The following is a 57,671-nucleotide window of genomic DNA, read 5'->3' on the forward strand; positions in this document are numbered from 1 at the left end:
GCGTCGCCCGGGGCGCGGCGGCGCGGCAGCACCGGGGCGAGCAGGGCCTCGGCGCGGCGGGCCGCTCCCGCGGGGTCGGGCGACTCGAGGCCGACGGCGGCGAGGCGGGTGCCGTCGCGGCGCTCGGCCGGTCCGGTGTTGACGAGGACGCGGGCGTCGCCCCACTGCCACAGGTCGACGGGTTTGCCGCGGTGGCGTCCGGTGCGGGTGAAGCCCAGCGCGTCGAGCACGGCCGAGACGGGGGCGGCGTCGGGTGTGACCAGTTCGGCGAAGGCGACACCGGTGGGCACGACGGGCGCGGGCTGCGCCGCGAGGCCGGCCTGCTCCTGGAGCACCAGCAGGGAGCGCCGGCCGTCCACGGCGGTGGGGCCGGCCTCGGACTGCCGGAAGACGTCGTTGAAGACCTCCAGGGAGAGCGGGCCGTCGTAGCCGGTGCGCAGCACGTGCCGGAGCAGTCCGGCGAGGTCGAAGCCGCCCTGGCCGGGGAAGCAGCGGTAGTGCCGGCTCCACTGGAGGACGTCCATCGCGAGCAGCGGGGCGTCGGCGAGCTGGAGGAAGAAGATCTTCTCGCCGGGGATGTCCTCGATGCCCTTGGGGTCGCTGCCGCGCGAGAGGATGTGGAAGCTGTCGAGGCAGGTGCCGAGCGCGGGGTGCCCGGCGGTCTCGACGACGCGCCAGGCGTGGTCGTAGGTGCTGATGTGCCGGCCCCAGGCGAGCGCCTCGTAGGCGACGCGGACGCCGTGGTCGCGGGCCAGGTCCGCGAGGCGGCTGAGCTGCTCGGCGGCGAGGTCGTCGTCGTCCAGGGCGTGCGGGGAGACGCTGGAGCAGACCAGGACGGTGTCCGCGCCGAGCCTGCCCATCAGGGCGAACTTGTGCCGGGCGCGGCGCAGCGCACGGGCGAACTCCTCCTCGGGCAGCGCTTCGATGTCCCGCATCGGCTGGTAGAGGTCGACGGTGAGTCCGAGGTCGGCGCAGCGGGCGCGGATCTCCTCGGGGGTCAGAGGGCTGGCCAGCAGGTCGTTCTCGAAGATCTCCACGCCGTCGAAGCCGGCCCGGGAGGCGGCCGTGAGCTTCTCGGTGAGGGAACCGCTGAGGGAGACGGTGGCGATGGACGTCCGCACGTGACTGCCTCTTCTCTACTGCGGGGCCCCGAGGGCGCCCACCAGGTCGGTGATGTCGGCGAGCATCCGCACGGCGTCGGGTTCCCGCCCGGTGAACAGCCTGAACGCGTCGACGGCCTGGAAGACGGCCATGCCGCCGCCGTCGAGCGTGGCGCAGCCCAGCGCGCGGGCGGTGCGCAGCAGCTCGGTCTCCAGGGGCCGGTAGACGACCTCGGCGACCCACAGCCCGGGGTGCAGCAGGCCGGCGGGCAGCGGCAGCCCGGGATGGGCGGCCATGCCGGTGGGGGTGGCGTGCACGATGCCGTCGGCTCCGGTCAGCAGCTCGGGCAGGCGGTCCGGGCCGGCACCGGCGGCGCGGCCCTCGCCGAAGTGCCGGTTCAGCGAGGCGGCGAGCGCGGCGGCCCGCTCGGGCAACGCGTCGACGACGGTGACCCGTCCGGCGCCCAGGGTCAGCGTGGCGTGGGCGACGGCGGCGCCCGCGCCCCCGGCGCCGAGCTGCACGACCCGCTCCAGCGGCGCGTCGGGCAGCCCGCGCGCGAAGGAGGCGGCGAAGCCGGTGACGTCGGTGTTGTGGCCGGTCGCCCGGCCGTCCTCGTCGAAGACGACCGTGTTGACCGCGCCCAGCGCCTCGGCCTGCGGGGCGAGGGCGTCCAGGTGCCCGAGGACGAGCTGCTTGCACGGGTGGGTGATGTTCAGCCCGTCGAAGCCCAGGTCGCGGGCGGCGCGCAGCAGGTCGCCCACCGCCTCGGGCGGGACGCCGAGCACGTCGACGTCGATCAGCCGGTACAGGTAGCGCAGACCCTGCCGGTCGGCCTCCCGCTCGTGCAGTGCCGGGCTGAGCGACGGGCCGATCCCCGAACCGATCAGTCCGACGAGAAACGAGTCCTTGGCCACCTGGATCTCCCTCACGGATCACTAATGTACGAACCAGTACGTTAGTCATAGCAGCCGGGTGAGGGCCGGGGGAAGACCTGACCACTCCCGGCCCGGTGCGCGGACCGGGCTTCTACAATCACCGGACCGCCCCCGCCCCAGCCGAAGGAACCCGATGACCAGCGTCGACGAGCCGGCACGACCGAACGGGCGCATCCGCGACGCCGCGCGTACCCGGGCCGAGATCCTCGACGTGGCCACGCACGAGTTCGCCCGAGCCGGCTACGACGGGGCCCGCGTCGACGAGATCGCCGCCCGCACCCGCACCACGAAGCGGATGATCTACTACTACTTCGGCGGCAAGGAGCAGTTGTTCACGGCCGTGCTGGAGCGGGCGTACGGCGTGATCCGGGAGGCCGAGCAGGAGCTCGACGTGGAGCACCTGGACCCGGTGGCCGCGATCAGGCGCCTCGCGGAGGTGACCTTCGACCACCACGAGCAGCACCCGGACTTCATCCGCCTGGTCGGCATCGAGAACATCCACGGCGCCGAGCACATCGCCGCGTCCGAGGCGCTCGGCCGGCTGGGCTCGCCCGCACTGGACGTGATCCGCCGGATCCTGGCGGCAGGTCAGGAGTCGGGCCTGTTCACGGCGGACGTGGACGCGGTCGACCTGCACGCGATGATCAGCGCGTTCTGCTTCTTCCGCGTCTCCAACCGGGCCACCTTCGGCGCCCTGTTCGGCCGGGACCTGGTCGACCCGGACCGGCGCGAGCACTACCGCACCATGCTGGGCGACATGGTGATCGCCTACCTCACGGCGGAGCGCGCGGCGGACTGACCGCCGCGGCGGTGCCGGGGACGTGCCCCCTTGACACGCGGGAAACCTGCGCGCAACATCCGTAGCCAACCGCGACTAACTATCCAGTGGGTTAATTAGCCGTCCGGCATTCCTCCCCTCCGCTCACTCCGCCTACGGTGGAGTCCCCCGAAGGAGCAGCCGTGTCCGTCCCCGCCCCCGCGTCCCACGACGCCGCTCCGCCCGGCCAGCCGAAGAAGGCGGCGCTGGCCGCCTGGGTCGGCAGCGCCCTGGAGTACTACGACTTCTTCATCTACGGCAGTGCGGCGGCGCTGATCTTCCCCGAGGTCTTCTTCGACGAGTCCGATCCGGCCACCGCGACGCTGCTGTCGCTGGCCACGTTCGGCGTCGCCTACGCCGCCCGTCCGGTCGGCGCGTTCTTCCTCGGCCACATCGGCGACCGCCTCGGCCGCAAGAAGATCATGGTGTTCACGCTGGTCCTCATGGGCGTGTCCACGTTCCTCATCGGCTGCCTGCCCACCCGCGCCCAGGTCGGCACCCTCGCGCCGGTCCTGCTGGTGCTGTGCCGCGTCCTCCAGGGCGTCTCCGCGGCGGGCGAGCAGGCCAGCGCCAACTCCATGACGCTGGAACACGCGCCGGCGCACAAACGCGGCTTCTTCACCAGTTTCACCCTCAGCGGCACCCAGGGCGGGCAACTGCTCGCCACCCTGGTCTTCCTGCCCATCGCCGCGCTCCCCGAGGACCAGTTGCTGTCCTGGGGCTGGCGCGTGCCGTTCTGGCTGAGCGTCGTGGTCGCCGTCGTCGGCTACGTCATCCGCCGCACGCTCGACGAGACGCCGGCCTTCGCCCAGCAGGCGGCCACGGAGGGCGTCGCGAAGATGCCGCTGGCCGTGCTGGCGCGCGACCACTGGGCGGACGTGCTGCGGGTGGTAGCGGGCGCGCTGATCGCCTCGGTCAGCACGCTCTTCACGGTCTGGGCGCTGGCGTACGCCACCAGTGACGCGGTCGGCATGTCCCGTACCGCCATGCTCTGGGTGGGCGCCCTCGCCAACGTCGCCGCACTCGCCGCGATCCCCCTGTGGGCGACGCTGTCCGACCGCATCGGCCGGCGCCCGGTGTACCTGATCGGCGCGGTGGGCAGCGCGGTGACGATGTTCCTGTACCTGTGGGCGATCTCGACCGGCTCCTACCCGCTGACGTTCCTGACGGGCATCGTCGCCTTCGGTGTCGTCTACAGCGCAGCGAACGGTGTGTGGCCGGCCTTCTACGGCGAGATGTTCTCCACCCGGGTCCGGCTGTCCGGGGTGGCGATCGGCACCCAGATCGGCTTCGCGGTGGCCGGGTTCGCGGTGACGTTCGCGGCGCAGATCGCGGGCCCGGACGGCGACGACTGGTTCGCGGTGGCCCTGTTCACGGCGGCTCTGTGCGTCCCGCCGGTGATCGCCGCGCTCTCGGCGCGCGAGACCCACGGTGTCCCGACGGAGGACCTCGGCGAGCGGTCCCGCCGCAAGGCGTCACAGCCGGAGACGGAGACGGTGACCGCCTGACGGCACGCCGCCGCCCGCCGGTTCAGGCGCCGGTGGCGGCGGCGTCCAGGAGCGGGCCCAGCTCGCGGGAGACCGCGGTCAGGAGACGGTGTCGCTCGGCCACGGCGGCGAGGACATGGTGGCCGTGCTGCGCGCGATCGAGGCGCGTACCGCCGGCGACGCCCGGTCCTGACGTCTGGGACCGCGTCCGCTGGGTACCCCGCACCCACCTCGTCCGGCGAGCGAGGAGGGCGACGGCGATGGGACCACTGCGGCAGGAGACCGACCCGGGCGCGGCCGGGCTGGACCCCGGGGCCCTGGACCGGCTCGACCGGCACTTCGCCCGACTCGTCGACGAGGGGCGGCTGCCCGGTTTCCTGGTGGCCCTCGCCCGCGGCGGGCGGGTCGCCCACCTGACCGTGCACGGCCGACGGGACGTGGCGGCCGGACTGCCCGTCACGGCCGACACGCTGTGGCGGATCTACTCCATGACCAAGCCGGTCACCTCGGTGGCCGTGCTGATGCTGGTGGAGGAGGGCCGGCTGTCGCTGGACGACCCGGTGGACCGGTACCTCCCGGCCTTCGCCGAACCGCGGGTGTACGTGGAGGGGGACGCGGACGACGTCGTCACCCGGCCCGCCGCCGGGCCCGTCCTCGTCCGGCATCTGATGACCCACACCGCCGGGCTGACGTTCGGCTTCTACCGCGTGCACCCCGTCGACGCGCTGTACCGGGCCGCCAGTCTGGAGTCGTCCCTGCGGCCCGGCGCGGGCCTGGCCGAGACGGTCGACCTGTACGCGAGCCTGCCGCTCCAGTTCGAGCCGGGTACGCGGTGGAACTACTCGGTGGCCAGCAATGTGCTGGGACGGCTGGTCGAGGTGGTGTCCGGGCAGGCGCTGGACACCTTCTTCGCCGAGCGGATCCTCGGCCCGCTCGGCATGACGGACACCGGGTTCGAGGTCACCGACGAGCAGGCGGAGCGGCTGGCCGAGCTGTACGGGGAGACGGACGGCGGCGGCATCGAGCCGGTCCCCGGGCTGCCGCTGCGGGGCCGGCCCCGGTTCCTGTCGGGCAGCGGCGGGCTGGTGGCCTCCGCGTACGACGTGCACCGCTTCGCGGAACTGCTGCGGCGCGGCGGCGAACTCGACGGCGTCCGGCTGCTCGCCCCGGCGACGGTGGACCTGATGACCCGCAACCACCTGCCCGACGGCGCCGACCTGCGCTCCTACGGCAGCCACCCCGCGCACGACGACCCCGGCAACGACGGCGTCGGCTTCGGCCTGGGGGTCTCCGTGGTCACCGACCCGAGCCGTACGCAGGCGCCCTCCGGGCTCGGCACGTACGGCTGGAGCGGGGTGGCGACGACCACCTTCTGGGTCGACCCGGGCCGTGATCTGACGGTGCAGTTCATGACCCAGGTCCGGCCCCGGTCCTCACCGACGGTGTACCGGGACCTCAAACGGCTGGTGCACGAGGCCGTGACGGACTGAACCGGGCCCCTCCCGGATTCAGGACGACACGTGCGCCACCGCGTCCAGGTGGGGCAGGTGGTGGTCCAGCCGCTCCCTCTTGGTGCGCAGGTAGGTGATGTTGCTCTCGCACGGCGGTATCAGCAGCGGCACCTGCTCGGCGACCTGGATGCCGTGCCGCACCAACGCCTCGCGCTTGCGGGGGTTGTTGGACATCAGGCGCACCGACCGCACGCCCAGGTCGTCGAGGATGCGAGCGGCGACGCCGTAGTCCCGGGCGTCCACCGGCAGGCCGAGCGCGAGGTTGGCCTCGACGGTGTCCAGCCCCTCGGCCTGCAACGCCATGGCGCGCAGCTTGGCCAGCAGGCCGATGCCGCGTCCCTCGTGCCCGCGCAGATAGACGACGATGCCACTGCCCTCGGCGGCCACGGCGCGCAGCGCGGAGGCCAGTTGGTCACCGCACTCGCAGTGCCGGGAGCCGAACGCGTCTCCGGTGAGGCACTCCGAGTGCAGCCGGGTGAGGACGCGGTCGGCGCCCGGATCGCCGTACACCAGGGCCACCTGCTCGTCACCGCGCTCGTGGTCGAAGTAGCCGACCGCCTGAAATTCTCCGTACACGGTGGGCAGCGGCACATTGACCACGCGTTCCACATCGGTGCGTTGGGGTGAATTCTTGCCGAGTACGCCAATGTTTTCTGTCATGATTCTCGAGTTCCTCAGCCGGGGTTCTGAGCGGAGACGAAAGGCCGTGCGGGAAATGGACGTTTCACTGGTGCCGGCGGACACGACGGAGGATGTGCGCAGGCGGGGTGCCGGGCTCGCGCGGCAGGTCGCCGTGCTGCCCGTCGGGAGCTTCGAGCAGCACGGCCCGTACCTGCCGCTGGCCACCGACACCCTCGTCGCCTGCGCCATCGCCCGGGAGATCGCCGACGCGTACCCGGTGCACCTCCTTCCGCCGGTGACGATCGGCTGCTCGCACGAGCACGCGGACTGGCCGGGCACGGTCAGCATCTCCTCGGTGACCCTTCACGCGGTGGTACAGGACATCGCGGCCTCGCTGCGCCGCTCGGGCGTCGACGCCCTGGTGCTGGTCAACGGGCACGGCGGAAACTACGTACTGGGCAACGTCGTTCAGGAGGCCTCCGCGCGCGGCGAGCGGATGGCGCTGTTCCCGGCCGCGGAGGACTGGGAGGCGGCGCGGCAGCGGGCCGGGGTGGTCACGTCGCTGCTCACCGACATGCACGCGGGGGAAATCGAGACCTCCATTCTTCTGCACACGCATCCCGAATGCGTCCGGCCCGGTTACGAGGCCGCTGATTTCGTCGCGGACGACCGGCGTCATCTGCTCTCCCTCGGCATGTCCGCCTATACCGATTCCGGTGTCATCGGGCGTCCTTCACTGGCTTCGGCGGAAAAGGGAAGGGAACTGCTGGCCGGCCTCACGGAATCCTTCGGCGAGTATGTGGCGCTGCTGACCTCGGTGACGGTGACGGTTCCCCCGCAGGGCGGCGAGCGCGGGTAGTGCCCGCCGGGCGCGTGGTGCGGCTCGGGGCCCGGTACGACGGGCCCCGCCTGCGTTGCGGAGGGGGCGCGCCGGCGGACGACGAGGACGACGGCACCGGGCAGGCTCGCCGCGAGACCGAGCACCCCGTAGACGACGGCGACGCCCAGCCCGCTGCCCGCGCCCAGCCCGGCCGCGCCGAACGCCCAGACCGTGACGCCCTCCCGGGGACCCCAGCCGCCGACGTTCAGCGGCAGGCCCATCGCGAGCAGCGCCAGCACGGCGAGCGGTGTCAGCACGGCGACGGAGGCGGTGCTCCCGGCGACGCGGGCGGAGAGCACGAACAGCGTCAGGTGCCCGGCGAGGACCACGACGGACGACAGCACGACCCCCGGCCCGTTGCGCCGGGACAGCAGCGCCTGCCGCGCCTCGCCGAGCGTCGCCCGCAGGGCCCGGCCCCGGCGCGAGGGCGTCCCGTTCATCCGCAGGGCGAGGCCGACGGCGAGCGCGCCCAGCGCGGCCAGGCCGAGCAGCGGGGCGATGTGCCGGGTCCCGGCCCGCACCGGGGACGGCATCGTGAGCAGCACGGCCGCGCCGACGCCGAGCAACGCGAGCTGTCCGGCGGCGCGTTCCAGGACGACGGCCCGCACGCCCCGGCCGAGGTCACCGGCGCTCCGCCCGTGCCGCACCGCGCGGTGCACGTCGCCGAGGACGCCGCCGGGCAGGGCCGCGTTGAGGAACAGGGCACGGTAGTAGTCGCCGACGGCCGGTGCGAGCCGCAGCCGGATGCGCAGTCCCCGGGCCACCAGGACCCAGCGCCAGGCGCTGAACACCGTGGTGACCAGCCCGATGCCGAGCGCCGCCAGCAGTGTGGGCCCGTCGATCCTGCGCAGCCCGTCCAGGAACACGCCGGTGCCCAGCCGCCACAGCAGCACGGCGAGGATGCCGGCTCCGGCGAGGCTGCCCAGGTGGGCGCGCAGGGCGCGGGGGACGGCTCTGCGGCGCAGTGCCGCCGGTGCGGCTGCCGGCGCCCGCACCGCCGGTGCGCTCACGAGGTCCCGCCCGTCGGCCGGCACAGCACCAGCAGGTCGCTGTGGTGCACCACCACCCGCAGCCGTCCGGCCGCGCAGGCGGCGAGGCGCTCCGCGAGGTACCGCTCGGCGGACTCCCGCAGCCCGGGGCGCTGTTCGACGGCCGCGCCGACCCAGCCGCGCAGCCACTGGGCGGTGAGCGCGGCGTCGTCGGGGCCCAGCCGCCAGGGGCTGGGGCGCGTGCGTACGGTGGCACCGTGCCCGGCGAAGGCGTCCGCTGCGGCGGTGACCGCGTCCGGGCCGAGGAGGCCGGAGCGCCGCTGGTGGTCGTTGAAGGCGTCGGCGATCTCGGCGTCCAGGGGATGCGCGGGAGCGAGGTCGACGCGGCCGGCGACGGACAGGGTCAGCAGCGCCGCGCAGCCGGCCCCGGCGCAGGCGGCGGCGAGGGCGCCGACCTCCCGTGCGGTGAGGACGTCGAGCAGCGCCGACGCTGTCACCAGTTGGGCGCCGGCCAGGGCGTCCGGGGTGAGCCGGGCGATCTCGCCGCGCCGTGTCTCCACGGTGACCCGGCTGCCGTCGGCGGCGGAGCGCGGGGAGGCGACCGCGGCGAAGTGCAGCAGGTAGGGGTCGCGGTCGTGCAGGACCCAGTGCTGGGCGCCGTCGAGCAGCGGGGCGAGCCAGCGGCCCATCGAGCCGGTACCGCAGCCCAGATCGTGCACGACCAGCCCGCCGGCCCGGCTCGGCAGGTTGGCGAGGCGGACACGCAACGGGTCGAGCAGACCGTGCGCCCGGGCGGCGGCGTCGGCGCCCTCCCGCAGGCGGAGCCACTCGGGGGCGTAACGCGGGGGGTCTTCGGGGTCTTCGGAGGCCTGGTCCTCTGTCGTGCGAAGGTCGTCGTCCGGGTGAGCATCCGCGGACCCTCGCAGGGCCTCGGACGCGTGCGGGTCCTCGCTCTGGTGGGACCGGTGACCGTGCGGCACGTCGTCGGTCCCCTCGCCGCTCCCCCTCAGCCGCAGCGTGGGCCGGTCGGCGGGGCCGGCGCCGGGCATGGCGCCGGGGATGGCCCCCGCCGTGGCCTCGGGCGCGTCCTGCGGTCCGGGCTGGGCCGGGATCATGTCCCCGGTGGGTGCCGTCGACCTCCTCATGCCGTCCTCCGGGGTTCCGCCGGCAACCGGTGCAGGACGCCGGCCAGGCTCTGCGCCGTGGCCGCCCAGCCGTTCAGCGCCGCACGGCGCCCGCGTGCCGCCGCCTTCAGCCGGCGCCGTACGTCCGCCTCGCCGAACCAGCCCCGCAGTTCGGCGGCGAGCGCGACGGGGTCCTCCGGCGGGACGAGGATGCCGGGCACCCCGCCGTCGGGGGCGCGTCCCACGGCCTCCGGGAGGCCGCCGACGTCCGTGGCCAGTACGGGGATGCCGCGCGCGAGGGCCTCCGTCACCGCCATGCCGTACGTCTCGGCGTACGAGGTGAGCACCATCAGGTCGGCGGCCGCGTAACTGGCGTCCAGGTCCGCGCCGGAGCGGGGCCCCGCCAGCTCCAGCCGGTCCTGGAGGCCGTACCTCCCGATCAGGGTCCGCAGCCGGCCGACGTACGCGGGGTCCTGGCCGAGTCCGCCGACGCACACGCACGACCAGGGAAGGTCGGCCACCGCGGCCAGTGCCTCCACCAGCCGGTGCTGTCCCTTGCGAGGTGTGACGGCGGCGACGCACAGGAGCCGGGAGACTCCGTCGGTGCCGGGCGCGAGCGGCGCGATGTCGGCGCCGGGGGCGGCGACGTGGACGCGGGCGGGGTCGAGGCCGTGGTGGGAGACGAGGCGGCGCACCGCCCAGTCGCTGGTGGCGACGACGGCCGGGACGGCCCGGAGCACCGCGCGCTCGCGGGCGTCCAGCGCGGCGGCCACGGCGGGGTCGAGTCCGGTCTCGTCGCCGAGCGGCAGGTGGACGAGGACGGCCATGCGCAGCCGCCCGGCCTCCGGGACGACGACCTCCGGCACGCCACAGGCGACCAGCCCGTCCAGCAGGACCACGGCCCCGTCCGGCAACCGGCGCAGGACCCGGGCGAGTTCCGTCCGCGCCGCCTCGTCGGGCCGGGGCCAGTCGCCGTCCACGGGCAGTCCCCGCACCCGCCAGCCGAAGCCGGGCAGGTCCAGTGCCACCCGCCGGTCGTAGGCGTTGCCGCCGCTCGGCGCGGCCGGGTCGTCGACGCCGCCCGGCAGGACGAAGTGCACGGAGCGCAGGGACATGGGGACGATCCCGCCGTTCCTCGGGGCCGGCGCCTGCGCGGGCACATAGGCGAGCCGGGCGCGGCCGGCCGTCGTCTCGACGGACGTGTCGGTCACAGCGCACGCTCGTAACTCGCCCAGGCGACGTGCGACTCGTGGAGGGTGACGGTGAGACCGGCCAGACCCTTGGCCCCCTCGCCGAGGGCGCCCTTGTGGACGCGCTCGGCGAGCCGGTCGGCGACGACCTTGGCGAGGAACTCCGTGGAGGTGTTGACGCCGGCGAAGTCGGGTTCGTTGTCGAGGTTGCGGTAGTTCAACTCGGCCACGACGGCGCCCAGTTCCCGCGTGGCCAGTCCGATGTCGACGACGATGTTGTCCTCGTCCAGCTGCTCGCGCCGGAAGGTGGCGTCCACCAGGAACGTCGCTCCGTGCAGGCGCTGCGCGGGCCCGAAGACGTCGCCGCGGAAGCTGTGGGCGATCATGATGTGATCGCGGACGGTGATGCTGAACAACGGACGACCCTCCAGGTGTGGCACGTCTGGCCCCCCGCCGGTCACTGCGCGGGGTGCCGTCTATTACGGCTCGGTGCCTTCCCTTGTTCAGCGTCCCGTATCTCTTTTCTCAAGGTCAGGCGATCGCTCCCCCGCCCGGGAGACGGCAGGGGACGGTCAGTCGTCGTCGCCGTACCGGATGCGGTGGCACAGGGCGGGGATCTCCCCCGAGGCCAGCTTCGGCAGCACGTCCGGCAGTTCCACGAAGGCGGACTCGCCGGTGACGAGGGCGTCCAGCGCGGGGTCGGCGAGCAGGTCGAGGGCGAGGGCGAGCCGGTCGCCGTACGTGCGGGTGGCGGCGCGCGCCGGGGAGACGGTGCCGACCTGGCTGCCGCGCACGGTCAGGCGCCGGGAGTGGAAGGCCTCGCCGAGCGGCAGGGCGACGCGCCGGTCGCCGTACCAGCTCAGCTCGACGACCGTGCCCTCGGGACGCAGCAGCTCCAGGGACCGGGCGAGGCCCTCCTCGGTGGCACTGGCGTGCACGACGAGGTCCCGGTCGCCGAGGGCGTCGGCGGGGGACGCGAAGCCGACGCCGAGTGCCTCGGCGGCCTTCGCCCGCGCCGGGTCGGCGTCGACCAACTGGACGCGGACGCCGGGGAACCGGGCCAGCAGCGCGGCCACCGAACAGCCGACCATGCCGCCGCCGACCACGGCGACGCGGTCGCCGACCAGGGGCGTGGCGTCCCACAGGGCGTTGACGGCGGTCTCCACCGTGCCGGCGAGCACGGCCCGCCCGGCGGGGACGTCCGACGGCACGGGGGTGACGGCCGCGGCCGGGACGACGTAGCGGGTCTGGTGGGGGTGGAGGCAGAAGACGGTGCGCCCGGCGAGCGCGTCCGGGCCCTCCTCCACCACGCCGACATTGAGGTAGCCGTACTTCACCGGCCCGGGGAAGTCGCCCTCCTGGAAGGGCGCGCGCATCGCCGTGTACTGGTTCTCGGGCACCCGGCCGTGGAAGACGAGCGTCTCGGTGCCCCGGCTGACCCCGCTGAAGAGCGTGCGCACGAGCACCTCGTCCGCGCCGGGTTCGGGCACCTCCACGTCCCGGATCACGCCCCGGCCGGGCGAGTCGAGCCAGAACGCACGTGCGGTGCGTGTCATCGGATGTCCTCCTGAACGATCGGGAAGCCGCCCACGTACCGAGGGATGCACAAGCCGCGCACAAGGTAGCGGCGCTGATCGACTCTGTCACACGGCCGGAGGATGTTCGGTGGCCCTGAACAACACGTACGACGCCAGGTCGCGTCCGCAGCAGGAGACCGCGGTGGGAGCGGGCGCGCAGATCCTGCTGCTGGTGCTGCTCGGGACGGCGATCGGCATGGGCACGGCGGGCTGGCTGACCGGCCTCGCGTTCGCGTTCGCGACCTGGGCGGTGCTCACCCGGGCCCTGAACCGCTCCCGGCCGCCGTCGTTCGGCCCGGCCAACCGGGTCACCCTCGGCCGGGCCACCCTGGTCGGCGGGGTGACGGCCCTGGTCGCCGACTCCTTCCGCAGCGCGCCGCCCGTCTCCCTCCTCGTCGGCCTGACGGCCGTGGCCCTGATCCTGGACGGCGTGGACGGCAAGGTCGCCCGCCGCACGGGCACGTCGACGGCCCTGGGGGCGCGCTTCGACATGGAGGTCGACGCGTTCCTCATCCTGGTGCTCAGCGTGTACGTCGCGATGGACCTGGGCCCGTGGGTGCTGCTGATCGGCGGCATGCGGTACGTCTTCGTCGCCGCCGCCCGGGTATGGCCGTGGCTGACGGCCCCGCTGCCGCCGAGCACGGCCCGCAAGACGGTGGCGGCGCTGCAGGGGGTGCTGCTGCTGCTCGCGGGCGCGCGGCTGCTGCCGGACCCGGCCGACGCGGGGGTGGTGGGGCTGGCGCTGGGGCTGCTGGTGTGGTCGTTCGGGCGCGATGTGGTGTGGCTGTGGCGGAGGTCGGGGGCCGCGTCGGCGGCTCCTGGGGAGGAACCGGCGTCTGCACCGGCAGCCGCGGCTCATGTGCCCGCGCGGGGACTCCTGGCCCGGTGACCGCGGGGCAGCAGAGCCACCGCGGCGAGCGGTACGACGGTCAGTGCCAGCCACGGCACGGCGACCGGCAGCCCGCCGTCCAGGAGCAGGCCGGTCACGGAGCTGCCGGCCAGCACGATCAGCCCGGAGACCGAGGACAACGCCCCGGTGTACAGCCCGAGCCGGCCGTCCTCGGCGAGGTCGGGCACCCAGGCGCGGGCGACGGGGGCGACCAGCATCTGACCGAGCGTCAGCAGGACGACGAACCCGGCGGCCGGCACCAGCCCGCCCGCCCCCGTCCAGCCCGCAGGCCGGGCCACGGCGACGGCGGCGAACCCGCCCGCGATCAGCACCAGCCCGGCCGCCATCGACCGGCGCGGCGACCACCTCTCCCCCGCCCACCGGGTCACCGGCAACTGCGCGGTCACCACCAGCAGCGAGGACAGCGCGAACAGCCAGGCCAGCGGCGCCTGCGAACCGGCGGCCCGCTCCACCTCGGCGGGCAGGGCGAGGTAGAGCTGGTTGTAGGCGAGCAGATAGACGCCGTACGCACAGCACAGCGCCAGGAAAGGCCGGTTGCGCAGCAGCAGCCGTGCCCCGCCCCCGGCCCGGACACGGGCCCGCCCGGGAAGGTGCTGGGGCAGCAGCCACGCGTGCCCCGCGAGGACGAGCACGAAGACGCCGGCCCCGGCCAGGCACGCCGTGCGGAAGTCGACGGCCAGCAGCAGCGCGCCCAGCAGCGGCCCGACGAACGCCCCCGCCTGCCCGGCCACGGTGAACAGCGCGAGCACCCTGGTCCGGTCCCCGCCGCCCTGTTCCTCCCAGAGGACGGCCTGCCGGACGACCTCGGACTCGACGGCGGGCGAGAACAGCGCGGCGGCGAACCCGATGAGCAGCACCGCGCCGACGACCGCCCAGGTCCGCTCCGCGTACCCGAGCCACCCGAACCCGGCGATGCGCAGCACGCATCCGGCGAGGACGACGGGCCGGATGCCGTACCGGTCGGCCAGCGCCCCGCCGACCACGAACAGCCCCTGCTGGCTGAAGGTCCGCAGCCCGAGCACGAATCCGACCAGCCAGCCCGCCATGCCCACGGCCTGCCCGAGGTGTTCCGCGAGGAAGGGCAGGACGGCGAAGAATCCGATGTTGAAGGCCAGTTGGGTCAGGATCAGCAGCCGCAGCAGCGGGGAGAGCGGGGTGGTGTGGCGACGACCGGAAGCCTTCGCGGGCGGCCGGCCGGTGGAGGTGGGGGTCATCGGGCTGCGGCCAGTTCCTTCTCGGCGGCGGCAGTGGCGGGGGGCTGCGGGCCGGTGGCCGGGCGTGCCGGGCGGGACCGTCGTCGGGGCCGGCGCAGTCCGCCGGCGGTGACGGCGAGCGCGCCGAGCAGGGCGAGGACGGCGGCGGGGGCGAGGACGGCCCAGGGGGCGCGTTCGGCGTAGGGCTGGTTCTCGGCGAGGAGCAGGCCCCATTCGGGGGACGGCGGCTGGGCGCCGAGGCCGAGGAAGCCGAGCGAGGCGAGCGCGAGGGCGACGCCGGGCAGCCGCAGCAGGGCGTGGCGGGTGACGGGCGGCAGGACGGCGGGGAGCAGTTCGCGGCGCAGCAGGTACCAGCGCCCGGCGCCCAGTCCCCGGGTGGCCGTGATGTGCAGGGTGGCGCGTTCCTGGCGCAGCAGCGACGCGGTGTGCGTGGCCAGCGGCGCCCAGGCCACGGCGCCCACGGCGAGGGCGGGGGTCGCCGCTCCGCTGCCCGCGACGGCGGTGACGAGGAGGGCGGCGAGTACGGGCGGCACGGCGTTGACGGTGTCGACGAGCGGCGCGGACACCCGGGGAACGAGCCCCAGCAGTACGCCCGCGAGCAGGGCCACGGCGGTGATGGCGGAGGCGAGCAGCAGCGTGTCGAGAGCTCCGTGGCCGACGCGGGCGAGCAGGTCGCGGCCGAGGGCGTCGGTGCCGAAGGGGTGGGCGGTGGACGGCGGTTGCAGCCGCTGCCCGGTGTCGAGGGCGAGCGGGTCGCGGGCCAGGCCGCAGGCGACGACGGCGAGCAGGACACCGCCGTGGAGGAGGGGCAGGAGGGCGCGGGCGGGCGGTGCGGGCCGGTGCAGGGAGGACAGGGCGCCGTCGCGCAGGGCGGGCCCGGTGAGCAGGCGTCCGGTGACGCGGGTGGCGAGGGTCGCGAGCGCTGCGAGCAGGAGGAGGGCGAGGGTGCCCGCCTGGAGGACGGGCAGGTCCTGGGCGAGGGCGGCCTGCAGGGTGGTGCGGCCGAGGCCGGGGATATCGAAGACCTGCTCTACGGCGACGGCCCCGCCGGTCAGCCCGACGACGAACAGCCCCAGGTTGGGCAGCAGCGCCGGCACGCACCGGCGCACCGCCTGCCGGGCGATGCGCCGGCCCGGCAGTCCACGGGCGTCGGCGGCCAGCGCCCAGGGCTCGCCGAACGCGCCGGGCAGCAGGTCGTCGAGCAGCCGCCCGAGCACGGCCCCGGCGGGCAGGCCGAGGGCGAGGGCGGGCAGTACGGTCCACTGCGGCCCGTACCACCCCAGCGCGGGCAGCCAGCCCAGTTGTACTCCGACGACGGTGGCGAGTACGGAGGCGACGAGGAACTCGGGCAGCGCGGCGACCACGGCGGATACGGTGCCGCCACGGCGCCTCCCGTCGAGCCGCCGCCGTGCGCCGAGCCGGAGGGTGCGCGCGCAGACGGCCGTCGCGGTCAGGGCGGCGATCACGAGGGTGACCGTCATCAGCAGCAGGGAGGCGCCCAGGGCCTGGAGCACGTCCGGCAGGACGTCGTTCCCGGAGATCCACGACTGCCCGGCGTCCCCGTGCGCGAGCCCGCCGAGCCACCGGCCGAGCAGGGGCAGCGGCCCGCCGTCGAGCCCGAGCTGCTCGCGGATGCCGGCGAGAACCTCGGGCGTGGGATCGCGGTCGGCCGCCCTCGCCTTGAGGACGGTGTGCGCCGGGTCGGTACGGGTCAGCCACGGCAGCAGCCCGATGCCGCACACCAGCCCGGCCGCGAGCACGACCCGCCACACCGCGGTGGCCACGCGCTGCCGCATGCTCAGCGCCGGGTGCCGGTGCCGACGAGGGTGCGCTCGTACGGGTCGAGGACGACACCCTGCACGCTTGCGCCGACGCCGGTGATGATGCGCTGGTGCACCAGCGGCACGACGGCGTCGGTTCCGAGGATGCGGGCCTCGGCGGCCATGGCGGCGTCCTGCCGCCCGGCGGTGTCGGCGATCCCTTCGGCGCGCTTCACGGCGGCGTCGACGTCCTTGTCGCAGAGCTGGGCGATGTTGTAGCCGCCGTCGCAGGCGTAGTCACTGGCGAGGACGGCGACGGGGTCGCCGGTGTCGACCAGGGTGTTCCGGGCGAGCACGAAGGCGTCGAACTTCCCGTCCAGCGCGTCGCCTTCCAGGCGCGAGTACTCCCGCACGGTCAGCTTGACGGTGAACCCGGCCTTCTCCAGCTGCTGCTTTACCACCTGGGCGACCTCGGGCAGCTCGGGCCGGTTGTCGTAGGTGGCGAGGGAAATGGTGACCCCGTTCGCCTTCCCGGCGGTGGCGCGCCCGACGGGCTTGAGCCGCTTGCCCTCGGCCCAGGTCACGGCGGGCCCGTAGACACCGGCGCCGGCGTCGGCGTACCCCTCGTACACGTCGTCGGCGAACACGGAGGTGTCGAGCGCACCACGGGCGGCGGCACGCAGCCCGGCGTTCTTGAAGGGCCCGGAGGAGGAGTTGAGCAGCAGGCTGGTGGTCCGCGTGGTGGCGGTGTCCCGTCGGCTCTCCTTGCCGAGGCTCGCCGCCTGCGCGACGGGAACGGCCTCGGCGATGTCCAGCTCGCCGGTGCGCAGGGCGTTGGCGCGGGCGGTGCCGTCGGCGATGAAGCGGGCGTCGATGCCGGAGGCCTGGGCGCGGCCGCCCCAGTAGTCGTCGAAGCGGTCGAGGGAGGCGGAGGTGGCGCCGTTCACCTCGGTGATCTCGAAGGGCCCGGTGGCGGTGCCGACGGGATCGACGCGACCGCTCTTCTCGTATGCCTTCTTGGAGAAGACGGCGAGGCTGGGGCTGGACAGCCGCAGCGGGAGCACGGGGTCGGGCGCGGCGGTGGTGACCCTGAGGACCCGGTCGCCGTCGGCCTTCGCGGTGAGGGTGACGCCGACGAGGGCGGCCGGCGCGGGCTCGGCGGCGGTGGCACGGGTGAGGGAGTCGGCCACGGCGGCGGGGGTGACGTCGGTGCCGTCCTGGAAGGTGGCGTCGCGGAGGGTGAACTCCCAGGCCTTGTCCCCGTCCCGGCGCCAGGACTCGGCGAGGGCGGGTGCGGCGGAGCCGTTGGCGTCCAGCGCGGTGAGGCCTTCGGTGACGCCGAGCCGGCTGAGGAGGGTGGCGTCGGCGCCGTAGGGCGACAGGTTCTCGGCGGGCGGGAAGGCGAGACCGACCCGGAGCCGGGAACCGCCGTCGCCGTCACCGCCCTTGGCGTCCTCGCCGCCACCGGAGGCGAAGCAGCCGGCTATCAGCGGGAACAGGATGAGGGGGGCGAGCAGCCGGGGGCGGGGGTGGGAGCGCATGGTCCTCGGTTCGATCGGGGCGACATGGGGGCTTGAGGGGCGACGCGAGGAAACCCTACATGAAAATGATTTCCATGAGGGCGTCGAGTGCCACCCTTACGGCATGGGCACGTCGAAATGCACGACGCGCTGCCCGCCACCCACGTCCTCACGCTCGTCGTGCACGACCTTGGCGAGCGACCGCCAGAACGGCTCGGCACCGGTGACGGCGGGGTCGGTGTGCAGATACACGGCCCGATATCCCCCGTCGGCGACGGCGAAGGCCAGCAACTCGTCGACGATCCTCCGCGCCAGCCCACGCCGACGATGCTCGGGCCGGACGTACACACGACGCAGCTGCGCGGTGACACCGGAGGGGTAACGCTCGGCGACGTGGCGGGGGTTCGGGGGATGCGCGGGACCACGGGAATCGAGGGCACCGGTGGCGACGACCTCCCCGTCCCGGTCGTCCACGGCGACGAGGAGGGTGTGCCGGGCGGGGCTCAGGTACGCACCGTCCAGGTCGATGACGTCGCCGTGCCAGCGGGGCACGTACCCGGTACCGAAGTCGCGGTAGACGGTGTCGAGCATGACGGCACGGGCGGCGTCGAGGTCGGCGGGGGTGGCGGGGCGGATGGTGTAGTCAGGGGTGCGCACTTGCACATCATATGCAACTAGCTGTCTCTGCAGATTGGCACCCTTAGCAGAGCCAGGTCGGCCGCGAACGAAAGGGCGACCGGCACCCCGTAGCGATCGGCGGTTGAGCGCGGGACGCGACTCCGTGCGCGTGCGGCGCCTTGCCGCCGGGGCTCAGCCCGTACAGCCCACGACCACTCAGCCGACGAGGTCCCGCGGCAGCCGCAGAAAGCCGATCAGCATAGGGAGTAGCACCCAGCGAGTACGCGGGCCCGCGAGTGCAGGATGTAGAACCAGTGTCGGTGGCTAGCACCAGGACCGAGGCCCACGATACGCCCGCAGCCCTTGCCCGCGAGCTCCACGACGCGCCTGGCATCTACATCCCTATCGGGGGCGCGTTCACATTTGAATTCGCCCCTAGATACGGGTTTGAGGAATGCCGTTGACCGTTAGATCCGAATCGGGAATAGAGCGCCCAATTACCTCACACTTCAATGACTGAGGGGCATCAGAATCTCCCCCTGAGGCACCGTTCCGCAGAAACGGAATATCAGCATGCGCGAGAAGCCGATACAGCTCATTATCGAGTCCTTGCTGTAGAGGCGTACCATCCTTCCCGAAGGAGTCAATCTCTGCCTCCAGCAGTGATTTCTTGGTAGCCTCGTGCACCACCTTGACCCGCAAGATGCCACTGTGGTCATACCTGAAATAAATGACTAAAGCGTTCCGCTCCGGATCTTGTTCGGGCCTTGGAAGACAAACTTCGAGCACCCCTAGAGGGAAAGCTCGGTCACTGTCAGCCGCATACCCCGCTTCCCCTTCGACGATCTCCACCTTTAGGGAGGGAGCATTCGCTCTCGATGGAGTAAAACGCCGTTCTCCGCGAGCAGCCAGAGTACGATTCCGCTTGATGATCGGCACGAAGCCCTTACGGGCGCCCCCTGCGATTGCTGTGCCCAAGTCGTAATTGGTTACCAGACTGAAGCGATCCCGGTCCATGTGATTGTCAAGCGCGGCCGAGTAAACAGCTGCTCCGCGCGCCACCGCAGTCATGGGATGACACAAGCCCGGGTCTACGATGCGGTCATCCCCCAGGAGACTGCCGACCGCATCACGCGCTTCAGGGATCTGAGAGGTGCCACCGATCATGAGTACGGCATCGATATCAGCAGGACCATAACCCAAGTCATCGAGACACTGTTTCAAGGGATCCATTGCGCGCTCGATGAGCGGGGCCGCGGCGGCAGCGTATTCCTCTCGAGAAACCCTTAGACTCGTACCCAAAGCGGGAAAGTCGACGTCCATCTCGCCTACATCCCTCCGAGACAGAGCGATCTTGGTCAGCTCGACATCGCGCCTCCAGCGGTTGCGCTCCTGCAGCGTCAGATTCTCCGGTACCTGACCGGTCTTTCGCAGGAAAATACGTGCCAGCGCCTCGTCGAACTCCAGCCCGCCCAGTGCGGCGACACCCCGGGAAGTCAGCTCTTCAAAGTACTTACCGTCGTAGTCGAGCACGGTGACATCTATCGTGCCGCCGCCCCAGTCGAAAATGAGGAGCCGTCCGGGTATGTCTACATCCGTGGCGTAGGAAATAGCGGCGGCAGTGGGCTCGTTGAGTAGCGCTTTGACTTTTATCCCGGCGAGGCGCGCCGCGGCTCTCGTCCGGTAGCGGGCACCTCCCGTGGCGTTCGCGGGTACGGTGACGACCGCCTCGGACAGATCAAGCAGGTGTCGTGACGCGGCCGTCTTCATCTGCGCAAAAAGGGCAGCCGCAGCGGCCGTGCTGCGGAACGGCTCACCGCCGATCCACACGTGATGCTCCTCTAGGAGAGGAGTGTCCTCGTTGGCCAGTTCCATTCCTGCGGACCGGGTGCCGAGCATGCGCTTGACAGCGTCAATAGGCTCGCCTGTGGTCGTCTTGGCATCCCAGCCGAAGCACAGGGTGCGGTCGAAATCCCGAACGGACAGGACCGACGGGAACAAGTCTTCAAATTCTGGCTCACGCCACTGGGCCGGTACATTGCCACTGTCGACAGGAAGGACCTCGGTGGTCTCACCGTTGTACCGGGCGACCACTGAGTTGCTGGTTCCGAAGTCGATTCCGTAGGTCAACTGTTCCTCCGCTGCGACTCCCCCTCCTCGGCGGGGTCGCCGAGGAGCCGTCTGATGAAAAATGAAGCCGGAATCAAGGGCGCTCTGCGTCCCGTGCATTCGGGTTCAACCTCATTGCCGCCGTCCGGACAAGTCTCAGCGACGCCCCCCGCATGCACACCCTGGTCATCTTCACGAGGAATATTCGTTTCCCGGGAATCTGAATAGCCGCGCTCCTCTGCAGGAACCGTGTCAGCAGGCACCTCCCCAGACGCCTCCTCCGCCTCCCTCACAGACTGCTGCTCGAGCACGACGCGGGCTTCTGAGACGTTCCTGTAGTCGGCGGCTGGTGAGAAGACCTCTACTCCAGGGCCGGACTGGTGAAGCTCACTGCCGCTCTCATCTTCCTTGTCTTTGTGCTGCCGGGACGTCCGACCGTGTGTTTTCCCCTGCGGCAGCGCGGCAGCGGGCGAAGGAGCCTGACGAACCCATCCCCGCTCGATCACACGTCCCGAATCAGCATCGACATAGGCAGGCGTAACCAGCTCAAAGACATCCGCCCCGGCCCTCTCGGCCGTTCCCGTACTCACACCGTCCGCCGAGTTGAACAGCGCAAGGTCCTCAAGGTCGACCACTCTCCGAAGGCCGGCCTTCTCGATCTCCGCCCCGATACGCTCCTGAAGCCGGAGCAGCATCTTGGCTTGGGCGGCTGCCCGGTCGATGAGTACCAGTTGAGCCAGATGCCGTTCCCTTGTCCTCATGCCTTCGATCACGCCTGCTCGCAGTGCCTCGGCGATCTGACGTCCTACAGCACGCAAGTCCTGCCCGTGCGAGGCATGCTCACCCGCAGCTGCGTCTCCCGGCACCGGCAGACTTTGCTGGAGGGACCGGAAACCTTCCTCAAGTCTGGGCTCCACGACGGCAAGTACGCTTTTGAGCAGGGCAGCAGCATCGAAGGTGCCCGGGTCGCATTCTGGATGGCTGCTGCTCGAACAGACGACAAACGGGGGCTGCTTGGTACCTAGTGCAGCTGCACCGGCAGGTTTACCACCGTCTGACGGCGCGGGCCTCTTCACCTTCTTCTTGTCTGCAGCCTTACGGCCGTGGCTCTTCGAGGCGGCGTTCTTCTTGCCCTGAGGGCCGCGCCCCTTCGGCGAGGGTCGGGCTGCGCCGGATCCCTTAGTGCTGCTCACTCGCTGCTGCTCTCTCGGAGAAGGTCTTCGGAGGACTCGCCCACAGGAGGCAAACGCATAGTCCCGCATGCGGTTCCCACGATGGCCGCTGCTGCTTGCTGCTTCGCGAACTGACGCTCGGCGTCAGCGGGGGGCGCCGTCTGCCGTGGCATAGGCATAGCGCCACGGACAGCCTCGGACGCGCCGGCGTGCGGCTGAGCCCATTGTCCAGGCATAAGGGGCACCGCGTAGGGCGCGACGGTTGCTCGGCCCCGCTCGAAGGCTTCGACCGCGTCCTTCGCCTCGTTGGCCAGCGCTTCACCGTCCATGTCCAGACTGCGCCGCAGTATCCGCCATCGCTCCTTCCAGTTGTCAGCCCCATCCGGCACGCCAAGGACGAGGTAGGGATTCAGAATGTGGTTCCTCTCGCGTTGGCGCGCCAGTTGGTGCAGTACCTCACGGTTGCTTTCCAGGCGTCTGCGGGTCTCCCATGGCAGCCTGTCCTCCCGCATACCGCTGCCGGATGCGGAGCTCAGGATGTCGAGCGCCTCCTCATACCGGGGGCCGTCATCGCCGTGCAGGACAAGGAGGTAGGCCATGACGTTCCGCGCTTCCCAGCCGGCGAGCGTCCAGGAGCGCTGCAAAGCGTGCGCGTCGTTCCACGCGGCCCTGAGGAGAGTCAGGTGCTTCTGCTCCTCTCCTCGGAGCCGTGCCTGGTGAGCCAGACGGAGCACACGCTGGATGCGACGCACCAGCAGCCACGGTCCGAACGACTTGTCTCGGCGCAGGTCGACCGGAGCCTGCGGTGCAAGACGTTCCAGCACCGGCCACAGCCACTGCTTCTTGCTCAGTTCAGACGTGACGCGGCCGCTCTCCCTGACTGTTCTGAGCTCAGAGACGAGTTCTCGCTGACCGCTCCTCAGCCCAGAAGTGTGGTCCAGCACGGAAGCGTCCCCCTCCGCGAGGCGGGTGTAGAACTCACGCCGCTGCAGCTCGCTGTGCCACCCTAGTTCCTGCAGGCCGTCAGCACCGACCTCTGACGGAGTGAGCCGTGCTTGGAGGTAGAGACGGCGGGGCCCTTCCTGCGGCACAGCCCGCGCCGTGAGGCACGCGGCGTCGACCAGGTCATCAACCACAGGCAGGGGGAGGTATTCCGCGAGCTCCCTCTGTGCGCTGGCCTCAACGGGAGCCTTCTTCAAGCGCTCGTAGCAGGTATACAGACGCCAGGTACGGTCAGCCTCAGTTTCGGGCTCCGACCCTTCTGGCCCGCGATCGAGGGCCTCCAGACCTTTCAGGTCATTCAGAAGGAACCGCGCACGCAGGGCTTGGGCGTCGGAAAGCACCTGCAATCCGGCGTTGTGCGCCTCAGCGAGCAGCCTCACTGCCTCAACGGAAGCCAGGCATCGCACTGCTTGCACGGTTGCCCTGGCGAGCTCGTGTGCTGTGAGTGCGGACCGTCCGTCTCCCAGTTTTTCGCAGGGCTGGCCTGTCTCGCGCACCGCCTCCGCAATGAGCGCCACTGCGTGAAGAGCTTTCTGCCACACCTCTCGGGTACGGAAGCCGGCAGGCGGCGCATCGTCGGCCGGGTCCGCCTCCGCTACTGGTTCTGCTATGCCGTCGCCAAGGGCTGGATCCGTCGCTGGAGCGGACCCGCCCCGAGCCCGCTCCGCGAGCAGAGCCATGCGCCGCTGCCTTTCACGCTCCAGCAACTGCGCGCGGCTGAGCGCCTCCCGGCCCGGGGCTTGGCCGGTTTCCCGGCCAGCGGCAGAATCCGCGGACTCAGTGGTCACAAGCCCTCCGCGAAATCGATAATGTCCGAGGTGACCGCGGCAGGGATGCGGTCAAGGCAATATGCGTCGACGAAGGCGACCTGCTCCGCCAAGCCCTGCTCCTTCACGTAGGCGGTGATCTGCCGCAGCCTCAGTGCCTCGCAGTCGGGAAGCAGCGCTTCAAGCGGGTGCTTCACCGCCACTGCTACCGGTTCTTCACTCAGGTCCGCCTCTGCCAGGGCGAGCTTCCCGTAAGGGCTCTCGGTGATCCGGGCGTCCAGTCCGGACCTGTCCTCAGCCCACCGTTCCAGAAGCTTCCCGTAGTGCGCACTGTCGATGAAGAGGGGGGTCCCACGGAGTACGCCGAGGAGGTCCCGGGCGAGCCTCCAGTCCAGCAAGGGATGGATCCGCATGTTCGAGTAGTCACGCAGGCAGCGGTAGCACGATCCCCCGCAGGTGGCGGCGTGCTCGCCCCGGAGAGCGCCAACGTAGTCGTCCGCAGCGTCGAGGAACTCTTCGATTCGTTCCGGAGAACCGAGGTGTGTGCTGAATCCCGCGCCGTTCTCCAGGCTGTCGGCGAGGTACGCCATCACGGGCGAGGCCGCTGACGCGGAGCCGTGAATACCGGAGAGGAGCTCTTCTGGCTGCACGTCCAGGAGAGGCGCCGCGGCGCGGCGGAGCAGGGCCGAAAGCGAGTACCAGGCGGCACGGCGACCGTGATAGGCGTCGGGGAATCCGCTGGCCTGCTCGGAGTGCGACATATCGAAGCGCAGGCCGCGTCCGGCGTCCAGGGCGTCACGGGCCCCGATGAACAGCATGTCCGTGTGCTCCGTGGCTCCGAGCGCTGTTTCGAAGTCGGATGTGGCCCGCGGGTTGTCGACGACGTGGTACCCCTTCCAGGGGAAGCTCGCCTTCCTGAAACGGAAGAGGCGTCCGTTGTTGTTGTTGACGGTGTAGCGGTCGCCCGTGCCGCAGTGGACGACGAGCCAGTCGTCAGCATCGCGTTCGACTCGGGGTGCGTCCGTCTCGAGGTTAGCGGCCGTCCGCGGACTGGCGCTGCTGCTGCCCCACTCGCGTACGCCGTCGTAATCGCGGGGCTGTCCAGCACGGAAGCCCGCTGGCTCACGCATCGGAAACGCGGTGTAGTTCCGCCCTGTCGCACCACAGGCAGGGCATTCCTTGGGTTCCACGTCGTTGTTCGCGGGCTCGATGTGGGCACATAGGCGGCACATGGCCAGCTTCTTTTGGGGGCCGAACGGCTCCTCGACAGCCTTGGGTGCACGGAAGCCGGGAGTGAAGGAGACCACGCCCATGGACTGATAGAGACGTCCGTCCCGGGGGGTTTCCGAACCGGGCGCGAACTTGGTGAGTGCGACGGCAAGGTCACGGTTCACAGCGCCCTGGGGCGGCCAGGGGAAGTTCTTCTGCGGCACTTCGGTGTAGAGGAGCCGCGCCCTGGTCGGGAAGCCGAACATGGGCAGAAGCCCGGACTCAGCGAGTCGCTGGCTGAGATCCTGATGTCCGGTGACCGAATCCGCGATGCCGTCGATCTCCCCCAGTGTATCCAGCACACAAGCGACGGGGTCAAGGGAGGCGACAGGCTCAGGGGTGTGGGACTGCAGCGCCTTCGAGACAGACCTGATCGCCTCGGTGTTGCCGTTGACCCACTTCTGCACGGCGGACCGGTGCTTGGCCCAGTCGCTGGCCAGCCCGAACTCCCCGTGGACGTTTCGGGTCATGTCACCGTGGTTCTGGCTGCCGTCCTTTGCGGAGGACTCAAACGCCTGCCGGAGTACTTCGCCGAGGAGCACCCGCTTGAAGATGGACGGCATGCCCAGTGCGAGGTAGGGCGCGGGGGTAGGAGCGTTGGTGATCTCCTCTGGGCTGGCGAAGTAGTGCTCGTCGTGGCTGCGCCCGCGGCAGACGGTCAGCGCCGTTGCCGCCGGGCTGTCCCGGCGGCCGGCACGTCCCACCCGCTGCTGGTAGTTGAAGCGGGTCGGAGGCATGTTCGCCATGAGCACCGTGTTCAGGGAGCCCACGTCGACGCCGGCCTCCATGGTGGTCGTCACGGAGAGGACTTCGATGCCGTCCGCCTCGGGCACGCTGTCTTCGCCGATATAGACGTTCTGGAACCGTGCTTGCCGTGCCTGGGCGTCGAGACGGTCTGTCTGTCCCGTGAGCTCCACGGCACGCAGCGGGAAGTCACCGGTGCGGCTGTCCGCTTTCCAGGCGTAGTAGTCGTCGTTGAGCGCGCCAGTGAACTTGCCTGGTTCCGTCGGCAGTTCGGTACGGCACTTGGTGCACAGCAGAGTGCCGGGGTGCAGGTGCGGGCGTCGGCAGCCGGAGCAGATCCACGCTCTGCCGTCGCCGGAACGCAGGGCCACTTTCGACGGGTCGATGGTGTACTGGGCGACAGCCTGCCCCCATACCGCCAGGACCCGGTCCTGGTACGACTCCACGTCACCGCCGTACCGCTGGGAAAGGTCCTCCCAGTACCTCCTCAAGGGAGCCGGAGCCTTCTCAAGGCCTGCCCTCAGTCCGGAGAAACGGCGCATGTGGCCGAGAATTCTCAGACTGGCGCGCGCCACTGCCACATCGGAATCCGGCGCCATGTCAAGCGAGGATCGGTCAGTGGCCAGGCTGAGCCAGCCCAGGCCGAGGGATTCGAAGTCTCTTCCCGCACTTGAGAACAGGCCCAGGAGGAACTCCCGTCCAAGACTTTCCTTGAGGCGCTTGAGCAGCTCCTCCTGTTCGGGCTCTAGCCCTGCGCGGATCCCCTTGTCCCCCTTCCAGTCGAACAGCGATGTCCACCGCACACCGTTGCCGCACTCCTGAAGGGAGGCGGCAGGGCCTCCGGGGTTGAGGCCCCGTTCCAGGACCATTCCCCGGAGGTCGTACTGCAGGTCGGTAAGGGAGGGAAGGCTGCCCAGCACCGACTCCAAATCGGGCTGCTTCGCCGGGTCCGCCATGGGATCGTCCGTGAGGATGTCCTTGAGTTCGGAGAACTCCCGGGGATGCCGGTCACGCAGCCTCCAGGCTGCCGCCTTCATCTGATCCGGGTCGGGCGACTTCTTCTCGTAATACGCCTTAACGAGCTGCAGGTCCGCGAACGGGTCGCCCTGGTCCGCCACGGCACGCGCGCTCAGGAGCCTGAGAAGGTCCTGGTAGTGGCGCAGCGCGAGGCCGCTGGCGAGGTCGGAGGCGTCGTCGCGGCTATCTGAGAAGGCGATGATCTTACGCTCACCGTCCGGCATGTGCCCGAGGGCTTCGCTGGTCAGCACCTGGTTAATCTTGTCGAAACCGGTACGCATCCTGCGTACCGGAGCACTGCGCAGCCGCTCCTCCATGTCGAGCCACTTGCCATCCTTGCCGCGCCTGATCTCCCAGTCGTCACCGCACGCCGGGCACCGGGTGGGAAACGCCTTCAGGACGCGCGGATCAACCAGGGGTTTGCCGTCCTGTCCCCGGTCGGGCACGGCGTGGAAGGACCAGCCCGTGGGCTCGGCCTTATCGTTGGCGAGTCTTCCCGTGCCCGGGTGGTATTTGCTGGGCCGGAACTGGAAGGTCACTGAGGGGCCGCTATTGACCCGTGACACCTCCCACTCGGTCTTGTCCAGTCCGTGCCGGTTCTTGCTCGGCCAGTAGACGACGTAGTTGCCCGCGTTCGGCGCACCGGAGGCCAGGTCGGGCAGCTGGTCGAACTCGGGGTAGTCGGTGTGGAGCGCCCCCCGGAACGAGTTCTTGCCGAGCAGGGACGGAGTGGTGTAGCCACCGAGCATGAGGTCGCCGCAGTTCTGGCAGTACAGCAGCTCAAGCACGCGCGCACCGCACGTGCAGCGGGATGTCGGTTCGCGGAAGAGGCGTCCTACCCGGCGGCCCTTCTCCTTCTCGACGGGTACGTGGGGGCACTCGGGGTCGGAACAGGCCCAGATGCCGTCGATGTTCCGGAAAAACATGTGGGCGCGCAGCTTCGGCAGTTGCTTCTTGGTGGACGCACCGAGTGCCCGGAGGAGTCCGTGAAGCGCAGTCCCGCGTTCTCCCGAGTCACTGAGACCCGGGAACAGGGTGTCCGCCACAACCGGCATCTTGATCGCCTTGGGCTTGCCCTCCGGGGCAAGAACGCGTGCCAGGGCGTCTCCCCCAGCGGACCGGTGCAGTAGCTCGGTGGCCCTCTCCTCGCTGAGGTCTCCCTCAGCAACCATGGCGAGTTCGGCCGCGTGGCCGGACAGGTCAACAGGCCCGTCCTCGGGCAGCTCGAGCGAGCCGGGGATGACGCGGTGGCGGCCCTTCGGCAACGCGAAGAAGGACTCCAGGAAGTGGTTGTCCCGGCCAGCTTCCAGCGAGGCGGACGCGGCAAGCACACGGAATTTCTCCGGTGCTTCGTCGAGCCCGAGGCGGTGGCGCAGGTTGCGCAGCATGTAGGCGACTTCGGTTCCCGCCGTGCCGCGGTACATGTGGAGCTCGTCGAGCACGAGGGTGAAGCAGGCCCCAGGAGTGCTGTGCAGCCAGCGTCGCGTGGACTCGAAGATGGGAGCTTCTTGCCGGCGCAGAAGCATGATATTGAGCATCGAGTAGTTCGTGATGAGGATGTCCGGTGCCGCTGCCTGCATGTCCCAGCGCGCGTGCATCTCCGCGCCGCCGAGGCGCGGCATGAAGTCGTGGATCTCGCCGTCGGCCCTCTGCTGGCGGGCGTCAAGTTCCTGCATGTACTCACGCAGGCGGCCTACGGCCTGGGTGGAATCGGAGCGGCCGGAAACAGGAGTGGCCCCGGTGTAGCGCCCGAAGTAGAACCGGTGGCCACGCCGGTGCTGGTCCAGCCAGTCCCGCGCCTCCTTGCTGTCCAGAGCGCGCCTCAGGCGCACGAGCTGGTCATCCGCCAGGGCGTTGGTCGGGTAGAGAATGAGCGCCCGCACCGCTGCGGGATGCCCGTGCTCGTTCTGCCTGCTGGGCTCGAAGGTCTTGCCCCTGCACCACCACGCCGGCTGCGAGGCACCTGTTCCAGCCCACTTCTCGGACTCCGCGACCAGGTCGGCGATGACCGGCAGCATGAACGCCTCGGTCTTGCCGGAGCCGGTCCCTGCGGTCACAACGAAGTCGCGCTTCTCCCCGCAGGCGGTGACCAGGGCGTCATGCTGGTGCTGGTAGAGGCTGTCCACCCCGCTGGGCATCGTGAACCGCGCGAACTCCGCCGCCTGGGGATGGGCCTTCGCGACGCGGTATGACTCGGCGAGCGGCACTCCGCTGGACTTGTACTGCGGCCGCAGTTCAAGCAAGGGCTCACGCCACGCTCCCCCGTCTACGTTGAGCAGCATGCGCCGCTCTTCCATCACGGAGCGGTCATCGACGCCGAAGGGCGTGTCGTAGTAGCGCATCAAAGCAGTCCGCAGCGCTTTGAAAGTGCCGGGGATGTCGCTGCCCGAGACGCTTACGGCAGCCCCATTGCTGTCCGTCATCAGTTCGCCCTTCCGGTGGCCGTGGTCTTCGGGTGGTGAATCTCCAGCTCCTGACGGAGGGAGCGTGCAAGCCGTTCGGCGGCTGCACGGGGAACGTTGTCGTAGCGGACGGTCTCGGCGATGCTGCTGAACCGCGGCTGAAGTCCTGTGCACAGGACGGCGGCACGGGCGTGCAGCGGTGGCAGAGGCGCGCCCCAGTCCACGAAGAGCGTGCCGACCCGTTCCCGCCCGGTCCCGGATTCAGGCTGCCACCGGATGCTCCCCGTGCCGGTGCGCTCCAGTTCCAGGTACACGCCGTACTCGTGTTCCGTGCTCTGGAACCCGCTGCCGCGCCTGACCTGCACGAGGCGTGACCAGTCGGCGCCCCGCCACCGGTACAGACCGTCCTGGCTGTAGGAGTCCGCGGGTTCGTAAGTGCGCTTGACCGGGTCGTACTTCTCGACGGTCTGCACGTTGCCGGCTGCCGGAGGCGCGGCGGGCGGCCCCGGCTCGAGGTCCGGGAGCAGGGAGAACGCCTGGAGCGCCGCGCACAGGGAGTAGGAGCAGCCCAGCTCGTCCGCCCTGTCGGGCAGTTCGTCAGGGGTGTCGTACTGGAGCAGGAGGGACCGGGGGACGGGGATGTCCCCCTCAGCAGTTTCGTTGACGACCGGTAGGACGACGGCCCATTCCTCAGCGGCCTGATCGACCGCGCGTCCAAGCACCGCGGTGCGCCGCCCCGTGATCAGTGCCAGGCCGTCGGAGAAGGGCAGGCGGGTCAGGACGGGCGGAGCCGCGGACCACGCTCCACGCCTCCAGTCGATGTCAAGGTGGCCGAGGGCCGACATGTCCCGGATCCAGCGCCCTTCCGCCCCGTCCCGCACGTTCAGGCCCCGGCCACGGGCGGCCCTGAGCACGCCGGCCCGCAAGTCCGCCACCTTGCCACCGCCGAGTTCGCTGGCCCATCGCATCAGCAGGTCGCCCACGGAGTTCACTTGCGGACCTCCCGCGCCCTGCGCACGTACGACTGCCACAGCGGATCCCCGCTCCCTTCCGCGGCGTCCAACACTGCCGCCGCCCATCCCCCGTGCTCCGGCCCTGCGCTGAAGTCCGGCTCCTTCGGGCTCACCGGATCCACGTGCCACGCTCCACGCCTGAACTGGACGATCCAGCCGCCGCAGCCGCGGAGTTCGACTTCGAAGTAGTAGTCGGAGGGTGTCTCCGGGAGCCGTTCCCACCACGTGGGGGTGACCGGTTCTGCCACCTCCCACGCGCGTCCGTCGGATGCCACGAACACCGTCTTCTCCGCTCCCCTGCGGCAGAAGGCGACCTGCGGCACGGCGCCGCTGCCCGCCTGTCCGAGCTGAGCGCCCCGCAGAAGTCCCGTGCCCTCGTCCTTCGTCGTGGCGAAGGCGTCCGCGCAAGTCCCGGAATGCCTGAATCCGGCGACTCGCTCCGGGTCCGCAGCGGCTGGCGCCTCCTCAGCCGTGAGGAAAGTGACCTCGGCGTCCTCCATCTGGATGCGGTGCTGACCGGCGGGCAGTTCTCTCTGCCACAGGCTCACAGGCACGCCGCGGGCCTTGAACGGCGGCCGTGGAGGCTGCCCGTCCAGCAGGGCCTCACCGGTCGCGCCGTCCGGGAGTACGAGGTCGGGCTCTCCTCCCACGAGGTAGAGGTGCTTGTTGAACTTGGGTGCGAGAGGCAGCCCTCCCTGGAGGTACGGCTTGTACTGCGGCGCGGGCTGAGCCGCGAGCATCGCACCCTGGACATCGCGGATCGCCTGCCGGAGGGTGACCGCGTCGTCGAAGACGACCCGGTGGTGCAGGGACCACCCTTCCGGCATCCAGGACAGCCGACCCCTCTTCGGCTCAACTCCAGGTGATGCAGCACGCTCCAGCACGGTCTCGACGTCCCGCTGCGCTTCTGGCGCGGCGAGCAGCATGTGCTGCTCGCCGGGAACAAAGCGGTCGACGCTGGTGAAGCAGTCCAGGTCATTGTTCTGCCGCAGCAGTACGAGGGAGGAGGCCGGGCGGCCTACCACGATCCCCTCACCCGCCAGCTGGACACCGGTGCGCAGCGAGCGGCCGTCAGGCAGTTTCAGGCCGTCCAGCGCGTAGTACCTGGTCTCTCCCAGCCTCCTCATTCGCACTCCACCGGAGAGTTCGTACTCCGGCTCTCCCGGTTTGGAGAGCGTCGCCAGCCAGCCGAGCTTGCGGCTCTCGAAGCGGACCAGCAGCTCGGCCCGGGGGATGCCCTGCCCCACAAAATAGGGAGAACCATCCCAGACGTTCGCAAAGTTCCCGAGGATCTTCTCAACAAGCGGCCGGAACTCCGGGTGCCTGACAGCCTGCAGGAACTTGGGCGAGAAGGAGTAGGCCTGACCCCACTTCTCAAGGTACTCAACGAGGACGGCGCCGGGCAGCGGCCAAACCGTACGGTGGTGCTGTCGTACCGCCTCGAAGAACTTCGGAAGCAACCGCCGGTCAGTTCCCCGGAGAACGGCCTGCGACAGCGCATAGCCAATGCGGGCCTGGTTGTGCGGCAAGTCTGCCGGAGAGGGGATGGTGCAGATCCCCCGGTAGGTGCCCCAGCGGTGCTGCCAGGAGGCCAGCCGCTGCCACATGCCTGCCACACTCTGGTGCTTGGCCGATGTGAGCACGCCCTCACGTCCGGCGAGCAGCTGTGAGAAGTGGCTGTGGTAGTTCGTGGCGCGTCTGACTCCGTCGTTGGCCATGCGGGTGGCCGCGATGACCGAGCAGGCGAGAAGGGGGAGCACGGCCGGGGCCCTGTCGTCGCTGCGGCGGCTCAGCTCGTACCGCTCGACCGGCTCATACGGCTTCGTACCGCCGACCGCTATGACGCGGCTCACCGCTTCGGCAAGCGATACTTCCAGGCTGCGGCTGCGCTGCATGTCCGCCGCCTCATCGTCATCCATGTACATGACGACCGGATGACCGTCCCAGGCCGGGCTGAAGAATGCCTCCTCGAGCACCCTCTGCCATGCGGCGTACGGCGTGAAATCCACGTTCTGCCTCGGCTCCCCATCCGATGTACTACTGAGTGGCGGCCCCTCCCGCCACAGGCACACTTGCGAAGCAGACCCCCCACTTCACAAGCTGCACCTTATGGACCACTAGAGATAGCGCATGGTTGCGGCTCACATAAGTGTTGGTGCCACCTAAGCGCCGATCCCGTGCGCTTGTAAATCGAAAGCTGTCAAATCTCCAACTATGTCCGTATGGCGACCCGCCATGTGAGGCCTTAGGGGTTCATCCGGCAGAGACAGCCAGCAGCCGCTGGGCTGCACCTCAGCGAGGCAGCCGACACCGGCTGTTACGGATTTGTTGTCGACCTTGCCGGTTGCCCCTGAGCTGAGCCCGGACACCCGCCTTACCCCTCCCGCTTCCACTCCTGGCACCGGTTGGTCTTGAAGTACTCGCCCTTGTTGAGGGTCACCCGGCCGGTGCCCTCCAGGTTGTTGTTGGCGATGATCGAGCCGAACTCGCCGCTGGCGTCCTTGGCCCGCTCCCAGTAGCAGCCCCACTCGTCCTCGGGTCCGGCCGTCTTGTAGGTGCCGGCCTTGATGTCCTCGCCGACGAGGTACTCGCCGTCCCCGGAGAAGCTGGTCGCCGGGCCCGCCTCCTCGGTCTCTTCCGGCTCGGCCGTCACCGTCTCGGGCACGGTCTCCGTCACCGTGGGCGCGGGTGCGGCCTCGGCGGCCGGTGCCGTCTCGGTGACAGTGACCGTGGGGCGGGGGGCGGCCTTGGCGTCGGCGGTCTTCTTGCCGTCGCCGTTCGTGTCGCCGCCGGAGCCGATGCCGACTCCGACGAACAGGGAGACGAGGGCGACGGCACCGTACTTCAGCCATGTCCTGCGGCGCGGGTCGGGGCGCCCGGCCCGGCTGTCCGGCGGCACCGGCGGGAAGGGTCCCTGACCGTCACTGTGCGCGTGGGAAGCCGGTGGCACGGCCGGTCCCTTGTCGAGGCCGGGCGCCGGGGTGGGCTGCTGATCGGACATGAGGTGGCTCCGTTTCGTGTGGATGGACGCGGCGGGGCGGGCTCTGCGGCCAGGACGGTGGGCTGCGTGCCTTCGACGGCGGTGGTCGGCGTGGTCAGGCGCATGGAAGCCCCCGGGGTTACGGTGAGCGGGCTTCCATGCGGAAGCAAGCACAGAGAACCACAGACGCGAAAGCGTCGTCAATCGCGTTGACAGACTTGACGGGTGCTGTAGGTTGTTGACTGTTCGCTATCGAGAGGCCAGGACTCCCTGCCATGCCCCAGTCATCAGCCCAGGTGACCGCCGCCGAGATCTCCCGCATCGCGGGGGTCACGCGTGCCACGGTCAGCAACTGGCGCCGTCGGCACGAGGACTTCCCCGCGCCCTCGGGCGGCACGGAGAGCAGTCCGCTGTACGACCTGGAGTCCGTGCGCGCCTGGCTCGCCTCGCGCGGCCACGCCTCGGCGGCCAGCCCGTCGGAGGAGCTCCGCACGGTCCTGCGCCTGCACGCGCAGAGCGGCGGCGGCACGTCGGACCTGCTGCTCCTCGTCCTCGCGGCGGCGAGCCGCTCACCGGAGGAGCTGACGGCCACCACCCGGCTGCCGGACGCGGACATCGCCGCCCGCGCACAGGACGACGCGGCGTCGGTGGCCGAGGCCGTACAGGGCGCGGACCCCGTGCGTTTCGAGGCGGACGACGCGGCGGTGCTGCGCGCGCTGTACGCGTGTGTACGCGACGAGGGCGGCCAGGCCGCGCTGGGCGTGCTGGCGGAGCGGGAGCTGGAGGACAGCGCCGCGTCCGGCGCGTACCGGACCCCCGAGCCCCTCGCGGATCTGCTCGCCGGCCTGATCCCCGGCACCGCGGACCGCGTCCTCGACCCGGCCTGCGGCAGCGGCACCCTGCTGGCGGCCGCCGCCCGCCGGGGCGCCCGGGAGCTGTACGGCCAGGACTCGCTTCCTGTACAGGCCCGGCGCAGCGCCGTGAGCCTGACGCTGACCGCCCCCGGGGCCACGGTCACCGTGCGCGCCGGCGACAGTCTCCGCGCGGACGCCTTCCCCGACCTCGTCGCGGACGCCGTGCTGTGCACCCCGCCGTACGGAGTTCGCGACTGGGGCCACAACGAGCTGGCGTACGACCCGCGCTGGGCGTACGGCGTACCGGCCCGCGCCGAGTCGGAGCTGGCGTGGGTGCAGCACGCGCTCGCCCACCTCTCCCCCGGCGGCTACGCGGCCCTGCTCCTGCCGCCCGCCACGGCCGGCCGCGCGTCGGGGCGCCGGGTACGGGCGGAACTGGTACGCAGCGGCGCGCTGCGCGCGGTGATCGCGCTGCCGGTCGGCGCGTCGGTGCCGCTGCACATCGGACTTCAGGTGTGGGTGCTGCAGCGGCCCGAGCCGGGCGGCCCGGAGCGCAAATCCGTGCTGTTCGTGGACACGGCGGCGGAAACGCCGGCGGTGACGGCGGCCGGGCGAGGCGGGACGGCGCTGGCCGCGCGGACGCGGGGCGCGAGTCGGTCGGCCTCCGTGGACTGGGCGGGGGTCACGGCACGGGCGTTGGAGGCATGGGAGGCGTTCGCCACGGCCCCGGACGCTTTCGAGGGCGAGCCGGGCGTCGCGCACGCGGTCGGCGTGGTGGACCTGTTGGACGACGTGGTGGACCTGACCCCGGCACGGCTCGTACGGGCGTCACGAGCGGAGGTCGACCCGGCGAAGCTGTCGGCCGAGGTCGACGCCGCACGCCAGGACCTCGTGAAGGCCGCGAAGTCCCTCGCGCGGGCGGCCGGTCGCGAGGGCTGGAGCGCCGCGGACGCCAGTGCGCGCGAGTGGCGGACGGCGACGGCCTCCGACCTCTCGCGGGGCGGGGCACTCACCCTGCTCCGCTCGATGCCGGACAGCGTACGCACGCGGGCACACGCCGCGAGCGGTGAGAGGGGGAGACCGGAGACGCGGGCGGTGCTCACCGGCACGGACATCGTGACCGGGTCGGGTCCCACGGGAGAGCCGACGGGGCCGTACGACGACACGTCACCCGTGATCGCCGTCGGGGACGTCCTCGTACGGGCGGTCGCGAGCGCGGAGGGCCCCATGGCCCGGGTCGCGGGCGAGCAGGACGCCGGCGCGCTGCCCAGCCCGCAGGTCCACCTCTTCCGCTCGGACCCGGCCCGCCTGGACGCCTGGTTCCTCGCCGGGTTCCTGGGCGCGGAGGAGAACATCGCGGGCGCGTCGACCGGCAGCACGGTCCTCAGCGTCAACCCGGGCCGGCTGCGCGTACCGCTGCTGCCGCTGGAGGAGCAGCGACGGTACGGGGAGGCGTTCCGGCACGTGCACGAACTCCGGGCGGAGGCGCGGCGGGCGACGCGGCTCGCGGAGGAGACGGCACGGCTGCTGGCGGGCGGTCTCACGGGCGGGCAGTTGCTGCCGTCGCCGGGAGACGGCTGAGGCGCACGGCCGGAGGCAGGCGGCCGGGGTGGCGATTCGTCCCATTCGGCACGCAGGCCTTCACGCATAGACCACACTTGTCGGACCGTCCCGGTCGGCCGCTCATCGCGGCTCGGCTCGGGCGGTGGGGTTGGGACATTTCGGAAGGAATCTGGGGATCCAGTTGAACAGCAGTAAGCACACGGAGTTGGCGAACCACGCGTGGTCCGTCGCCGACCTCCTGCGGGGGGACTACAAGCAGTCCGACTACGGCAAGGTCATCCTGCCGTTCACAGTGCTGCGGCGACTGGAGTGCGTGCTGGAGCCGACCCGCGAGAAGGTCGCGGAGATCGCGGAGCAGCACAAGGACAGCGGCATCGACCCGGACCGCTTCCTGCGCCGGGCCTCGGGGCACTCCTTCTACAACCGGTCGCGCCTGACTCTGAAGAAGATCGCCGCGGACCCGCAGAACGCGGCGAAGAACCTCCACGTGTACATGGGTGCCTTCTCCGACAATGCGCGCGGAGTGCTGGAGCGCTTCGACTTCGCCCAGCAGATCAAGAAGCTCGACGACGCCGACCTGCTCTACAAGGTGATGGGCAGGTTCACGGACCTGGACCTGCACCCCGAGATCGTGCCCAACCACAACATGGGCTACATCTTCGAGGAACTGATCCGCCGCTTCTCGGAGCAGTCGAACGAGACGGCCGGTGAGCACTTCACGCCGCGTGAGGTCATCCAGCTCATGGTGCGGCTGCTGGTCGCCCCGGACGGCGACGCGCTCCAGCTTCCGGGCGCGGTGCGCACGGTACTCGACCCGGCCTGCGGCACGGGCGGCATGCTCTCCGCGATGGACGACCTGATCACGGAGTTGAACCGTGACGCCACGGTGGAGGTGTACGGGCAGGAGCTGAACCCCGAGTCGTGGGCGATCTGCCGGTCCGACCTCATGATCAAGGGTCAGGACCCGGAGAACATCGCCTTCGGCAACTCCTTCTCCGACGACGGCCACGCCCGCAAGACCTTCGACTACATGCTGGCCAACCCGCCGTTCGGCGTGGAATGGAAGAAGGTCAAGGACGAGGTCGAGCACGAGCACAAGGCGCTCGGTGAGGCCGGCCGCTTCGGGGCGGGGCTGCCGCGCATCAACGACGGTTCGCTGCTGTTCCTCCAGCACATGATCGACAAGATGAAGCCGGTGGACGTGAACGGCGGAGGCGGTTCGCGCATCGCGATCGTCTTCAACGGCTCGCCGCTGTTCACGGGCGCGGCCGGCTCGGGCGAGTCGGAGATCCGCCGCTGGATCCTGGAGAACGACTGGCTGGAGGGCATCGTCGCCCTGCCGGACCAGCTCTTCTACAACACCGGCATCTCGACGTACTTCTGGATCCTGACCAACCGCAAGAGCCCGGACCACAAGGGCAAGGTCGTGCTGCTGGACGCCCGCGACCAGTGGCAGAAGATGCGGAAGTCGCTGGGCGACAAGCGCAAGCAGCTGAGCGCGGAGCACATCGCGACGGTGGTCAAGCTGTACGGCGAGGCGCTGGCCGTGGCGGGCGATGCGGAGCATCCGCTGCACGGCAAGGTCAAGGTCTTCCGCAACGAGGACTTCGGCTACCAGCGGATCACAGTGGAACGCCAGCTGAAGCTGCGGTTCGAGGTGACGGAGGAGACGCTGGCAGCGCTGGAAGCGTCGAAGGTGATCCAGAAGCTGCCGCAGGCTCCGGCTCTGGCCGACGCCTTCAAGTCCCTGACGGGCAAGAGCTGGAGCACGAAGCAGGAGGCCTGGCTCGCCCTGAGGGACGCGGTGGTGCAGGCTGGCGGGACGTGGCCCACGGGGGCACCGTTCAACAAGGCACTGCGCGAGGTCATCGGGGTGCGGGAGCCGGAGGGCGAGGTGCAGCTCGTCAAGGGGCGTCCTGAGCCAGATACAGAGCTCCGGGACTACGAAAACGTTCCGCTGGGCGAGGACGTCGAGGAGTACCTGGCGCGGGAGGTCCACCCGCATGTGCCAGATGCGTGGATCGACCACAGCAAGACGAAGATTGGGTACGAGATTCCGTTCACTCGACACTTCTATGTGTACGAGCCGCCGCGGCCGTTGGCGGAGATCGACGCGGAGTTGAAGGCGCTGGAGACGGATATTCAGGGGCTGTTGGGGGAGGTCACGGCATGAAGCGAACAATGCAGCACACGTCGCTGGGTTGGGCCCGAACCATTCCTAGCCACTGGCAAATTGTGCCACTTAATTTCGTTGCCAGAATGGGCACTGGGCACACCCCCGACCGCAATAAGCTCGAGTACTGGCGGAACTGCACTGTCCCATGGGTAACCACTCCCGACGTTAGCCAGCGGGGGGACACTCTGGCTCCTCTCATGGAGACGGAGCAGAAGATCAGCGAACTCGGCATGGCCAATAGCGCTGCGGTGCTGCACCCTGCTGACACTGTGATGCTCTCGCGGACCGCTTCCATTGGCTACAGCGTTCGCATCGGCCGTCCAATGGCCACCACGCAGGCTTTTGTGACGTGGACCGCTGGCCCACGGCTGGATCCGCGATACTTGCTCCTTGTGCTCCGGGCCATGAAGCAAGAGTGGGACAAGCTGGCCTACGGTTCAACGCACCTAACGATCTACATGCCAGATCTCGAGTCCCTCAGGATCCCTCTTCCGCCTCTTGAAGAGCAGCGCCGCATCGCCGACTTCCTCAACGTTGAGACCGCCCGCATCGACAAACTCATGATGTTGAGGAGACAGCAGCGTTCTCTCTTGAGCGAACGCAGTCGGCGTGCCATCGAAGATCTGGCGACAGGGGCAGATCTTCCATCTAGACCGTCAGGAAACCCTTGGATCCGCACTGTGCCCGATGGCTGGGCCGTGCTGCCACTCAAGCGACGCTGGCAGATTATTGACTGTAAACATCGAACCCCGGAATACATTGACAACGGCTACCCGGTCGTGAGCCCAGGAGATGTGTCTCCGGGGCGTCTGGACCTGTCACGCGCGCATCGCTTCGTCGGCGAGCAGGACTTTCGCGACTTGGCCGATGATCTGAGGCGACCCCGACGCGGAGACATTGTCTACAGCCGGAACGCCTCGGTTGGCACAGCCGCGTACGTAGACACAGAAGCGCCTTTCACAATGGGGCAAGATGTATGCCGGATCACGAGTTCGGATCAGAATCAGCTATTTTTGAGCTACGTGCTCAACACCGCAGCTTTGGCAGAATTGCAGAGCCTTCAAGTTGGTAGCACCTTCACCCGGGTAAACATAGGGACTCTGCTTCAGCTGTCAATCCCATGCCCACCGCCTACGGAACAGCATGAAATCGCAAAGCGGATGGACGAGACCAACGAGGCGGGGCGTCACCTCGACAACCTCCTGATCCGTCAACTCGACACCTTGCTTGAACGCCGCCAAGCCCTCATCACCGCCGCTGTGACCGGCCAGTTCGACGTCTCCACCGCGAGCGGGCGCAACGTCACGGAAGGAGTCTCCGCATGAGCCCCGCGTACGACGAGTCCTCCTTCGGTTCCGCCATAGTCGCCGCCCTCTGCGAGCGAGGCTGGCGTGAGGCACACCCCGAGGACTACCAGCCCGACCTCGGTCTGGACACCAATGAGCTGTTCACCTTCATCGGCGCCACCCAGCCCAACGAGTGGAATGAACTCCTCACCGTCTACGGCGGCAACCCCAACGAGGCCCAGCGCGGTTTCGCGCAGCGCCTCGACCGGGCCATCGCTGACGACGGCCTGCTCCACGTCCTCCGCAACGGCGTGAAGGACCGCGGAGTCCGGCTCCGCGTCGCCTACTTCAGGCCCAACCTCATCTCCGCCGACTCCGTCCTCGACGGCTACCGCGCTAACCGCCTCACCGTCGTCCGCGAGCTGCCCTACGCCACCAAGCAGGCCGACTGGGGCCACCGCCTCGACCTCGCCCTGTTCCTCAACGGCATCCCCGTCGCCACCACCGAGCTGAAGAACCCGCTCACCGGCCAGGGCGTCGAGCAGGCCAAGGAGCAGTACCGGACGGACCGCGACCCGACCGAGCTGATCTTCACGCGGCGCGTCATCGCGAACTTCGCCGTGGACCCGGACCTGGTCTTCGTCACTACGCAGCTGCGCGGCAAGAGCACCCAGTTCCTGCCCTTCAACACTGGCTCGAACGGTCCCGGCCAGCCCGGCGGCGCCGGCAACCCGGCGCCCACCGCCCACGGCAAGTACGCCACCTCCTACCTCTGGGAAGAGGTCTGGCAGCGGGACAACTGGCTGGACCTCCTCCAGCGCTTCGTACACCAGCAGAAGGAGAAGACGCCCGGCGGCGGCGTCACCAAGAAGACGATCTTCCCCCGCTTCCACCAGTGGGACGTGGTCCGGAAGCTCACCGCGCACGCCTCCGTCCACGGCGCCGGCCAGAACTACCTGGTCATGGCCTCCGCCGGGTCCGGCAAGTCGAACACCATCGGCTGGCTGGCCCACCGTCTCAGCGATCTGCACGCGCGCAGGGACCCGGCCGTTCTCCGGCCCGACGCCCTGGCCGAGGGCCGCATCAAGCCCGGCGAGCCCGTCTTCGACAAGGTCATCGTCATCACGGACCGCCGCAACCTGGACGCCCAGCTCCGGGAGACCGTCGGCAGCTTCAGCCAGACCGACGGCCTGGTCGTGAAGGTGGACGAGAAGCACGGCGCGAAGAGCGAGCAGCTCGCCCGCGCCCTCTCCCGGGACACCGGCAAGATCGTCACCGTCACCCTGCACTCGTTCCCGGCGCTGCTGAACTACATCAAGGACAACCCCACCGAGATCAAGGGCACCCGCTTCGCGATCATCGTCGACGAGGCGCACTCCTCCCAGTCCGGCGACGCCGCCACCGCCGTGAAGTCCGCCCTGCGCGACCTCGGCCTGGACGCCGACTCGGACGACGAGGGCGCGACCACGGTCACCGTGGACGACAAGCTGAAGGCGAAGGCGGTCGAGCGCTCGCACGCCGCCAACCTCTCCTACTTCGCCTTCACCGCCACGCCCAAGTCCAAGACCCTCGAACTCTTCGGCACGGAAGGCGTGGAGAACGGCAAGGCCGTCTACCGCCCCTTCCACACCTACTCCATGCGCCAGGCCATCGAGGAAGGCTTCATCCTCGACCCGCTGCGCAACTACGTCACCTACAACACCTACTGGAAGCTCGCGAACCTCAACCACGACGAGAAGGAGGTCGCCCCCTCCAAGGCGAACAGCCTGCTCGCCCGGTTCGCGCTCATGCACGAGCACACCGTGTCCCAGCACGCCCAAGTGATCGTCGAGCACTTCGTCGCCCACACCCGCGGTCGGCTCGGTGGCCGGGCCAAGGCCATGGTGGTCACGGCGTCCCGCCACTCCGCCGTGCAGATGGCCCGCGCCATCCGGAGCTACATCGCCGACCGCGAGTACGACACCAAGTACCCGGACCTCGGTGTCCTCGTCGCGATCTCCGGCTCCCTCACCATCGACGGCGAGGAGACCACCGAGGTCAAGGAAAACCGCGGCCTCTCCGAGAGCACGTTGCCCAAGGCGTTCGCCTACACCCGCGCCGACGACAAGGCCGTGAAGGCCGGCGGCAAGGGACAGCAGGAGTACCGGATCCTGGTTGTCGCCGAGAAGTACCAGACCGGCTTCGACCAGCCCCTCCTGACCACGATGTACGTGAACAAGACGCTGACCGGCATCGCCGCCGTGCAGACCCTCTCCCGCCTCAACCGCACCGCCGAGCGCAAGACCCAGGCCGACCTCGCCGTCCTGGACTTCGTCAACGAGGCAGAGGACATCCAGGACGCGTTCCGCCCGTACTTCGAGGAGGCGCACACCCTGCCCTCCGACCCGAACCTCCTCTATACGGCTCAGAGCCGCGTCATGTTTGCGCCGATCATCTCGGAGCAGGACATGGACGAGTTCGTCGCCGCGTACTTCGAGGCGCAGGAGAAGGCGGGCGGTTCGCAGTCCAAGTGGGAGAAGCTGCACGCCGAGCTGTACCGGCTCCTCTCCCCCGCCGTCACCCGCTTCACCAGCCTCCTGGAGAGCGAGGAGGAGGACGACGTCGAGACGGCCGAGGAGTTCCGCGCCAACCTCAACGACTACGTCCGCAAGTACGGCTTCCTCGCGCAGATCGTGCCGTACCGCGACGCCGAGTTGGAGCGCCTGTACCTGTACGGGCGGTACCTGCTCAACCGGCTCCCCCGGCTCGCGGACGGCGGAGTCGACATAGGCGAGGTCGACCTCAGCCACCTGCGCGTCGAGAAGACCGGCGAGCACGACGTGTCCCTCAGCCCCGAGGGCCCCGCAGAGCTCAAGGGCTTCGGCGACGGGGTCGGCGGTGCCACGGACGCCGAGAAGTCACTGCTGTCCGAGCTGATCGAGAAGTTCAACGCCAAGTTCGGCACGGAGTTCACCGAGGAGGACGTCCTTCCGGCCTTCAACGCCACGAAGGACGACCCGAAGGTCCGGGCCGCCGCCGTCGTCAACGACGAGGAGAACTTCGGCATCGTCTTCGACAAGAAGTTCGAGGAGAACATGATGGATCATGTCTCCACGATCGACACGCTCGGCAAGCGGTACTTCGGCACCGACCGGGACTTCAAGTCCAACCTCGACCGCAGCGCCCGCCGCGCGGCCTGGCGGATGATCCGCCGGGAGGAGGGGTTGGACGACATCTGACGTACCTTGGGCCCGGTACGGCGTTCGTATCGGGCCCAGGGCATTCCATCGATTCAGTGCTCTGCGGTCATCCGCAGGAAGCCGGCCCACGCTTCGAGGCCGAAGGCGATCCTGGCTACCGAGGGCCGCTTCGAGTCCCTGACGAGAATGGATCCGGAGACTGCGGCGACCTCAACGCATTCACCACCGTTGCCCGTGCTGTAGCTGCTCTTGGTCCAAGCGGCCTCGGGCACAGCCGCCTTGCTGTGCTGCACGCTCATGTGTCTCCCATCAGTTGCTCGATGAACGTCACTGACTCGCTCGGTGTCAGCGCCTGTGATCGGAGGATGCCATAGCGCGCTTCAAGCGTGCGGACGTACGCGGCGTCGGTGTAGAGGCGGCTGTGATCCTGTACTTCCGCGTAAGCAAGGCGCTGTCCATTGTCAGTGTCGATCAACGAGAAGGGGCCGCCCAACGCTGCGTTGTCCTCCCGGTCGATCGGCATGACCTGTACCTCGACGTTTCGGGACTGGCCCGTGACAAGGATCTGCTCCAACGCCTCCCGCATGACTTTCGGGCCGCCGATCGGCCTGCGTAGCACCGCTTCCTCGATCACGAAGCTCATCAAGGGCGCGGGACGCCGACAGACCATCTCCTGCCGCACCATGCGCGCCTCAAGTCGCTGCTCGATCACGTCGTCCTCCAGCAGTGGCCGCTGCATGTGGAAGACTGCCCGGGCGTAGTCCTCCGTCTGCAGCAGTCCCGGCACCGCGTACACCGCATACACGTTCAAGGCCGTGGCCCTCGCCTCCAGCCGGGCCATGTCCCGGAAGAACGCCGGGTATTGAGCCCGTCCCACCTCCTCCTTCAGCGCCGTGAGAACCCCACCCGCCCCCAGCACCTCGTCCGCCTTCTCGATGAACCGGGCCTGCGGGATTCGCCGTCCCTGCTCGATCGACGCCACCGTGTCCGCCGAGTACCCGAGCCTCTTGCCGAACTCGGCCCGCTCCAGCCCCGCCCGCGTCCGCAGCAGTTTCAACTGCCGCCCGAACGCGGTCACCACGCCTGTCCCCTGCTCGTCCTCCGGTCGCTGCTGCCGCTGCGCCGCCGGCTCCTCGTCCCTCACGGTCACCGCCCTGCCTCCTCTCGCCGCGTACCACCGCGTACAGCGCCCGCGCCCGCTCCGTACGGAGAACCGACGTCAGCGCGTCACCACTGGTCACGCTAGGCCACGGACCGCCACCGTGAGTGCATGACCGCAACACAACCACCCGTGACGGTGCACAGGTTCGCCATGTGCTTCAGTTCCACCCCGCGTGGCGCCCGTCTGGCCCGGCGCCTGTGCGCGCACCGGCTCGACGCCTGGGGAATCCCGTACGGCAGCGACGCGCACGACACCGTCACGCTGATCGCGTCGGAGCTGTGCGCCAACGCCGTGCGGCACGGGCACGTCGCCGGCCGTGACTTCCACGTGCTCCTCATCGCCGACCCGGCGACCGGCACCGTACGCATCGAGGTCACCGACACCCGGGGCGAACGCCTCCCCCGCCTCCCCGCCGCCGTGCCGGAGGACGGCGACGGCGGGCGCGGACTGCTTCTCGTCGAGGCGCTGGCCGACCGCTGGGGGTGCTCACCCCGTTCCACGGGCGGGCCCGGCAAGACCGTCTGGGCGGAGTGCGCCGCTCCCGGCCTGTCCTGATCCCACACCTGCTCCGCGACCTGGCTGGACGCCCGAGCAGCGCGCCCGGGAGACTGATCCCTTCGGACACTCGACGGGGCGGGAGCGGGGACCAGGTGCCGGACGTACGACGGATCGCGGAACGCTACGAACTGCTGGAGCGATTCGACCACGGCGGCATGGGGGACGTATGGCGCGGCTACGACACCGTGCTGGACCGCCCGGTCGCCGTTAAGCTGATCCGCCCGCAGGCCGTCACCTCGCCGCATCTGGCGGAGGAGTTCGAGAAGCGGTTCCGGCGCGAGGCACGGGTCACCGCGCGGATCCAGCACCCGGGCGTGCCGCAGGTGTACGACGCGGTGCTGGACGCGTCGTACGAGCAGCTGTTCCTGGTGATGGAACTGGTCGACGGCGTGCCGCTGACCGCGTACGTGCACCCGGACCGTCCGCTCCCCGTCAGCTGGGCGGTGGCCGTGGCCGCGCAGGTGGCGACGGTGCTGTCGTACGCGCACGACGTGCCGGTGGTGCACCGTGACCTGAAGCCCGGCAACATCCTCGTCGCCCGGGACGGCACGGTGAAGGTGCTGGACTTCGGTATCGCGGCGATCCTGCGGACGGACGTCACCAAGCTGACCGCGACGGGCAGTCCGATCGGGACGCACCAGTACATGGCGCCGGAGCAGGTGCGCGGTGCGCGGGTCACGCCGCGCACCGACCTGTACGCGCTGGGCTGTGTGCTGCACGAACTGCTCAGCGGACGGACGCTGTTCAGCGGGGACAGCGAGTGGCAGCTGATGACGCAGCACGTCAACGCGGCCCCGACCCCACTGCGGCGGCTGCGCGGCGACGTACCGGCGGCCCTGGAGGAACTCGTCCTGCACCTGCTCCGCAAGGCACCCGAGGCACGCCCGGCGGACGTGCAGGAGGTGTACGAGCGGCTGCGGCCCTTCCTGCCGGCGCCGGGCGAGGATTCCGCGCCGCAGGAGGCGGGGCCCGTCGGGGCACCGGACCCGACGGGCATCTTCCGCCGGCCCTACGCGCCCCGCTCGCGCACCGGCGCGCGGTCCGCCGCGCCCGCCGTCGGCCCGGGCGCGCCGCCCGTCCTCCCCGCGGCCGAGCGGGAGGCGCTGCGGGAGCAGATCCTCGACGTCCACGCGCACTACCGCGCCTTGTTGGAGGAGGAGCGGTACGCCCAGGCCGCCGAGGTGGTGGGTGAGATGATCGAGCCCGCCGCGCGTGCCCTCGGGTCGGAGAGCAAAGCGGTGCTCGGACTGCGCATGCGCCGGGCGGTCAGCCGTCAGCTGGCCGGTGACCACCGGGCCGCGCTGCCCGAGTTCGAGGCGCTGGCCGACGCCTACGCCCGTGTGGGCGGCCCGAGCAGCGAGGAGGCGTTGGACAGCAGGGCCCAGGCGGCGCGCTGCCGTGGTGAACTCGGCCAGGTGACCGAGGCGCTGGCCAGGCTGAACGGCGTGCTCGGCGCGGTGCGGGCCGTGGACGGCGACGTGAGCGAGAACGCGGTGGAGCTGCGCCGCGACATCGGCATGCTGCTCCTCGCGCAACAGCGGGCGGCGGAGGCCTTCGACGTCCTGGAGCCGCTGCACGCGGACCTGTGCGTGGTGTTCGGCCCGGACGACGAGCTGACCGCCGAGGTGGCCGAGACCCTGGCGGTGATCCGTCTGGATCTCGACGGTCTGTCTCCTGACCAGACTCTGCGACGCAACTAGAACCGCATAATGCAGCGAGGCGTTCGCGACATGATGGAATGATCAAGTTGGCGGAAGCAGCGTCGACGCATGTCCCATGCTGCGCCTCGCGAGTGGGAGGGAATCAAATCATGAGTGCGGTGCAAGTTGAGGACGGCGCTCCCAGCGTGGCCACGCAGGTACGCCAGGTCGGCGGGGCCCTGAAGACGGTGTACGGCAGTCTGCTGGACGTCAGCGATTTGGAGGGCATGCCTGCCCGTGAGCAGGAGCCGCGACTGCTGTCGCGAGCGCTGACTGCCCAGGCTGTACGCATGGTTACTGGGTTCAGCCCGCAGGAGGCAGCCCGGAGCGTCATCGACGGGCACGCGGACCAGGGTATTGACGCCATCGCTGTAGTGGACGGCCCTCAGCCGCACGTATACCTGGTGCAAGGAAAATGGAGCCCTGAAGGGCGGGCCGCAGCTGACCGCAAGGCAGTACTGGAGCTTTTCGCCGGCCTGCGTCTCATCGACGATGAGGAGTTCGCCCCATTCAATCCACGGGGGCGCCAGCTGGCTGAGCACGCCAAAACGGTCATGGATCGAGGGCCCGTACCCGTGACCCAGGTCATCGTCTTGATGCGCCCGGACTCTCCTGGTGTCGGCTTCCAAGACGCTCTGGCCAACGGCGAGAAAGAGTTCAACCGCTACGGCGACATCCTCGACCACCGGATCATTCTGGCGCCCGAAGTGTGGACCTCAGTCCGGAAGGACCTCACCCCGCAGCCGGTCCAACTCACCGCCACGCTCTTCCCCTGGTTTGCGATTAGCTCTCCTTACGAGTCTTACCAGGGCGTCGTCATGGCAGAAGAGGTCGCTGAGTGGGCCGCAAGCGGTTCCGATCTGTTCAACTTGAACATCCGCAACCCACTCGGGCGGACTCCGATCAACAACGCACTCATCGAGACACTGAACGACGAGCCGTCCCACTTCTGGTACTTCAACAACGGCATCACCGTGCTGTGCGACTCGGTCGAGAAAGCCCAGCAGAACAGGCGTGCTCCGCAGCACTACCCGCTCACCCTCACTCTGCACAACGCCAGTGTCGTGAACGGCGCACAGACCGTCCGGTCAGTAGCTGAGGCACTGTCCTCCGACGAGGATGCTGCGGCACAGGCACAAATCGGCGTACGCATCATCGTGACAGGCGCTGCCAAAGATTTCGCGAGGGCAACGACAAAAGCCACAAACCGCCAGAACAGCGTTGGCGCACGTGACTTCATTGCCCTCGATCCTGTTCAGGCGGCCATCCTTGAGGAAATGCGGGCCGAACTCGGCCTGGACTACAGCGTGCGACGCAGCGAACTGGAGCCACCCGAAGAAACCGGCTGCTCCGTGGTCGAGGCCGCCTGCGCACTCGCGTGTGCCCACAAGGACAGCCAGTACGCGGCCCGCATGGGGGTTTCACTCGACGTACTGTGGGAGAAAGGGGCACAAGGCATCTACGACCTGCTCTTCAGACCGCAGCCAGGCGCGTACCTCCTGTGGAACGCCGTACAAGTTCTGCGCGAGGTCCGCCGCACTCTCTATGGACTGCGTAGCCGCTACGAAGGGCGTGGTGCGGCGCTGACCGAGCACGGGGTCTTCTTGATCGCCCACCTCGTCTTCCGGCTACTGGACACCGAAGCCATTGATGAGCCGGACCCCGGACTGGAGTGGTCCAAGGAGGCCACGACGAAGACCGGCCCCCTCGTCAAGCAGCTGCTACCCATCGTGGCCGCATCCATCGACGAGCTCTTCAAGGAGCGTTCACAGATCCGCGCCGTGTGCTCTGATGTCGTGCGGTGTCGTGAGCTCACTGAACACGTCCTTGACATCATCGCTAACGGCGAGAGTGCCAAGACACCGGACAAGTACCGTCGGGCCCAGGCACAACGCAAGCGCCGCCGCCCCAATGCGGTCTCCGTGCTCGTCGACAAGCAGGTTCTCGACAATGGGGACCCATTGACCCTCAAAGCCGGGTATCCCTTGGAGGAGGAGGCGCTGCGAGACTGGCTCACCGAGGACGAGCGACGTTCGCGGGCAACTTGGGTCAACCACCGAACCAAGCCGCTTCTCTGGGCAGCCGACGGCAAGCAGTACTCTCCTTCCGGGCTGATCACCCGAATGTGGGAACTCGCGGAGTGGGAGAAGCGCCCCGTGGCCAATCAAGGAACGGCCAGGTGGGCAATCGCGACAGGCGAAACCCTCGCGGATCTCGCGTGGCGTGCTCTGGATGAACTCGAGGAGTCAACCGACGACGAGTCCAACCGTGCCTGACATACGAACAGAACAGGCACGACTGATTAGCAATTGGATTCTGTTGAAACGCATCTGAGAGAAAATAAAGTAATGCCGCAGCTCGCCTTCGACATCGGTTTCTTCGCCGAACTCCCCAAGCTCCAGCCCCCCGTCAGGAAGGGCGTCCTCGAGGCCTGGGAGAAGTTCGACCGGCTCACCCTGGACCAGCTCTTCAAGGATCAGGGTCTGAAGCTGGAGAGCCTGGTGAAGGCGAAGGACAAGCAGATCCGGACGATCCGCATCGACCAGTTCTGGCGCGGTGTGGTGCTCGCGCCGCCCTCCGGGGACACCTTCGTCCTGCTGCGAGTGATGCCGCACGACAAGGCCATCTCCTGGGCGATGAAGCAGAAGGCCAGCATCAACGAGGTGACGCGGGCCGTCGAGATCCGGGACGCGGCGACCCTGGAGGAGATCACACCGGCCTATGAGCGGGTGGCCGAGGCGTCGCCGAAGCCGCGGCTGTTCGCGAAGTTCTCCGACGGGGACCTGAAGGCGCTCGGCATCGACGACGAGACGCTGCGGCAGGCGCGGTCGCTGGTAGACCAGGAGCAGCTGGACATCTTCGCGCCGCTGCTGCCGCAGGACCAGCGGGAGGTGCTGCAGTACCTCGCCGCGGGATGCACAGTGGAGGAGGTCTGGCGGGACATCGTGGCGCCGGCGCTGCAGGCGTCCACGCAGCCGGTGGACCCGCGGGACTACGAGACCGCGATCCAGCACACCCTGGCGCGCATCGCGCTGGTGTCGGCCCCCGAGGAGATGCGGGACATCCTGGAGAAGCCCTTCGCGGCCTGGCGGGTCTTCCTGCACCCGTCGCAGCGGAAGGTGGCCTACCGGGCCTCGTACTCGGGGCCGGCCCAGGTCACCGGCGGGCCGGGCACGGGCAAGACGGTCGTCGCGCTGCACCGGGTCAAGCACCTGCTCGGGCACCTGCGCGACGGTGACCGCATCCTGCTGACGACGTACACCAACGCACTCGTCAACGCGCTCCGCTCAGGCCTGGAGTCCCTGGTGGACGATCCCGGGCTGCGCGAACGGGTGGACATCTCGACGGTGGACGGATTCGCCAGCCGCGTCGTCGCGGAGGCGCCGGGCGCGGTGCCGCTGCGGCCGCTGATGAGCAACGAGGAGGTAAGCCGCTGGGGCAAGGCCGCCAAGGCGACCGGGTTCACCGGCAGCGCGCAGTTCCTCGCGCAGGAATACCGGCACGTCGTCCTGGCGCAGGGCATCAGCACCCTGGTCGAGTACGAGGCGGCGGACCGGCGGGGCCGCGGCAGCCGGCTGACCGCGGCGGAGCGGCCGCTGGTGTGGGAGACGGTGGAGCGCTTCACGGCCGACCTCGCGGCGGACGGGTGCCGCACCTGGCTGCAGACGTGCGCGGAGGCGGCCCGGCTGCTGGAGGAGACGGGGCCGCGGTACCGGCACGTCGTGGTGGACGAGGCGCAGGACCTGCACCCGGCACAGTGGCGTCTGCTGCGCGCGGCCGTCCCCGCCCGCCCGGACGACCTGTTCATCGCGGGTGATCCGCACCAGCGCATCTACGACTCGAAGGTGTCGCTGAAGTCGCTCGGCATCAAGGTGGCCGGACGGTCGGTGAAGCTGCGCAAGAACTACCGCAGCACGCAAGAGATCCTGCGCTGGTCCACGGCGCTGCTCATCGGCCGCCCGATCGCCCAACTGGAGGACGAGAACCGCAACGAGACCCTGCTCGGCTACCGTTCCGCCCTCCACGGCGACGGACCCGCCGTGCACGCGGCGAAGTCCGAAGAGGCGGAACTAGACGCGCTGGTCACCCAGGTGCGGGCGTGGCTGGACGCGGGCGTCGGCGCCGGGGAGATCGGGGTCAGCGCCCGGTTCAACAAGACGTGCGCGAAAGCGATCGCGCGTCTGAAGGACGCCGGAGTACCCGCGGTGACGCTGCGCTCCGCCGAAGCCGCCTCGGGTGAGATGACGAGCGTACGGGTCGGCACCATGCACTCGTTCAAGGGCCTGGAGTTCCGCTGCGTCGCGGTCATCGGCGTCAATGATGAGGCGCTGCCGTTCCCGAAGGCCGTGACTCCTCCTGAGGTGGATACCAAGCAGCACGAGGCGGACATGCTGTCCGAACGCTGCCTGCTGTTCGTCGCCTGCACGCGCGCACGGGACAGTCTCTCCGTGTCCTGGTCGGGCCAACCGAGCACCTTCCTGCCCGAGGTCGGCGTCACCACAGCCTGATCCCCCCAGCACTGCACACTCGCCAGTGCGCGGCTGCTCACACCCACGACAGGTCTGGAATCTCCACACACATACAATGTTCGATTGGCAGCGCTTTCACCAACATGGTTGAGTTCCCATGCTTCCGGTGGTGCCGGGGAGGCGCCACCGGAAGCAGCTGTCCCTCACGCCTGGGCAGATGCGAAATGTCTTGATTTCACGACCTGTTGGACGCCTCGCCGTCCCGGGCGTGCCGCACCGCCACACCTCGGGAAAACCATGAAGATCAAGCGTGTTCACGTCGAGAACTTCTGCTGCCTGCGCAGCCTCGGCGTCTCCTTCGACTCCATCACCTCGCTCATCGGCCCGACGGGCGTCGGCAAATCCACCGTCCTGCGTGCCCTCGACTGGTTCTTTAACGGGGAGAAGGGCGGGACCCTCAGCCAGGAGGACGTCCACTCGGCGGCGGAGACCAAACGGATCCGCGTGGAGGTCGAGTTCGACGGCCTCACCGCTTCGGACCGGGCCGCCCTCGGTCACTACGCACCCGACGGACTGGAAACCCTGAGCATCTGGCGCACCTGGGAGAATGGAGAGGACCGGATCACGGGCAAGGCCCTGGCTTACCCGCCCTTCGAGCGGATCCGGGAGGGTGCCGGCAGCCGGGAGAAGACGGCCGCGTACAAGACCTTACGCGAGCAGGACCCGGCACTCGGCCTGCCCGCCGTCCGCAGTTGGGACGCCGCCGAAGCGGAGATGCGTTCCTGGGAGGCGAAGAACCGGGACCGGCTCGCCGAGGCCGAGGTGGAGGGCACGCACTTCTTCGGCTTCGCCGGCCAGGGACTGCTCGGCAAGCTGATCGACTTCGTCTTCATCTCGGCCGATCTGCGGGCCTACGAGGAGACCGACGACAACAAGGCGTCCGTGGTAGGGCGGATCCTCGAGCACGCGGTCGACCGCTCGGAGGCGGAAGCCCAGTTCACGGCCATCGACGAGGACGCCCAGGCAGCCCGCGAGAAGGTCCACAAGGAGATCTACGAGCCGGTGCTCGCGAGGCTGTCCGGTGCCCTGTCCACAGAGGTCGGCCGTTTCACCACCGGCCGGGCCGTCGTCGTCACCCCGACGGCCCAGGTACCCAAGCGGGCCAGGACCGCGTTCGCGGTCAGCATCCGTGACGGGGCGGCTCTGACACCGGTGCGCCGCCAGGGGCACGGATTCCAGCGCGCGCTGATCATCGCGGCGCTCAGGTACCTCTCGGAGTGCCGCCGCCCCGAGAACGGCACGCGCTCCCTGTGCCTGGCGATCGAGGAGCCCGAACTGTTCCAGCACCCGGCGCAGACGCGGGTTTTCGCGCAGGTGCTGCGCAGCCTGGTCGCGTCGGCCGAGGACCAGACCCAGGTGATGTACGCGACACACAGCCCGGTGTTCGTCGACCCGAGCGACTACCAGCAGGTCCGCAGGCTGTACCGGGTCGGCGGCGGCGAGCATCCGGAAGTGTGCCTGCGCGCTCTCACCGAAACGGAGCTGCGGCAGTCCCTCGACGGCCACGTGCCGGTGAAGTCCATCGCACGGCGAGGGGCCACGAGGTACGTCAAGGAGCTTGCCGAGGCACTGTTCGCCGATGTCGCCGTCCTGGTCGAGGGCGCCACGGACGAGAGCGTCCTCCTGGCCTTCGCCGAGCGTCAGGGTTTCAGCCTCGGCGCGGAAGGCATCTGCGTGGTGAACGCCGAGGGCAAGGGCAACATGATCCTCTGCCACGCCATCCTCACCGGGTTCGGCGTAGCCTGCCACCTCGTCTTCGACGCGGACACGGGGCCGAGGAAGGTAGCCGACGCGGACACCGAGAAGAAGGCAGCGAGCATCCGGGAGTCCGTCGCGAAGAACACGAAGATCCTCGGCTATCTGGGGATCACCGCCGAAGCCAGCCCCGCGAGCGTGAGCGAGGCGACCCACACCCTCTTCGAGGACGACCTCGACACCTACCTCAAAGACGAATGGCCCGCTTGGAACGCCCGCCGCCAGGAGCTGATCGCGCAGGGCGATGGTTACGTAGACGGCAAGCACGGACCGACGTACGCCGAGGCCGCACGCACAGCCGGCGGTGAACCGAAGCTGCTGCACGCGCTGCTGGAGAACGTGAGGGCCATGGCAGGGCAGCCGACGCCCAGCACCTAGCGAGCATCCACGAGGTTCATGCCATTCCTGTCGGAAGCCGACCGTAGGCTGTCGCTGGAGAAAAAGGGGAGACGATGACTGACGATCGCAAGGGAACCGTTCCGGTGTGGACGCTGGCAACCGGTGATGTCCGGGTGCCCGCATTGGCTGGAGACGAGCCGATGACGTCTGGGCGCCTGGCTGAACTGCGCAGTGTGCTGGCCAGCTTGGCCGAAGGCCCGATCGCCACTCTCGAAGCGCATCCGCTGCCCGACCGAATCGACCGCGACCGCGGCATCCCGCTCGACGCTGCGAGTCCGTTGGCCCAGCACCTGTCGCAGCTCATCACGCAATCAGCGCGAAGTTCCTCCGCGTCAGCGTCAGCGTCGGCGGCGACGGCTGTCGGCGAAGGCCTGTATCGCATGGTGATTCCGGCGAAGGTCGCCGCCCAGTTCGGTCAGGGCATCATTCGCCCAATGGCGGCGAAGGGGGCGGCTGGTTGCCTCCGCGGTGCGCTTGTCGACACATCGGGGAAGATCGCGGGCGCCGCGAAGTTCGTGCCGGTCGGTCAAGCGGCAACGGCGGGCGCGGTCGGCGGAGCCGGTGCGACGGCCGGCGTGGCGGTCGGCGGCAGTGCGGTGCTCACCGTGGCAGCGCCGCTCGTCCTCATGGCCGTAGCGGTGGGAGTGAGCGCGCATGCCGACGGCAAGCGTCAGCAGGCGATCGAGCACATCACAGAACTGCTGGAGCAACTGCAGGAGAAGGAGCTCGAACAAGAGCAGAGCGCACTCGACGGCTGCCGCGACGCCATCAACAAGGCCACAGCGATTCTCCTCGACCAGGGCAAGCCCGGTGTCTCGCTGGGTCTGGACTCGGCAGTGCACGCCATCAACTCGGCGCTGGGCGCCGTCGATCGCCGCCTTGCCAAGTGGCAGAGCGCACTCGACAAGCTGCCGGAGGGCCAAGCCGTCGATCTCGGCACGCTGACCAAGTCGTTCCCCGGCATCGACGACCATGGCGGCGTCTTCCGTGCCCACCTCGAACTCGCGACCCTGGCGATTGCGTTGAAGCGGCGGGTCGTCGTCCTGCAGGCCGTTGAGCACGCCCAGACCGACCCCGGCAACCTGTTCGAGAACTTCACCCGCGCACTCAAGAGCGATCAGGAGCGTCTCGACGAACTCGAGTCGAGCATCGCCAATGTCTTGGTCCGCCTGTCGTCGCTGGAACTGGCCCGGCCCAGCGGATCGCGACGGCCCGTCTTCACGACCGCGGAGGTCGACCGTCTGATGCGCGCTGCACACCGGATTCGTCAGCTGGGCGATGGAGTCGTGGTCGACAATCGCGCGACAGACGTGGCGATCGAGATCGCCCGCGACGAGGACGGATCGGTGATCGTGTTTCCGGCATTGCCCGCTTCGGCGTAGGGCCCGGACAAGCCGGCAGTGGATGATCTGTTCGGGGCAATCATCCACTGCGGCGCGGAGGGACAGGACGGCTACCTGCGAGCGCCTTGGAGGCCCAAGGCGCTCAGCAGCATCGGCAGCGACGCGTGCAGCTCCCGCTCCCAATACGCCCACCCGTGGGTCCCCGGCCCGTAGAAGTTGGTCGTCAGGTGCCGCGCTCCCACCCTCCGCAGCTCCCCCGCCAGGGCCTGGTTCTGGCGGTTGAAGTCCGCCTCCAGGGCGCTCGTCGCGCCCGGGGCGTCCAGGGGGCCCGTCGTGCCGTCGCCGCAGGACAGGTACACCGGGATGGAGCGGAGCCGTTTCGCCAGGTAGTACGGGTCGTGGGCCTCCCAGATGCCGCGTTGTGCGACCGGGTCGCCCCAGACGCGCAACGGGTCGTTGCCCTGGCCGGCGAAGAAGCCCATGATGCGGTCGATCGACTCGGTGTTGAGGAGCGGGTGGGCGGAGCCGGAGTACGCGGCCGTCGCCTTGAACATGCCGGGGTGGCGGGCGGCGTAGAGGAGGGCTCCCTGGCCGCCCATCGACAGGCCGGCCACGACGCGGTCGGTGCCGGCGCCCCAGTCGTGCTCCAGGAGGTGGCGCAGTTCCACCGTGTGGAAGGTCTCCCACGCGGGGTCGCCGCCCTGGCCGTGGTTCCACCAGTCGCTGTACCAGCCGTTCCAGCCGGCCTCCGGCATCACGACGAGGACGTCGCGGAGTTCGGCGGTCTCCGCGACGTCGGTCATCCGGGTCCACGACGTGTAGTCGCCGCAGCAGCCGTGGAGGAGCCACAGGGTCGGCCAGTGCTGTCGGCGTCCGGCGTCCGGGTTCCAGCCGTCGGGGGTCAGGAGGCGGACCTTGACCGTCCGGCCGCCCAGGGCGGTGGAGCGTACCGACAGGTCGACCTGCCGGTCCGCGACCTGGGTGACCGCGACGACCTCCGCACCGTGTGGGGAGGGGGCACGGGACGCCGCCAGTGCCGGTGCCGTCGGGAGCAACATGGCGAGCACGGCGGTGAGGACGAGCAGGACGCGGGATCGGAGAGTCGGGGCGGTGGTCGTGGTCACGGCGGCTCCCTGCTGTGCGGTTCGTGAAAACAGTGCAACCGGGCTGGTTCAGTGCTTGCGGGGCAGGATCATCAGCGCGTCGCCGACCGGGCGTTCGCCGGTCGCGTCGGACGGGGCGTTGATGACCTTGCCGTCGGTCACCATCGTCGTCGAGCCGCCGCCGTCCAGGTTGACCGCGTCGCGCAGTCCTAGGGACTTGGCGACCTCGGCGCTCTCCACGATGCTCAGGCCGAGCGCTTCCGTGCTGCGTCCGTCGGACGTGATCAGTACGGTGCGGCCGGCCGCGTCCACTCCGGCCAGGGTGCGCGGGTTGCGCTTGTGCACCCAGCCGTAGTACCAGCTCGGGTCGCCCGGGTGCACCATTCCGTCGGTGGCCGGTGTGACGTGGAGCCGTCCGTCGCGGACCAGTTCGGGGCCGGCGTTGACGATGTCGGTGCCGGGGGCCGGGGAGACGCGCTTGCCCCGGTCGTCCAGCAGGGTCGTCGTCCGGGTCAGGCGGGCACCCGGCTGGGCCAGGGCCGTCAGTTCCGCTACCCGGTCACCCGTCGCCTGGAGCGAGCTGCCGCCCGTCGGGAGCGGTCCCCCGCGCGGTGAGCGCAGCTCGACGACCCGGTCGTGCGCGTCCAGGACCGCCTCCAGGCCCTCGCCGGACGGGGTCTGCCGGCCGTACTCGGCGGTGAAGGCGACGAGTTCGTTCGCGTTGGTGCAGGTCACGTCGTGCAGCGGGAGGGACGTCGGCTGGTCGCCCTCGCTGCCGCCGCAGTTTCTGATCAGGCCCGGTACGCGGTTGACGCCGTTCAGGGTGAGCGTGGTGCCGCGGGCCGTGATCCGTCCCTGCCACGTGTAGCGGGCGACCTCCGTACGTCTGCCGTTGTCGTGGAGGACCAGGCCGGGGCGGCCGCTCACCGGTTCGCTGAGCAGGCGTCCGTCGTAGACGCCCACTCCGGCGGGGTCGCCGGGCGCGCCCGCTTTCGGGTCGAGGACGAAGAAGCCGGCGTTGACGGCCGCCGTCGCGCCGGCCGCGTTCGACAGCGCGCTGGTGGTCTCGCGGTTCTCCAGGTCGGGTCCGTAGGAGGCCTCGAGGCCGCCGCGGAAGGTGTGCGGGTCGATGGTGAGCACGTCGATGTGCCAGGGGCCGCGGTCCGTGGCCTCGCCGTCCCAGCCGGTGAAGACGGCGGATCCGGTGTATCCGGCGGCCCTCAGGCGGGTGCGTTCGGTCGTCGCGGCGGACTGTGAGGTGAACGTTCCGACGCGGACGCGCCAGCCGAGGGTGCCGCCTGTGTAGTCGGCCGTCCTCGCCGTCGTCACCTGCTCGACGCGGGCCGGGAAGCCGTTCCGGGTGAGTGCCGCGGCCAGTTCGTCGGCGCTCGCCTTGTCCTTCAGGGCGGTCGGCGGCGCGTCGGGGTCCGGGGAGGTTTCTCCGCCGGGGATGGAGACCTCGACCGTCCAGTGCAGGAACGGGTCGTCGTCACCGCGCACGATGCGGGTGAGGGTGACGCCCGGCTGGAGGGTGGTCGTGGTGCGGGTCTCGGGGAGGCCGGCGGGTCCCAGCGGAAGTACCTGCCGGGCCGGCGGTGGATATCCGCGAGGGTGCGGGGATGCCTCGGCGGCCGGTGGGAGTGCGGTCAGGGCGGTCAGGACGCCGAGAGCGGCAGCAGTGGCACACAGTCTCTTCTTCATCTGTCCCGCCTCGCGCCGACCACGGAAACCGACCGACCCATGCTGCGCACAAGTATCGGCGGGTTCCGGCTCACGTCAAGGTGGCCCGGTGGGCGTGGGCCCGCCCCCTCGTACGGCTCGCGCCGGTCAGGGGACCCGCGCCACGCCCACGTAGAAGCCGCTGCGTTCCTGGACCGGTGCCGGTTCCTCCCGGTACCACTCGGTGGCGGACACCAGGCCGGGGGCGACGAGTTCCAGCCCGGCGAAGAAGGGTTCGACCTCGCTCCGGGTGCGCATCCGCAGCGGGATGGCGCCCTTCTTGTACGCCGCCTCGGTCTCCTGCTTCAGCTCCGGGTGCTGGTCGGCGGTGCCGTGCGAGAGGAGCAGGTAGCTGCCGGAGGGGAGGGCCTCCACGAGGGTGCTCACGACGCCGTACGGGTCCTCGTCGTCGGGCAGGAAGTGCAGGAGCGCGATCAGGGAGAGGGCGATCGGACGGTCGAAGTCCAGTACCTCACGCGCTCGTTCGACGATCGTTTCGGGTTGCCTCACGTCCGCGTGGAGGAAGTGCGTGGCGCCCTCCGGGGTGCTGGTCAGCAGCGCTTCCGCGTGTCTGAGGACGATCGGGTCGTTGTCCGCGTAGACGATCCGGGCGTCCGGCCTGATCCCCTGCACGATCTGGTGGAGGTTGGGTTCGGTGGGGATTCCGCTGCCGATGTCCAGGAACTGGCCGGCGCCGTTCTTCGCCAGCCAGGCCGCCGCGCGGTGCATGAACGCGCGGTTGCGGGCCGCGTTGCCCCGTGCCTCCGCCGGGAGGGTCTCGCCGACCTGCTGGTCGACGGGGTAGTTGTCCTTGCCGCCCAGCAGCCAGTCGTAGACGCGCGCCGGGTGTGGCTTGCTCGTGTCGATGACGGGTCTGGGTACACCGGCGGTCACAGGACACTCCTCCGTACGCGGCACGGCACCTTCGGAGCGTCACCCTATCCGGATCCGGCGCAGGGCACCGGGTGTTGTCGGTGGTCGCCGACAGGTCCGGAACGGCCGGGGCCCGCCCCGGCCCGTTCTCGTGCCAAGATGACGTCTCGACAGGCACGCACGCAGGTGTTCACCAGGCATGTGCCGTGTGTGGCACGCGAGTTGAGGACGGAGTCAGGCCGCATGACCTCCCTGAGCAGTGGCGAGAGCGCCGCCCATCCCGATCTGATCGACACGAGCAGGCCGCACCCCGCCCGCATGTACGACTACTTCCTCGGCGGGAAGGACAACTACGAGGTCGACCAGAGGGCCGCCGAGCAGTTCATGAAGGCGGCGCCCGAGGTGCGCGAGGGCGTCCTCGCCAACCGGCACTTCATGCACCGCGCGGTGCGGCACGTGGTGGCCGAGGGCGGTGTCCGCCAGATACTCGACGTGGGCACGGGTCTGCCCACCGAGCCCAACGTGCACCAGATCGCGCGTTCGGTCGCCCCGGAGACCCGGGTCGCGTACGTCGACAACGACCCGATCGTCGCCGCCCACTCGAGGGCCCTGTCGGACGACCCGGGCACCGCCGTCGTCCTGGCCGACCTGCGCGACCCCCGGGCGATCCTCGACCGCCCCGAGGTGCGCGCGGTCATCGACTTCGACCGGCCGGTGGCGCTGCTGCTGGTGGCCGTCGTGCA

General features: G+C 69.8%; 40 protein-coding genes and 2 pseudogenes (2 of these 42 running past the window's edge). 18 read left to right on the plus strand and 24 right to left on the minus strand.

Annotated features, from left to right (window positions below; all coding sequences use genetic code 11):
* Both ACIRG6_RS14535 and ACIRG6_RS14540 read right to left on the minus strand, forming a co-directional pair.
* Window positions 1-1,121, minus strand: partial view of a bifunctional sugar phosphate isomerase/epimerase/4-hydroxyphenylpyruvate dioxygenase family protein gene (locus ACIRG6_RS14535; RefSeq protein ID WP_403322751.1) — the 5' portion only. It extends 676 nt beyond the left edge of the window; the window shows 1,121 of its 1,797 coding nt (coding positions 1-1,121); its start codon is at window positions 1,119-1,121; the stop codon falls past the left edge of the window.
* Between the two features lie 15 nt (window positions 1,122-1,136).
* On the minus strand, window positions 1,137-2,015 hold the full coding sequence (locus ACIRG6_RS14540) for a shikimate dehydrogenase (RefSeq protein ID WP_403323127.1): 879 nt from the start codon (window positions 2,013-2,015) through the stop codon (window positions 1,137-1,139).
* Window positions 2,016-2,169: 154 nt separating this feature from the next.
* Here ACIRG6_RS14540 and ACIRG6_RS14545 point away from each other — a divergent pair, with 154 nt between their 5' ends.
* Together ACIRG6_RS14545 and ACIRG6_RS14550 are read left to right on the plus strand one after the other, a co-directional pair.
* The gene (locus ACIRG6_RS14545) at window positions 2,170-2,835 is read left to right on the plus strand and encodes a TetR/AcrR family transcriptional regulator (RefSeq protein WP_364677132.1); all 666 of its coding nucleotides are present in this window, start codon (window positions 2,170-2,172) and stop codon (window positions 2,833-2,835) included.
* A 161-nt stretch (window positions 2,836-2,996) separates the two neighbouring features.
* Window positions 2,997-4,361 carry an MFS transporter gene (locus tag ACIRG6_RS14550; protein WP_403322755.1) on the plus strand — a complete coding sequence of 455 codons (1,365 nt, stop codon included), beginning with the start codon at window positions 2,997-2,999 and terminating at the stop codon, window positions 4,359-4,361.
* A 22-nt stretch (window positions 4,362-4,383) separates the two neighbouring features.
* On the opposite strand, the gene ACIRG6_RS14555 is transcribed toward ACIRG6_RS14550, so the two are convergent.
* Entirely contained in the window at window positions 4,384-4,566 is a 183-nt protein-coding gene (locus ACIRG6_RS14555; RefSeq protein ID WP_365020869.1) for a hypothetical protein, read from the minus strand.
* A gap of 34 nt (window positions 4,567-4,600) precedes the next feature.
* On the opposite strand from ACIRG6_RS14555, the gene ACIRG6_RS14560 reads away from it, so the two are divergent.
* Window positions 4,601-5,830 (plus strand): serine hydrolase domain-containing protein, encoded by a 1,230-nt coding sequence (locus ACIRG6_RS14560; protein WP_403322758.1) that lies wholly within the window; start codon window positions 4,601-4,603, stop codon window positions 5,828-5,830.
* Between the two features lie 18 nt (window positions 5,831-5,848).
* Here the strand turns inward: ACIRG6_RS14560 and ribA are convergent, their stop codons facing one another.
* Window positions 5,849-6,511, minus strand: coding sequence for a GTP cyclohydrolase II (ribA, locus tag ACIRG6_RS14565; protein WP_403322761.1), 663 nt, complete (start codon window positions 6,509-6,511; stop codon window positions 5,849-5,851).
* Between the two features lie 55 nt (window positions 6,512-6,566).
* On the opposite strand from ribA, the gene ACIRG6_RS14570 reads away from it, so the two are divergent.
* Window positions 6,567-7,331 (plus strand): creatininase family protein, encoded by a 765-nt coding sequence (locus ACIRG6_RS14570; protein ID WP_364677124.1) that lies wholly within the window; start codon window positions 6,567-6,569, stop codon window positions 7,329-7,331.
* Window positions 7,332-7,501: 170 nt separating this feature from the next.
* Here ACIRG6_RS14570 and ACIRG6_RS14575 read toward each other — a convergent pair.
* From ACIRG6_RS14575 to ACIRG6_RS14595, 5 genes and pseudogenes are all read right to left on the minus strand, one after another.
* Window positions 7,502-8,386, minus strand: a pseudogene (locus tag ACIRG6_RS14575) (lysylphosphatidylglycerol synthase transmembrane domain-containing protein); the annotation flags it as partial.
* Window positions 8,359-9,486: a class I SAM-dependent methyltransferase gene (locus tag ACIRG6_RS14580; protein WP_403322763.1), complete on the minus strand. Its 1,128-nt coding sequence runs from the start codon at window positions 9,484-9,486 to the stop codon at window positions 8,359-8,361. The gene ACIRG6_RS14580 and the pseudogene ACIRG6_RS14575, both read right to left, overlap by 28 nt.
* Window positions 9,483-10,676, minus strand: coding sequence for a glycosyltransferase family 4 protein (locus ACIRG6_RS14585; protein ID WP_364677123.1), 1,194 nt, complete (start codon window positions 10,674-10,676; stop codon window positions 9,483-9,485). The genes ACIRG6_RS14580 and ACIRG6_RS14585 overlap by 4 nt, the downstream gene beginning before the upstream one ends.
* Window positions 10,673-11,071: a 6-pyruvoyl trahydropterin synthase family protein gene (locus tag ACIRG6_RS14590; protein ID WP_161168933.1), complete on the minus strand. Its 399-nt coding sequence runs from the start codon at window positions 11,069-11,071 to the stop codon at window positions 10,673-10,675. Before ACIRG6_RS14590 ends, ACIRG6_RS14585 begins: the two co-directional genes overlap by 4 nt.
* 156 nt (window positions 11,072-11,227) lie before the next feature.
* Window positions 11,228-12,211: a zinc-dependent alcohol dehydrogenase gene (locus ACIRG6_RS14595; RefSeq protein ID WP_403322765.1), complete on the minus strand. Its 984-nt coding sequence runs from the start codon at window positions 12,209-12,211 to the stop codon at window positions 11,228-11,230.
* 109 nt (window positions 12,212-12,320) lie between these two features.
* On the opposite strand from ACIRG6_RS14595, the gene ACIRG6_RS14600 reads away from it, so the two are divergent.
* On the plus strand, window positions 12,321-13,121 hold the full coding sequence (locus tag ACIRG6_RS14600) for a CDP-alcohol phosphatidyltransferase family protein (protein WP_364821778.1): 801 nt from the start codon (window positions 12,321-12,323) through the stop codon (window positions 13,119-13,121).
* Here ACIRG6_RS14600 and ACIRG6_RS14605 read toward each other — a convergent pair.
* The 5 genes from ACIRG6_RS14605 to ACIRG6_RS14625 all read right to left on the minus strand — a co-directional run bounded on the left by ACIRG6_RS14605 (window position 13,088) and on the right by ACIRG6_RS14625 (window position 20,384).
* Entirely contained in the window at window positions 13,088-14,356 is a 1,269-nt protein-coding gene (locus tag ACIRG6_RS14605; protein WP_403322767.1) for an MDR family MFS transporter, read from the minus strand. The two genes, ACIRG6_RS14600 and ACIRG6_RS14605, sit on opposite strands and share 34 nt — an antisense overlap.
* On the minus strand, window positions 14,353-16,152 hold the full coding sequence (locus ACIRG6_RS14610; protein ID WP_403322770.1) for an ABC transporter permease subunit: 1,800 nt from the start codon (window positions 16,150-16,152) through the stop codon (window positions 14,353-14,355). The genes ACIRG6_RS14605 and ACIRG6_RS14610 overlap by 4 nt, the downstream gene beginning before the upstream one ends.
* A gap of 2 nt (window positions 16,153-16,154) precedes the next feature.
* Complete coding sequence (locus tag ACIRG6_RS14615; protein ID WP_403322772.1) at window positions 16,155-17,657, minus strand: ABC transporter substrate-binding protein; 1,503 nt, start codon at window positions 17,655-17,657, stop codon at window positions 16,155-16,157.
* A gap of 96 nt (window positions 17,658-17,753) precedes the next feature.
* Entirely contained in the window at window positions 17,754-18,293 is a 540-nt protein-coding gene (locus ACIRG6_RS14620) for a GNAT family N-acetyltransferase (protein ID WP_403322774.1), read from the minus strand.
* Window positions 18,294-18,689: 396 nt separating this feature from the next.
* Entirely contained in the window at window positions 18,690-20,384 is a 1,695-nt protein-coding gene (locus ACIRG6_RS14625; RefSeq protein WP_403322777.1) for an Hsp70 family protein, read from the minus strand.
* Between the two features lie 359 nt (window positions 20,385-20,743).
* Between ACIRG6_RS14625 and ACIRG6_RS14630 the strand changes: the two genes are divergently transcribed.
* Window positions 20,744-21,388: a hypothetical protein gene (locus tag ACIRG6_RS14630; RefSeq protein ID WP_403322779.1), complete on the plus strand. Its 645-nt coding sequence runs from the start codon at window positions 20,744-20,746 to the stop codon at window positions 21,386-21,388.
* Window positions 21,389-21,552: 164 nt separating this feature from the next.
* On the opposite strand, the gene ACIRG6_RS14635 is transcribed toward ACIRG6_RS14630, so the two are convergent.
* From ACIRG6_RS14635 to ACIRG6_RS14655, 5 genes are all read right to left on the minus strand, one after another.
* Window positions 21,553-22,917 carry a hypothetical protein gene (locus ACIRG6_RS14635; protein ID WP_403322780.1) on the minus strand — a complete coding sequence of 455 codons (1,365 nt, stop codon included), beginning with the start codon at window positions 22,915-22,917 and terminating at the stop codon, window positions 21,553-21,555.
* 404 nt (window positions 22,918-23,321) lie between these two features.
* The gene (locus ACIRG6_RS14640) at window positions 23,322-28,757 is read right to left on the minus strand and encodes a DEAD/DEAH box helicase (RefSeq protein ID WP_403322782.1); all 5,436 of its coding nucleotides are present in this window, start codon (window positions 28,755-28,757) and stop codon (window positions 23,322-23,324) included.
* Window positions 28,757-29,728, minus strand: coding sequence for a hypothetical protein (locus ACIRG6_RS14645; RefSeq protein WP_403322784.1), 972 nt, complete (start codon window positions 29,726-29,728; stop codon window positions 28,757-28,759). Before ACIRG6_RS14645 ends, ACIRG6_RS14640 begins: the two co-directional genes overlap by 1 nt.
* Window positions 29,725-31,758, minus strand: a complete 2,034-nt coding sequence (locus ACIRG6_RS14650; RefSeq protein ID WP_403322787.1) for a hypothetical protein — start codon at window positions 31,756-31,758, stop codon at window positions 29,725-29,727. Before ACIRG6_RS14650 ends, ACIRG6_RS14645 begins: the two co-directional genes overlap by 4 nt.
* Window positions 31,759-32,123: 365 nt before the next feature.
* Window positions 32,124-32,750: a hypothetical protein gene (locus ACIRG6_RS14655; protein ID WP_403322789.1), complete on the minus strand. Its 627-nt coding sequence runs from the start codon at window positions 32,748-32,750 to the stop codon at window positions 32,124-32,126.
* A gap of 254 nt (window positions 32,751-33,004) precedes the next feature.
* Here ACIRG6_RS14655 and ACIRG6_RS14660 point away from each other — a divergent pair, with 254 nt between their 5' ends.
* The 5 genes and pseudogenes from ACIRG6_RS14660 (at window position 33,005) to ACIRG6_RS14680 (ending at window position 41,826) form a co-directional block, all read left to right on the plus strand.
* The gene (locus ACIRG6_RS14660; RefSeq protein WP_403322790.1) at window positions 33,005-35,164 is read left to right on the plus strand and encodes an N-6 DNA methylase; all 2,160 of its coding nucleotides are present in this window, start codon (window positions 33,005-33,007) and stop codon (window positions 35,162-35,164) included.
* Window positions 35,165-35,327: 163 nt separating this feature from the next.
* Entirely contained in the window at window positions 35,328-37,319 is a 1,992-nt protein-coding gene (locus ACIRG6_RS14665; RefSeq protein ID WP_403322793.1) for a type I restriction-modification system subunit M, read from the plus strand.
* 8 nt (window positions 37,320-37,327) lie between these two features.
* Window positions 37,328-37,483, plus strand: a pseudogene (locus ACIRG6_RS14670) (hypothetical protein); the annotation flags it as partial.
* 36 nt (window positions 37,484-37,519) lie between these two features.
* Window positions 37,520-38,647: a restriction endonuclease subunit S gene (locus ACIRG6_RS14675; protein ID WP_403323130.1), complete on the plus strand. Its 1,128-nt coding sequence runs from the start codon at window positions 37,520-37,522 to the stop codon at window positions 38,645-38,647.
* Entirely contained in the window at window positions 38,644-41,826 is a 3,183-nt protein-coding gene (locus tag ACIRG6_RS14680; RefSeq protein ID WP_403322796.1) for a type I restriction endonuclease subunit R, read from the plus strand. Before ACIRG6_RS14675 ends, ACIRG6_RS14680 begins: the two co-directional genes overlap by 4 nt.
* A 53-nt stretch (window positions 41,827-41,879) precedes the next feature.
* Here the strand turns inward: ACIRG6_RS14680 and ACIRG6_RS14685 are convergent, their stop codons facing one another.
* Window positions 41,880-42,086 (minus strand): DUF397 domain-containing protein, encoded by a 207-nt coding sequence (locus tag ACIRG6_RS14685; protein WP_403322798.1) that lies wholly within the window; start codon window positions 42,084-42,086, stop codon window positions 41,880-41,882.
* Entirely contained in the window at window positions 42,083-42,937 is an 855-nt protein-coding gene (locus tag ACIRG6_RS14690; protein WP_403322800.1) for a helix-turn-helix domain-containing protein, read from the minus strand. Before ACIRG6_RS14690 ends, ACIRG6_RS14685 begins: the two co-directional genes overlap by 4 nt.
* 120 nt (window positions 42,938-43,057) lie before the next feature.
* Here ACIRG6_RS14690 and ACIRG6_RS14695 point away from each other — a divergent pair, with 120 nt between their 5' ends.
* The 6 genes from ACIRG6_RS14695 (at window position 43,058) to ACIRG6_RS14720 (ending at window position 53,272) form a co-directional block, all read left to right on the plus strand.
* On the plus strand, window positions 43,058-43,504 hold the full coding sequence (locus tag ACIRG6_RS14695) for an ATP-binding protein (RefSeq protein ID WP_403322801.1): 447 nt from the start codon (window positions 43,058-43,060) through the stop codon (window positions 43,502-43,504).
* Window positions 43,505-43,662: 158 nt separating this feature from the next.
* A complete protein-coding gene (locus tag ACIRG6_RS14700; protein ID WP_403323133.1) occupies window positions 43,663-45,207 on the plus strand; it encodes a serine/threonine-protein kinase in 1,545 nt (514 codons plus the stop codon).
* 110 nt (window positions 45,208-45,317) lie between these two features.
* A complete protein-coding gene (locus ACIRG6_RS14705) occupies window positions 45,318-47,483 on the plus strand; it encodes an AIPR family protein (RefSeq protein ID WP_403322803.1) in 2,166 nt (721 codons plus the stop codon).
* A gap of 72 nt (window positions 47,484-47,555) precedes the next feature.
* Entirely contained in the window at window positions 47,556-49,715 is a 2,160-nt protein-coding gene (locus ACIRG6_RS14710; RefSeq protein WP_403322805.1) for a UvrD-helicase domain-containing protein, read from the plus strand.
* 258 nt (window positions 49,716-49,973) lie between these two features.
* On the plus strand, window positions 49,974-51,869 hold the full coding sequence (locus tag ACIRG6_RS14715; protein WP_403322808.1) for an ATP-dependent nuclease: 1,896 nt from the start codon (window positions 49,974-49,976) through the stop codon (window positions 51,867-51,869).
* A 74-nt stretch (window positions 51,870-51,943) separates the two neighbouring features.
* A complete protein-coding gene (locus ACIRG6_RS14720) occupies window positions 51,944-53,272 on the plus strand; it encodes a hypothetical protein (protein ID WP_403322810.1) in 1,329 nt (442 codons plus the stop codon).
* 71 nt (window positions 53,273-53,343) lie between these two features.
* On the opposite strand, the gene ACIRG6_RS14725 is transcribed toward ACIRG6_RS14720, so the two are convergent.
* From ACIRG6_RS14725 to ACIRG6_RS14735, 3 genes are all read right to left on the minus strand, one after another.
* On the minus strand, window positions 53,344-54,291 hold the full coding sequence (locus ACIRG6_RS14725; protein WP_403323135.1) for an alpha/beta hydrolase: 948 nt from the start codon (window positions 54,289-54,291) through the stop codon (window positions 53,344-53,346).
* 114 nt (window positions 54,292-54,405) lie between these two features.
* Entirely contained in the window at window positions 54,406-56,037 is a 1,632-nt protein-coding gene (locus ACIRG6_RS14730) for a phosphodiester glycosidase family protein (protein WP_403322812.1), read from the minus strand.
* A gap of 126 nt (window positions 56,038-56,163) precedes the next feature.
* A complete protein-coding gene (locus ACIRG6_RS14735; protein ID WP_403322813.1) occupies window positions 56,164-56,949 on the minus strand; it encodes an SAM-dependent methyltransferase in 786 nt (261 codons plus the stop codon).
* Window positions 56,950-57,171: 222 nt separating this feature from the next.
* On the opposite strand from ACIRG6_RS14735, the gene ACIRG6_RS14740 reads away from it, so the two are divergent.
* On the plus strand, window positions 57,172-57,671 hold the 5' portion of the coding sequence (locus ACIRG6_RS14740; RefSeq protein WP_364677099.1) for an SAM-dependent methyltransferase. 319 nt of this gene lie beyond the right edge of the window; the window shows 500 of its 819 coding nt (coding positions 1-500); it begins with the start codon at window positions 57,172-57,174; its stop codon lies off the right edge, out of view.

Source organism: Streptomyces flaveolus, assembly GCF_044765825.1.
GTDB classification, from domain to species: domain Bacteria; phylum Actinomycetota; class Actinomycetes; order Streptomycetales; family Streptomycetaceae; genus Streptomyces; species Streptomyces flaveolus.

What these genes read in the sequence shown, in the direction of transcription:
- ACIRG6_RS14700 (WP_403323133.1), top strand. Translation starts at nt 43,663, where the DNA reads ATGGGGGACGTATGGCGCGGCTACGACACCGTGCTGGACCGCCCGGTC.
- ACIRG6_RS14695 (WP_403322801.1), top strand. Translation starts at nt 43,058, where the DNA reads ATGACCGCAACACAACCACCCGTGACGGTGCACAGGTTCGCCATGTGC.
- ACIRG6_RS14715 (WP_403322808.1), top strand. Translation starts at nt 49,974, where the DNA reads ATGAAGATCAAGCGTGTTCACGTCGAGAACTTCTGCTGCCTGCGCAGC.
- ACIRG6_RS14640 (WP_403322782.1), bottom strand. Translation starts at nt 28,757, where the DNA reads ATGACGGACAGCAATGGGGCTGCCGTAAGCGTCTCGGGCAGCGACATC.
- ACIRG6_RS14580 (WP_403322763.1), bottom strand. Translation starts at nt 9,486, where the DNA reads ATGAGGAGGTCGACGGCACCCACCGGGGACATGATCCCGGCCCAGCCC.
- ACIRG6_RS14595 (WP_403322765.1), bottom strand. Translation starts at nt 12,211, where the DNA reads ATGACACGCACCGCACGTGCGTTCTGGCTCGACTCGCCCGGCCGGGGC.
- ACIRG6_RS14610 (WP_403322770.1), bottom strand. Translation starts at nt 16,152, where the DNA reads ATGCGGCAGCGCGTGGCCACCGCGGTGTGGCGGGTCGTGCTCGCGGCC.
- ACIRG6_RS14605 (WP_403322767.1), bottom strand. Translation starts at nt 14,356, where the DNA reads ATGACCCCCACCTCCACCGGCCGGCCGCCCGCGAAGGCTTCCGGTCGT.
- ACIRG6_RS14725 (WP_403323135.1), bottom strand. Translation starts at nt 54,291, where the DNA reads ATGTTGCTCCCGACGGCACCGGCACTGGCGGCGTCCCGTGCCCCCTCC.
- ACIRG6_RS14655 (WP_403322789.1), bottom strand. Translation starts at nt 32,750, where the DNA reads ATGTCCGATCAGCAGCCCACCCCGGCGCCCGGCCTCGACAAGGGACCG.
- ACIRG6_RS14710 (WP_403322805.1), top strand. Translation starts at nt 47,556, where the DNA reads ATGCCGCAGCTCGCCTTCGACATCGGTTTCTTCGCCGAACTCCCCAAG.
- ACIRG6_RS14730 (WP_403322812.1), bottom strand. Translation starts at nt 56,037, where the DNA reads ATGAAGAAGAGACTGTGTGCCACTGCTGCCGCTCTCGGCGTCCTGACC.
- ACIRG6_RS14615 (WP_403322772.1), bottom strand. Translation starts at nt 17,657, where the DNA reads ATGCGCTCCCACCCCCGCCCCCGGCTGCTCGCCCCCCTCATCCTGTTC.
- ACIRG6_RS14675 (WP_403323130.1), top strand. Translation starts at nt 37,520, where the DNA reads ATGGAGACGGAGCAGAAGATCAGCGAACTCGGCATGGCCAATAGCGCT.
- ACIRG6_RS14685 (WP_403322798.1), bottom strand. Translation starts at nt 42,086, where the DNA reads ATGAGCGTGCAGCACAGCAAGGCGGCTGTGCCCGAGGCCGCTTGGACC.
- ACIRG6_RS14545 (WP_364677132.1), top strand. Translation starts at nt 2,170, where the DNA reads ATGACCAGCGTCGACGAGCCGGCACGACCGAACGGGCGCATCCGCGAC.
- ACIRG6_RS14680 (WP_403322796.1), top strand. Translation starts at nt 38,644, where the DNA reads ATGAGCCCCGCGTACGACGAGTCCTCCTTCGGTTCCGCCATAGTCGCC.
- ACIRG6_RS14720 (WP_403322810.1), top strand. Translation starts at nt 51,944, where the DNA reads ATGACTGACGATCGCAAGGGAACCGTTCCGGTGTGGACGCTGGCAACC.
- ACIRG6_RS14705 (WP_403322803.1), top strand. Translation starts at nt 45,318, where the DNA reads ATGAGTGCGGTGCAAGTTGAGGACGGCGCTCCCAGCGTGGCCACGCAG.
- ribA (WP_403322761.1), bottom strand. Translation starts at nt 6,511, where the DNA reads ATGACAGAAAACATTGGCGTACTCGGCAAGAATTCACCCCAACGCACC.
- ACIRG6_RS14560 (WP_403322758.1), top strand. Translation starts at nt 4,601, where the DNA reads ATGGGACCACTGCGGCAGGAGACCGACCCGGGCGCGGCCGGGCTGGAC.
- ACIRG6_RS14660 (WP_403322790.1), top strand. Translation starts at nt 33,005, where the DNA reads ATGCCCCAGTCATCAGCCCAGGTGACCGCCGCCGAGATCTCCCGCATC.
- ACIRG6_RS14570 (WP_364677124.1), top strand. Translation starts at nt 6,567, where the DNA reads ATGGACGTTTCACTGGTGCCGGCGGACACGACGGAGGATGTGCGCAGG.